Genomic DNA, 57,671 nt, shown 5'->3' with positions numbered 1-57,671 from the left:
CGAATATTTCCTAAAAAACTTTTGGGAAACCGGAATCATTTTGTACATTTGCACCCCGATCGGATTGTCGGTAAATTATTAAAATATTAAAAATCAAGATAGTGGACACGTTAAGTTACAAAACTTCATCAGCCAACAAAGAAACTGCTCAGAAAGAATGGGTAGTTGTGGACGCTACTGACTTATCATTAGGTCGTTTAGCGTCAGGTGTTGCGAAGCTTATCAGAGGTAAGCACAAAACAAATTTCACTCCCCATGCAGATTGTGGAGATTATGTAATTGTTTTAAACGCTGACAAAATTCAATTAACAGGAAACAAGTGGGATGACAAATTATACATTCGTCACACAGGTTACCCAGGTGGACAAAGATCTTTAACTGCAAAAGAAGTTTTTGCTAAGGATCCTGTACGTCTAATTGAAAAGTCAGTAAAAGGAATGTTACCTAAAAATAAATTAGGTAGTAAATTATTGACTAATTTACATGTATTTGTAGGTACTGAGCATAATCACGAAGCTCAACAACCAAAACAAATCGATATTAACGAATATTTATAATCTTATTCCATGGCAATAGTTCATAAAATCGGACGTAGAAAAACATCTGTTGCTCGTGTTTATTTACAAGAAGGTAATGGAGAAATCTTCATTAACGGACGCGAGTTAGCAAACTACTTCCCTACAGCAGTATTACAATACAAAGTAGAACAACCATTTTTAATCACTGGTACAACTGAGAAATACAACGTAGATATCAAAGTATTTGGTGGTGGAATCACTGGTCAAGCTGAAGCAATTCGTTTAGCAATTTCTAGAGCTTTATGTGAAATTGACGCAGATTTTCGTTTACAATTAAAACCAGAAGGGTTATTAACACGTGACCCACGTATGGTTGAACGTAAAAAATTCGGTCAAAAGAAAGCGCGTAAGAAATTCCAATTCTCTAAACGTTAATTTATTCAAATTATTAAAAAATCCATTTTCCGTTGGTTTAGCATCTAAACAAATAAGGCTAGAGATATTCAACCGCTTATTTGTTGCTTGTTGAGAAAACGGAACGTAAACTAAAAAAAAGAAAATGGCAAAAGTAAATGTAAAAGACTTATTAAATGCTGGTGTGCATTTTGGTCATTTAACAAGAAAATGGAATCCGGCTATGGCTCCTTATATTTTTATGGAGAAAAACGGAATCCACATTATCGACCTTCACAAAACTGCAGTGAAGTTAGATGAAGCATCTGAAGCTTTAGGAAAAATCGCTGCTTCTGGACGTAAAATCTTATTCGTAGCGACTAAAAAACAAGCAAAAGATGTTGTAGCTAAGCATGCTGAAGAAATTAACATGCCTTATATTACAGAACGTTGGCCTGGTGGAATGTTAACAAACTTTGTTACTATTCGTAAAGCAGTTAAAAAAATGAATTCAATTGATCGTATGAAAAAAGACGGTACTTTTGAAACACTATCTAAAAAAGAAAGATTACAAGTTGATCGTCAAAGATTAGCTTTAGAGAAGAACTTAGGTTCTATCGCTGATATGACTCGTTTACCTTCTGCAGTATTTGTTGTAGATATCGTACGTGAGCACATCGCAATCGCTGAAGCTCAAAAATTAGGTATTCCTATTTTTGCAATGGTTGATACAAATACTGACCCACGTCAAGTAGATTTCGCTATCCCTGCAAATGATGACGCTTCTAAATCTATCGATATCATCTTAACAACAGTTGCTGATTCTATCAAAGCTGGTTTATCTACACGTAAAGCAGAAAAAGAAAAAGCAAAAGAGGGTAAAGAAGAAGGAGCTGAAACTAAAGAAGCTTAACATTAACTTGATGATCAATTCATCGATATAATATACCTTGTAGCTCCTATACCATTTTTATGGTGTATGAGCTACTTTTATTTAAAATATTAAGAAACATAAAATAATATTACTATGAGCTACAAAGCAACAGCCGCTGAGGTAAGTAAATTAAGAAACGCAACTGGTGCGGGGATGATGGACTCTAAAAAAGCTTTAGAAGAAGCTGGTGGAGATTTCGACAAAGCTGTAGAGGTTTTACGTAAACAAGGACAAAAAGTTGCTGCAAAAAGAGCAGACCGTGATTCTACTGAAGGTGCAGTTATCGCAAAAGTTAATGCTGGTGCTAACAAAGGTATCATCGTTGCTTTAGGTTGTGAAACTGACTTCGTTGCTAAAAATGAAGCTTTCGTACAATTAGCTCACGAAATTGCTGACTTAGCTTTAAACTTCGATTCTAAAGAAGATTTATTAAAAGCTGATTTTAATGGAATTACTGTAGAAGAAAAATTAATCGAACAAACTGGTGTTATCGGTGAGAAAATCGAAATCGCTAACTTCCAAACTATCGAAGGTTTTTCTTTAAACGGATACATCCACGCTGGTAACAGAATTGCTGCTGTAGTATCTTTATCTGGAGAATACGAAGGAGCTAAAGAAGTTGCTTATGACGTAGCTATGCAAGTTGCTGCTATGAATCCTGTAGCTTTAGATGAAACTCAAGTTTCTCAAACTGTTATTGATTCTGAATTAGCTATCGCTAAAGAGCAATTAGCTGCTGAAGGTAAACCAGAAAACATGATTGAAAACATCGCTCAAGGTAAATTACAAAAATTCTTCAAAGAGAATACTTTAGTTCACCAAGCTTCAATCAAAGACGGAAAAACTTCTGTTAAAGACGTAGTAAAAGCAGTTAATGCTGATTTAAAAGTAACTGGATTTATCCGTTACAGCTTATAATAAAACATAACGTTTTTATATAAAAATCTTAAAGCGATGCTAAAATTTTAGCATCGCTTTTTTTATTGGTATACATTTTGTAATATTGTAAAACAATTTGCAATAAAACCATATGAAGCACGTTATACTTTTTTTATCATTTTTTATCTTAACACTCGGAACTGCATCAGCCCAGTCGAGATTTGATCAGGATAAAGCTCCTATAAGCTTGTATCCTAATCCAGCGAGTGTTTCTTTTACAGTAAAATTTGAATCACCTTCTAAAATTAATACTGTTGCTGTTTATTCAATAATCGGAAACGAAGTAATGTCTAAAAAATATGAAGGAAATAGCAAATTAAATTTCAACATACAAAGTTTGAAAAAAGGAAAATACATTGTCCGTGTTTTTAACAACGATGGTTCTACAGAAACTTTATCTTTAATTAAGAATTAAAAAAATAACATATAAAAAAATGCAGTTCAATTGAACTGCATTTTTTTTTATATATATTATTCTTATTTTACTTTTTTGAAGTTTTCTTCAACTTGTTTCCAATCTAAAACATTATTGAAAGCAGTTAAATAATCTTCACGCTTATTTTGATATTTTAAATAATAAGCATGTTCCCAAACATCAATTCCTAAAATTGGTGTCCCAGCAACTTCTGCTCCTGGCATTAATGGGTTATCTTGATTTGCAGTACTTGTAACTGCTAAAGTTCCGTCAGCTTTTACAACTAACCAAGCCCATCCAGAACCAAAACGCTTCGCTCCTGCTTCATCTAATTGTTTTAATAAACCATCTACAGAACCAAAAGTCGCATCAATTTTAGTTTTAAGCTCTCCTGTTGGTGCTTTCTGTGGATTTGGAGACATGATATCAAAATATAACATGTGATTGTAATATCCACCAGCATTGTTACGTAAAGCAGAATTGTTCATATCTAAGTTTTTCAAGATACTAACAATATCATTCGATTTGTTATTAGCTTCTTTTAAAGCAGCATTCAGCTTATTTGTATATCCTAAATAATGCTTAGAAAAGTGAACTTCCATTGTTTTTGCATCGATATATTGACTCAATTCATCATAACCATATTTTAATGGTTTAATCTGAAATGTACCTGGGTCAGCTTTTACATCTGTAGGGTTACCAACTGTTTCTGATGTTTTTACTGTATCAGTTGTTACAACTTCTCCTCCTACTGGTGCTTCGGTATTCTTTTTATCCTCACATGATTGTGCAAAGAAAAATAAACCTAAAACCGACATTAATGTTATTGTCTTTTTTATCATGTTTTATGTATTAGATTAATTATAATTAATTATCTACTAAAATAACGGTTTTTAGTAAATAATAAAATTGATTCGTTTAAATGTTTTGTTAAAAAAGGGAAAGCATTTATATTCTTATAATTTACGACCAGATATTCCTGTTGCGCATCCAAAGAAATAACGATCATACTTAACATTCAAGTTATTATTTTCGAAGATTTCTTTCACTTTTTCACTATCTCCAAAGTTTTCTGTATATGTCCATAGCATTCTATAATCATTCGGATTTCCTAAAAATAGTTTACCCAAAATTGGGATAATACTTCCTAAATATAAACGATATAAACAAAGTAATAATTTATGCTTAGGTGAAGAGATTTCAATAAAAGTAAACTCACCATTCTCTTTCAAAATATGGTGAACCGTTTTTGCTAAACAATGAAGTTGCTCATCATTAAAGGTTTTTAATCCAAAAGCACATGTTACAATATCAAATTCTTTTGCTGGAAGATTATGTTTTAAAACATCTTGTTGCAAAACATTGAATTTTTTTGATGATTTAGATTTACTCTTTTTTACCATTTCATCAGAAAAATCTAATGCTGTAAATTCTCCATTTGGATATTTTTTAATTAAATAATTCCAGTTCTCACCAAGACCAGAAAGAAGATCTATTACTTTAATATCAGAATTAGAACTTGAAAGTTTATTGATAAATTGTTTTCTCCAAATAATAGAAAAACCAAAAGATGTAATAAAATTCATTCGTTCATAAGAACTTGACATCTGATTAAAGAGTCTTTTTACAAACTCTGGCTCGTATATATCCATTTATTTAAATTATAGGTTAGATTAAATGGAAATATAGCAAAACTTATCCTATTGATTATCTTTTTTCGTTATTCGGTAGGAATTTTAGAAACATCCATAAAGAAAATTTCCCACGTATGTCCGTCATAATCTTCAATTGTACGTTGTTGCATAAAGCCATAATCTCTTATTTCGTGCGGCTCTGTTCCTCCTACTTCTAGCCCATTAGAAACAATTTTATTTACTTCATCCAAACTGCTAACAGATAATGAAAAAAGTCCTGCAACTGCCGACTTCGTATCAGCTATTGGTTTAGTTGCAAAAGTAGAGAACTTTTCGTGTGTCATTATCATGACGAAAATAGTGTCGCTCCAAACCATACATTTTGATGTATCATCAGAAAATTGAGGATTATTTGTAAACCCCAATACAGTATAAAAATCCATAGATTTTTGTAAATCTTTTACTGCTAAATTAATAAAAACTTGTCTTGTCATTTTTTTGTGTGTTTAACTTATTCTAAGTTAATGAAATAAACAATTAAAATAAAATTATTTATTATTAAAAAGATAATTTAGACTACATACAATATGAGAAAAACATTTTATATATTAGGATTTTTAAAACTAATAGAAAATAATGAATTTAATTACCCAATTCAAAGGTCAAAATGGTAAAATATTAGTATACGATGATTATATAGAGTTATCTAAAGATACTTTTGGAGGCTTCATTTCACAAGGAGGATATTCTGGAAATAGACGCTATTTTTACAGCGATATTGTAACAATAGAATATAAAAAGCCTACATTCATTGCAAACGGTTATTTTAAAATAATTATTGAAGGAACTACTGAAAGTAATGCTACTGTTGGTCTTTTTGCTTCTTCTTCTAATAGCATGAAAGATCAGAATACTATTATTCTTAGAGCATTTACAAAAAAAGTTGGAGAAGAGACAGATAGCATTTTCAAACTCTTAATGCAAAAAATATCTGAATTCAAGAAATCTCAAAATACCCCTGTCAATCCAATTAGTAAAATGGATGAATTAAAAAAATTAGGTGAACTAAAAAGTTTAGGTATTATTACCGAAGAAGAGTTTCAAGTTGAGAAACAAAAACTTCTAAATAGCTAATTTTACACATATATTTTTCTTTTTAGATCATAAAAATATATTCAAAAAAAAAAAATCTGGAAAATAATTTTTCCAGATTTTTTTATAATTTTTAAGAATTATTAAGCTCTCTTGTAGTTTACAACGGCCTCTATAAAAGCTTGTGCGTTTTCTACAGGAACGTTTGGTAAAATTCCATGTCCTAAGTTTGCTATATACTTATATGGTCCGAAATCGTCTATCATTTCTTTTACCATTTGCTGAATAGTTTCTGGTGGAGATAATAAACGAGAAGGATCAAAGTTTCCTTGTAATGTTTTCTTAAATCCTGTAAACTCTCTTGCTAGCTGTGGTGTAATTGTCCAATCTACTCCTAAAGCTGAAGCTTTAGAATCTGCCATTTTTTCTAAAGCAAACCAACACCCTTTTGCAAAAACAGTTACAGGAACTACTTTAGAAACTTCGTTTACAATTTGCTCTATGTATTTCCAAGAAAATTCATCGTAATCTTTTGGTGATAACATACCTCCCCAAGAATCAAAAATTTGAATAACATTCGCTCCATGTTCTACTTTCTTCAATAAATATTGAATGGTAGTTTGTGTTATTTTTTCTAATAATTGATGTGCTGCTACTGGATTTTGGAAACAAAAACCTTTTGCTTTATCAAATGATTTAGATCCTTGTCCTTCTACAGCATAACATAATAATGTCCAAGGAGAGCCAGCAAAACCAATCAATGGAATATTATTATCTAATTCTTTCTTTGTAATATCCATTGCTGCATATACATAACCTAATTCTTCTTCAACATCTGGAATGTAAACTTTTTCTACATCTTGTGCTGTACGAATAGGATTTTCTAACCAAGGACCAACACCTGGTTTCATTTCGAAATTCATTCTCATTGCTTGTGGTACAACCAAAATATCTGAAAAGATAATTGCTGCATCTAATGGAAAACGACGAATTGGCTGAATAGTTATTTCTGCTGCTAATTCTGGTGTTTGACAACGTGTAAAGAAATCGTATTTATCTCTTAATTCGATAAATTCTGGTAAATATCTACCTGCTTGGCGCATCATCCAAACTGGCGGACGTTCTACTTCTTCTCCTCTCAATGCTTTTAAAAGCAAATCATTCTTTATCATCAATGTATTTTTTTATGTTTTCTACAACTTCCTCCAACAATGGAATGGTTGCCGTTATAATCTTATGGTTTGGATAAACTTCTTTTATTGCGGAAGTTGTTGTATTTCCAATTGTAAAAATACAAGAACTTTCTGGAATATCATTTTCTTGGTTAAAAGCTTTAAAAGAAAGTGGGCTAAAAAAAACATACGCATCATAAATATTATCTAATTTATAATTAATTTGTTCCGAGCAGTAAGTAATTACTTCATTTACTTCATGATTCGCTTTACTTAATTCATTAATCAACAAATCTCTTCGAGAAGATCCACACAAAAAATTCCATTTTGTTTGATAATCTCCCTCAATTATCTTCTTAGCTAAATCTTCTGCGTAATTTTCAACAAGTACTACATTTCTATTTTGTGCTTTTAATTGTAGTGCTGTTTTATGCCCTACAACAAAAAAATGACCATTCAAGTCCAAATCTCGAATGGCATTTACTGTATTTTGACTTGTAACAATATATTGTTCAATAGCGTGATCTATATTTTTATTTATTTCATCTACCGAAATATAATCTAATTTTAATGTGGGTCTACAAGCAACCTCAACATTATTTCCGAAATGTTTTTGTATAATTTCAGAAGTAATCAATCTGGTAAATAAAATATTAGTAATCACTATTTTGATCCTATTTGTTTTTTGATTTCTTCAATCATTTTTCCTGCACCTTGTGCAATACATTCTTCTGCAAATTCACGACCTTTTGTTTCGTATTCATTTGCTTTGAATTGTCTTTCTATGCTAATCATCTCTTGTCCATCAATAGATAAAATTGCTCCTTTAAAAGAATAATTTTCTTCATCTATTTTCTCAACTAATGCTCCAATAGGCGCAGTACAACCTCCTTCTAATACATTTAGAAATTGACGTTCTACTGTTGCAAATAATTCACATTCTGGATTATTGATATCATTTAAGTTAAATCCTTCTTTTGCTACAATTCCTAAAATTCCTTGAGAAGGCGCAGCAATCATCCAATCAATAACTTTATAATGAAGACCTTTATCCTTTAATTCATCCAAAATCTCTGAACGATCTAATCCTGCAAAAGCAAAAATAGCTCCATCCCAATCTTGGTTATCTTGTAATTTTTTTAATCGTAATTGTACATTACCTCTTAAATCTACAATTGTATCGTTTGGGTATTTATAATTCCAAAATGCTTTTCTACGTAAAGATCCGGTTGCTATAGTGCGGTGTTCTTTTTGAAAGATTTCTTCGGATTTATATACTAAAATATCCGCAGAACTTGCGCGTTCCGGATAAGCAATTAACTCTAAAGATTCTGGTAAAACAGTCGGAACATCTTTTAAAGAATGAACAGCTATATCTACTTTATCATTTAATAAAGCAATATCTAATGAACGAGTAAAAACACCTGTTAATCCTAAAGAATAAATGGGTTGTTTTAAATTCTCATCTCCTTCCGAAGTAATTGGAACAATTTCCGTCGAGTGACCTTTTGCTTCTAAAACTGAAGCAATTTTATTGGCTTGCCATAGCGCTAATGGGCTTTGACGTGTACCAATTTTTATTGTTTTCATGATTGTATTAAGCTTGTTTTAAACGAAACATTTTTTCCATTAACAGAATCGTCTCATCTGCATTCTCTTTATTTTCTATTAAATAAGATGCAAATTGATTTGTAATTTTCTGAATTACTTTTTCTGTTAAAACTGTTTCATTTTCATCGATATTTACATTATCTTTTTTCAAATTGTTTAATGCAAAAGATTGAAAAAAGTCTAATCTATTTTTAAATGATTGAATAGCTGGAACTAATTCTCTGGTAGATAACCATTCGTAAAATTCAGCAGAATGCTCTTCTATAATAGCTAAAGCTTCTGGAATTGCATTACGACGTTGAGCAATTGTATCATCAACCATTTTAGATAATCCATCTACGTTTACTAACTGAATGGCTTCTCTAGATGCTAAAGTATGAATAACATTTTCTGGAACAGACATATCAATAATTGTCATTTCTTTGTCGTAAGGAATCATTTCTTCTGTAATTGTATAATTACTTGCTCCTGTTGCAACAATAAGAATATCTGTTTTTGTTAATTCTTCTTTTAATTCGCTATGGTCTTTTACCGTAATATCATATTTTAGTCCAAGCACTTCTGCTTTTTCTTTTGTACGGTTAATTAATGTAATATTTGTATTTGGATAATGCTTAACTAAATTAGCACAAGTATTTCGACCTATTTTACCAAGTCCGTATAACAAAATATTTTTGTTGATTAAATTTCCTTGTGTTGCTTGAATAAAGTTAACAGCAGAATAAGAAACTGAAGCAGAACCGTTACTTAAAAAAGTTTCGTTTTTTACTTTCTTACTAATTTGGATAGCAGTATTTACTAAACGCTCTAAGAATGCATTTGAAGCGCCTTGTTTTTTGAAACGAGAAAACCACAATTTAATCTGACCAATAATCTCGAAATCTCCTAATATCTGACTTTCTAAACCAGACGACACACGAAATAAATGTCTAATCGCTTCTTCTCCTTCTTTTACAGCCATAAACTGGCGAAAATCTTCTGCATTACCTTCTGTAAATTTACAATATTGCTCAACAATCTGATTTTCGTTTTCTGCAAAACCATAAAATTCAGTACGATTACAAGTCGAAACAATAAAGAAATTTTCTAAACCTTCTGCTTTAGAATCTTCTGTAAACGCTTCTACTTGTTCTGGAAAAAATGTAAATTTACCACGTGTTATAGCATCAGCTTTTTCATAACTAATCCCTATCACGTAAAATTTTTCTTCCTTATTATTATTTCTAATTGTCATTCTATCAAATACTGATACAAAAGTAGTTTCTAAAGTATTGTTAAAATAACTTAAAAAATAAAAAATAACGCTAAAAAATAAACTTTCCTTTTTTAGAATAATTATAAATTAATATTTTATATTTGTATGTAAACCATTATAAAAAGGACAGTTGACAAATGTCACGTTTTTTATATGACAAACCTCATTATTCGAAATGGATTTAAAAAATACCCATAAAAGTAAAATTAAAGAATATAAACTGTTTGCTGACGCTTACCTTGCTCAGATAGATAATTTTACAGATTCTACAGAGTCAATTCTAAAAGGAATAGACAAGCGGTATATTCAATTTTATTTTTGTACAAAAGGATCATTGACATTTAATTTTAATAATGGTATTTATAAAATCAATCTCAATGAAGGGAAAAGCTTTTTGTTTTATTATCCAACATTAGATATTCCTTTAAGTTTAAATATTAATGCAGAAAGTAAGGTTTATATTATTGTTTTATCTATTCAGAAATTACAAGAACTATTTACCAATTATGAAATAGAGAATGATTTATTGTCTACAATGACACAAGAAAAATTTTATATTGAAAGAGAAATTATTCCTTCTATTAGATTAGTTTTAAATCAGGTTGAACAGATGAAGCTTTCAGATCAATTTCAGAATTTATTTTTAATTGGAAAAATGTACGAATTATTCTCGCTTTACTTTTCTGATATAGAAAACAAAACGGAACATTCTCCATTTCTTGACAATGAAAATGAAGAAAAACGAATTAAAGAAATAAAAGATTTTCTGATAAAAGATTTTAAAAATCCTCCTACAATTAAGCAACTTTGCGAAAAGTTTTCCATTTCAGAATATCACTTAAAAGAAGGTTTTAAAGAGGTTTATAATTCTACTATTTATGGTTACTTATTAGATAAAAAATTAGAATTTGCTTTGCATAAATTAGAACAAAATCAGCAAATGGTAAAAGATATTTCGTTTGAAATAGGCTATGAAAATCCTTCTCATTTTATTTCTGCGTTTAAGAAAAAATATGGCTTAACTCCAAAGCAATATATTAAGCAGTTTAAATAATAAAAACTTTAATCTAAAAATAATACCTAAACGTTTAATAAATAATTATTTTTACAATCTTAATTATTTATTAAACGTTTATTATGAAAAAACTTATACTTCTTTTTGCCCCATTCATCTTACTTGCACAGCAGCCCGAATATTATGAAGGTATAAACTTTAAGCAAGAAGGAAGCAAAATAAAACAAGAGTTACATGATTTAATTAATTCAACTCATCAACCTGTAACTTACACACCTGGTGTTTGGGATATCTTAAGTGAATCTGACTTAGATTTAGATTCTGAACGCAGAGTTTTATTAATCTATGGTTTTACAGATGATTCTACAGATTTTAGAGAACAACGCACACGCGATGTAGATAATAAAAATCAAGGCGGTGGTGGTACTGGTAAATGGGAAAGAGAACACGTTTTTCCTAAATCTTTAGCTGTTCCAGTTTTAGAAACTAATTATCCTGGGACAGGAACAGATGCACATAATTTACGCGCTGTGGATGGACAAACTAATGGTAGTCGTAGTAATAATCCTTACAGAGAAAAAGTTAATGGAATAGATACAACAGGACAAGCAAAACTTTATAATAAAGCTTTTTATCCTGGTGATGAATGGACTGGAGATGTGGCACGTATTATTATGCACATGTATATGCATTATGGTTTAGAAACTGATCCACAGAAAGTTGCTAATGATAAAACAACAAGCAATAATGATAGAGTGCCAGATATGTTCTTAAGATGGAATGTATTGGATAAAGTTTCTGAATTTGAAAAAGTTAGAAATGAAGTTATTGCTGCAAAACAAGGTGATAGAAATCCATTTATTGATAATCCATATTTAGCTACACTTATTTGGGGAGGTGAAAAAGCAGAAAATACGTGGGCAGAATTAGAAACTATTAATTATGAATATCAACAAAATATAATAGAAATTTCTCCTAACCCAACAACAGATAAAGTTATGATTAATGCTAATACTTTTGTAAAAGCTAATTTATATGATATTAATGGTAGATTATTAGGAGTTGATCTTGGTAAAGAAGTTAGTTTATCTCAATATCCTGCTGGAATTTACATCTTAGCAATACATTTAAAAGATGGAAATATTGTAACTAAAAAAGTTATCAAAAAATAAATAGTATTCTTGAATTACTTTAAAAAGTAAAAAAGACCTCAGAGTTATGAATTCTGAGGTCTTTCTATTTATAATACTTTCGTTTATAAAAGTATAATTTATAGTGTAAAAGATTCTTTATTAGCAGCCTTCGTTATACATTAAATCAAAAGAAACTACTTTATCATTTACAAGATTAAACTGTAAAATACTTCCTGCATCGTAATCTTCTACATTAAAATAACGGAAAGCTTTTGTTCTTTTATCTGTCTTTTCATCATACCCATCAAAAATGGAAATATTAAGATTTTTATATTTCGAAATTAAATCGTCTAATGTACTTCCTACTTTTATTCCTGATAATGTTTTTAAACTAGAATCCGATGATTTAATCATATACACAGAAAGCTTTGAAGCATTCGCTCCTTCTTCTCCAGTAGAAGATAAGCTTATTTTATATGTTACTCCTTTAGATACAACTGTAACAGGATCTTCTGGATAACCATATTCATTTAATTTCATCTTAACTTTCTGGCCAATTACTTTTTCTAATTCGCTCAGTTTCATTCCTAATTTAATATCATTTATACGGGTAGTAGAAATTTGTGCCTGTAGACCAATACCTACAAGAAAGGCAGCCATCAAAAAAATTTTCTTCATATATATGTTTTTTATAAGTCTATTAGTTTTAAAAATCAATTTAGAACAATTAACCTAAATAGACAACTTAAACGCAAATTACAAAAGAAATTTGAATCGATTATTTTTTTAACAATAAGTGTTTAAAATTAGCCGTAAACAACTATTAAATTATTCTTCTGATGAATCGAAGTTTATGAGAGTATTTTTGAGAATCTGTATTAAAAATACCATTAGAATCTACAGGATCTATACGAACTTTCCCATGAGCATGTAAAATAGTTCCATTACCACACATTATACCTACATGAATAATTCGACCTTCTGCATTATCAAAAAAAGCTAAATCTCCTGGTTCTGCTTCTTCTACAAAACTTAAAACCTCTCCCATTTCTGCTTGCTGATAAGCATCGCGCGGAATAGTATATCCGCCTATTTTATAAACTTGTTGGGTTAGACCTGAACAATCTATTCCAAATGAAGATTTTCCTCCCCATAAATATGGAACATTTAAATAAGCTTTTGCTATTTCTACCAATTGCTCTTTGGATTTTTTACCAGACGTATAAACTCCAAAATATTCAATACATTTTGTTCCAATTTTTATTTTGCTTTCGCAAAGAGAACGTAATTCTGCACCAATTGTTAATGTTGTAGGCAATCCATTCTCCATTGCATGATTATATGGATTAATGGCAAATTTTTCTATTTTATTGGCTTGATATTCTTCTTCAGAGATTTCTATAATCTGTTTAGGATCTATCCAACCTTCGTAAGTATCAAAAGATAACTGAACTTTTGTCCATTTATCCAATTGCTCTAAAATAATTAATTTTTCTCCAAATAATACTTGACTCACCATTTCTGATGAATCTCTTGCTTCCGAACGTAAAGGAGCTACACTAACTTGACAAATGGCGTATTTCATTATTTTTTTCGAATTAAAGTAATTCCATCGCGGATTGGTAAAATAATTGACTCTACTCTATTATCATTGGTAATCATTTCATTAAAATCTTTTAGAATCTGGGTAGATGGATCTTTTTTATCTTCTTCCTCTAACATTACTTTTCCGTACCATAAAACATTGTCTACTAACATTGCTCCTCCAGGACGTAATAATTCTAAAACTTTTTCGAAATAATATGGATAACTTTCTTTATCTGCATCAATAAAAGCTAAATCTACAGAATCTTTTTCAATTGTATTTAATTCTTCTCGCGCATCATTAATCCTAAAATCAATTTTAGAAGAATAAGACGATTCATCAAAGTATTTTCTACATAAATATTCTAATTCATCATTTTTATCTATCGTAATAATTTTACCATCACTCGTTAAACCTTCTGCTAAACACAATGTTGCATAACCAGTAAAAGTTCCTAATTCTAAAATAGTTTTTGGAGATAAAATTTTAGATAAAACACTTAACAAACGACCTTGGTATTCTCCCGAGATCATGTGTGGTTGTGTTGTACATTGATAAGTTTCTACACGTAAACGGCTCAAGATTTCTGGTTCTTGCTCTACGTGATGATCTAAATACGATTCTAAAATTGGTGAAATATTTATCATACCTTATAAAAAGTATACAAAAATAAAAAAATCGTACTGAATATCGTCTATTTAAAACAAAATTCGGTACGAAATATTTAAATTATATCTAATTAATTCTAAATAAGATGATTTTTTCTTGCTTTCTGTATTACCTTTCCTTCAGACAAGGCACTATTTATCTCACATAAAAGTAACCCACTTCCTCCTCCATAATGATGAATTTGCTTTACATTAGGATAATTTTCATTTAACCAGTTTTCTAAAAGAATTGTCTCCTCTTCTCCTATTCCACTACTATAAAGAACTATTTTAATTGGATTTTGTTTTAAAATTTCTTCTAAATCGGTTTGTGTAAATGCACAAAAAGCTTTCCACGCTACATTGTTATTGATAACACGATTTAATGTTTCAACAATTTCTTTATTCTTTCCAAAAACAGCTATATTGATTTGCATAATTAACTAATTATTATGCAAAGTAATTGGATTGAAATAAGATTAACATTGACTTAAGTTAAGAAATCATCTTCCTATAAAAAGCACTCTTCAGGATTGTAAGAATTAATTTCAATTTTTATTACAATTTCTTTCTTTAAATAGAATGTAAGTCTTGTTCCATTTTCTTCGTCTTCTATCGTAAATTCTCTTGTATTTTCTGTTGCCTTGTTTACATAAACAGTGTATTTATCAGAATAAGCTTTCCATAAATCTTCTAAGGAGTTTCCTACTCCTAAACCAGAAATTGTTTTAATTGCTTTACTTGTTGTAGAAATAGATTTTAAATAAGAAATATCCTCCTCTCCGCTTAAATAACCTTTTCCAACATACACCGTATATTCTATTCCTTTCTGTTTTACTTTAAATTCTGTATCATCTGCTATTGCTGCAGGTTTATTACCCATTAATTTTAAAACGTCATTAGAAGACATTTCAATTTTAAACTCATTCATTCTTGTAGTTGTTATCTGAGCCGATACAACAAAAGAATTAATTAAAAATAAGCAATATAAAAGATTAGTTTTCATAAATATTATTGTTTAAATAAGCAGATTCATTCACTAATTTTATTTCTGAAATAGTATTTTTATTTAAATAAAAATATAAAGAAGAGCCATTATCTATATCATTTAAAATAAAAATTCGTTTAGAATTTTCATTGTTTCTTGTATCAAAATTGTTCTTTACAGAAATATCATAGTTCTTATAATTCTTCCATAAATCATTTAATGTACTTCCTACTTTTATTCCAGACAATGTAGAAAGATTTTTAGATGTTGAAGAAACTGAATAGACTTCAAGTTTTTTTGTTTTTAAATTGTTGTAATAAACAACATGATAAGTAATGCCGTTAATTGTTATGTCTTGTTCAGGCATATCTTCATTACTAACATCCATTACGGTAAGTTGTTTAGGATTTAACTTTGAAACCTCTACATTATTCATTTTACTTTTAATATCTCCAAATTGTGTTGTTGATATTTTCTGAGCTAAACCATTTACAAAACTGATTACTACTATAATAATCGACAAATATATTTTTCTACGCATAAAAATTAATTTGAGCAATATGCTTTATTATTTTACCTTCTTGTATAACCCAAATAGCATCATAAGTTGCAGCGCCATCGCTAAATGTACCGAACAAATAATATTGATTTGAATCTTTATTATAAGTTAATCGAAATTTTTTAGTTTCGATATTATATAATTTTTTATAAAAATTATCTGGAACTTTAACTAGATTATCTTTATAATAAATTTTAAATGATTGATATTCATTTTGGGGCAATATTCCATCTGTTCCTAAAATCTCTTCACCATCAATAGCATAAATTAAGTTTCCTTCTTTAGTTATGATGTGATTATTTTTATCAAATTTTTTAGTTTCTATTAAAATCTTAAGATCATTTATCTCAAAGTTCACAGAATTATTTGTTAGTTTCACAGCATCAATACTTTGGAAGTCTTCTACTTTTTTAATTCTATCATGAAAGACATAACCATTAGCTTCTGGCTCATACTCTACCAAAACCCATTGCGAATTAGCCACTTCTTGATCAATTGCTAAAACCGTTCCGTTATTTATTTTTTGTAAAATCTTAGAAGTTGTATTTTCTTCTTCTCTAACATTAACAAATCCATCTTTATCTTGTACAATACCAAACTGTGCATGTACAAAATATGAATGAAAAACTATAAGTAAAAGTAAAATTTTTCTCATAATTATTTATTTTATCTCAAGGTATAAAAATAGATTATTTTTTGAATAATAATTTATTTTTTTATTTATATAAGCTAAATAATTTGAAAATACACACTCATTAAATCAAGAATAAAGCAACACTTAAAAGGTTAGTAATCAATATGTAAATTAAAAAAAACTCTTTTTTTAATCAAAAAATATGTAATTTTGAAAAAAATGAAAACTCTATGTTAAAAAAACTATTTTACTTATCTACCATTCTAATTTCAATGCATTCTTATGCGCAAGTAGGTATAAACACAAACAATCCTCAGGGTGTTTTACATATTAATTCAACAGCTAATAATCCAACTAATACAAGAACTGATGATGATGTTGTTGTTGCAGCTAATACTGGTAATGTTGGTATAGGACATGCATCTCCTGCAGTTAAATTAGACGTAAAAACATCTGGAAACTCTTCTTCTCCAGTACCTGGTTTTAAATTAGTTGACGGAAGTCAAGGTGAAGGGAAAGTATTGCATTCTGATGCTAATGGTGTAACTTCATGGAGAGATGTTACCCTATTTAATAAAAATCCTGTAATAGGAACTTTTAATTGGGCTGCTCATACAAATATTGGGAATACAGGGTGGAATAGTATTTCTACTATTTCTGTTCCTCCTGGTACACATATGATTTATATAAAAATACATGTCTTAAATACACCAAATAACGGTTTTTTAAGAACATATGTTGGTACAAGAAATCTAGGTCGAAACAACTCAAACTCTAATGATAATCCTTTATTAGGAGGAACAAATTTTCAGCCTTATGTAGGAAAAGATTTTGAAATGACGCAATCATTTGTCTATACAAATACTGAAGCGCATAATGTATCTCTGTATTTTAATTTACAATCGGATAGTAATGCTGTAAGACGTAGTGAGTATACATATGATAGAAGAACTACTTTTTTAGGAGTTAATCTTATAGAAAACTATTTCATGAGTATGCCTGCCAACTAATAAAAAATAAAAGTTTACACTATATTTAAAAACCAATATGATAAATCATCATGTTGGTTTTTTTTTATGTCTCAAAATCTATTATTAAATAAATTAAAACAGAAATTAATTCTACATAAAACATACTGTTATCAGTACTTATATATTTATTCAGCACCATCTACCTATTAACTGTTATTACTTTTTCAAAAAAAATATTTTTTTTTCATTTTTCTTTTGTTTATTTGCAACAAATTATTCATTTATAAACAATTAACCGTTTTATTAATAAGCCTATATAAAAAAATAATTTTTTAATTTCATAACCAACCAACGAAAAAACCTAACCTAAATGAAAAAAGTATTTTACTTAATTACTTTTGTATTATCTGCTATGACTTTTGGTCAAGTCGGAATTAATTCTACCACACCAAAAACAACTTTAGATGTTACAGGAAAACCTACAGATAATACTTCTGCAGATGGTGTAATTGCACCAAGATTAACTGGAAATCAACTTAAATCTAAAGATGCGTTATATATCAAAACAACCTCAAATTTTGAAGGTCAGACTGGAGCTATTGTTTTTATTACACAAGCTGTTACTGGAACTCCTGCAGGAAAAACAATTAATGTAACTTCTTCTGGTTATTATTACTTTGATGGAGATGTTTGGAAAAAACTGAATGATTCTGTTACACCAGCAACATCTTCCTTTGCTAATAGTCGCCCTGGTGCAGTAAAAATAGCAATGAATCAGTCTAATTTTTTAACCTTAAGTGGTACACAAGCGTATGGATTATTAATGCAAAATAGTCCATCTACAAGTACTAATCCTACGTATGTAACAGGCGTATATCCTGGCGGTGTATCTAATGGTTCCCCTAGTGATATTGTAAAAGTTGTTTCTGGATCTGGAGCCAATAATTATGCTCTTTTAGAAGCTCCTATAAATGGTAATGGAAATTTTTATAGATTAAACATGTCATTTATTATGGGAAATAATCCTCCTGCTGCAACAAAATATTTTAACGTTAGAGTAGAATCTATTGGAACAGGAGCGTTAATTTATGAAGATTCTATTGTTGTCCCTGGAGGTTTAAATACTGGACATGAAACTCCTTTTCAAATCTTTTTCTCTACAATTGCAGACAATTCCTCAATTAATGTAGGGTATAGATTAGTTTTTCGTGTAGATACTGCTGCTTCTCAAGGATTACCAGGTCAAATTGGAATTAAAATTATTGATATCGCAAGGATAAATCAATAAGTTTTTGTCAATATAAAACATAGTATTAATGCTATTGATTGTACATTTTTATTGCTTTAGATAAAGGTAGAATTAATAGCATATATTATAGTATAAAACTGCTAAAACAGAAAGTTTACAAGGGAAATTTCTATTCATTTCAAATCTTAAAATATTCTTAATCAATGTTTAAAATTGTTAAAATTACAGATAATTTATTCAAAAAAGACGTAGTTTTGCAAAAATTTTAACCATGTATAAGAACATTTTATATTTATTTACTCTCATATCAATAACATTAAACGCTCAAATAGGGGTTAATACAAGTGCTCCACAAGGAGTTTTTCATGTAAATTCAAATACAGCTAGCGATCCAAACAACAATAATAAAACAGATGATGTTATTATATCTAATACAGGAAATGTAGGGATTGGATTAATTAATCCTGCTACAAAATTAGATATTAAAACTAATGGAACTGTTTCTACTCCTATTCCAGGAATTAAAATAGTAGACGGAAATCAAGCTGATGGTCGTGTATTACATACGGATGCAAATGGTGTGGGTACTTGGGAAGATATTGTTTTATTTAATAAAACTCCAATTGTTGGGACATTCTCTTGGGCTGCTGACACAAATTTAGGAAATAATAATTTCAATAGTATTTCCAGTATCTCGTTAACTCCTGGTACACACATGATTTATATTAAATTACATGTATTAACAACTGCAACAAATGGTTATTTTAGAACCTATGTAGGAACTAAAAACTTAGGGACAAACAACAGTAATGCTGGTGGTGAAACACCAATTTTTGGAAGTACGAATTTTCAACCATTTATAGGAAAAGATTTTGAAATGACGCAATCGTTTGTATATACAAATACAACAAGTAATAACATAACAATTTACTTTAATGTTCAGTCAGATGTTACGACTATTCAACATAGTCGATATACTTATGACAATCCGACTGCTTATAAAGGGGTTAATTTAATGGAGAATTACTTTTTTAGTATTCCTGCTAATTAAATGATATCAATAAAAAAATCTGCTTTTTGTAAAAGCAGATTTTTTTATTGATAGAGGTTTTTTAAACTAATTCATAAAATTTATATTCCGTTTTAAACCATCATATTTTGTTCGTTTAACAGGCGATTTTTTAAATATTTCTTTAAATACATCTTCTGTTATTTCTTTCCAATCATTCTTTGAAAATTGATTAATTTTTTCGTTTCCAACAAAACGACTTTCTTTTGTAGGAAGAGAAAAACGATTCCAAGGGCAAACTTCTTGGCAAATATCACAACCAAAAATCCAGTCATCAAATTTTCCTTTTAATTCAGTAGGTATTTGATCTTTCAATTCTATTGTAAAATACGATATGCATTGACTTCCATTAACCGTTTTATTTGGTAATATGGCTTCTGTAGGACAAGCATCTATACAACGTGTACATTTTCCACAATGATCTGTTTCTATAGGATGATCGTATTCTAAATCTAAGTCTATTATTAATTCAGCTAAAAAGAAAAAAGAACCTTTTTGTTTTGATAATGTCAACGAATTTTTTCCAACCCAACCTATTCCAGCTTTTTTTGCCCAAGCATGCTCTAGAATTGGAGCAGAATCTGCAAAAGCTCGTCCACTAACCTCTCCTATTTCTTCTTGAATATATTCTAATAACTCTCTCACTTTTTCTTTTACCACAAAATGATAATCTTCACCTTGTGCATACATAGCTACTTTATAAGCATCTGGATTTCTATCCAAATTCTGGTAATAATTATAAGCTAAAGAGATAACAGATTTTGCATCTTCAACCAATAATCTTGGATCTAATCGCATATCGAAATTATTTGCCATATAGCTCATTTCTCCATGGTAATTATTATTTAACCAAGATTCTAATCGAGGTGCTTCTTCTTCTAAAAAATCTGCTTTGGCAACCCCGCACGAAACAAACCCCAACATTTCAGCTTTATCTTTGATTTGTTGAGTCCATTTTACTTTAATATGTTCCGCTGTTTCGAGAAGCACTATTTATGATGTTAGATGTTAGATGTTAGATGTTAGATGTTAGATGTTAGATGTTAGATGTTAGTGCAAAATTAATTCTTAATAACATTTCGACAAGCTCAATGTGACAAATTAGTACTTAAAACACACAGTGTCATGTTGAACTTGTTTCAACATCACATCCTATTAAGTTTCTATTCATTCGAGTGATTTTTCGAAATGAAATGAAGAAAAATTGTATCGAGAAATTGGACAAAACTATTTTAAAACAACTTTCATTTACAAATCAAACAAATCAGTTTGTGGTGAGTTTTCTCCACGATATTTTACACCAATATGTTTATAGGCTTTTTCTGTCGCAACTCTTCCACGAGCTGTTCGCATTAAATAACCTTCTTGTATTAAATATGGTTCGTAAACTTCTTCCAAAGTTCCTCCATTTTCACCAACTGCTGTTGCTAAAGTTGTAATACCTACTGGTCCTCCTTTAAACTTTTCTATAATTGTAGATAAAATTCTATTATCCATTTCATCTAATCCATTATCATCAACTTTAAGTGCTTTTAAAGAGAATTCTGAAATAGATAAATCTATTTTTCCATTTCCTTTTATTTGAGCAAAATCTCGTGTTCTCCTTAATAAAGCATTTGCTATACGAGGAGTTCCACGACTTCTACCAGCTATCTCTATCGCTGCTTCAAAATCTATTGGTGTGTTTAGAATACGAGAAGAACGCTCTACAATAGAACTTAATAATTCTACATTATAATATTCGAATCTAAAATTAATTCCGAAACGAGCACGTAATGGTGCTGTTAATAATCCAGATCGTGTTGTAGCTCCAATTAGAGTAAAAGGGTTAAGACCAATTTGAACTGAACGTGCATTTGGTCCAGATTCTATCATAATATCAATCTTAAAATCTTCCATTGCAGAGTATAAATACTCTTCTATAACGGGAGACATTCTATGAATTTCATCAATAAAAAGCACATCATTCTCTTCAAGATTTGTTAGCAAACCTGCTAAATCGCTTGGTTTGTCTAAAACTGGACCTGATGTAATTTTAATTCCAACACCTAATTCATTTGCAATAATATTTGCCAATGTTGTTTTTCCTAAACCTGGAGGTCCATGTAACAAAACATGATCCAATGCTTCACCACGAAGTTTAGATGCTTTTACAAAAACTTCTAAATTTTCTAAAATATGGGCTTGCCCTGCAAAATCATCAAAACTTTGCGGGCGAACGGTATTTTCGTGACTTAAGTCATCGTCTGGATAAAATTCTTTATCAGGATTTAATAAATCTGACATAAAATGATGATATAAATTATAATGATAAAATTACGAAGTACAATTTAAATAATCCTTCTTACTTTTACAGCTACAAAGAACGCAATATTTTTTTAGATAAAAAGAATTATGAGTAAAGGAATATTATTAGTGAACTTAGGTTCTCCTGATTCTACCGAAGTACAAGATGTAAGAACTTATTTACGTGAGTTTTTAATGGATGGAAAAGTAATTGATACACCATGGTTAATTCGTAAAATGATTGTTGAATTATTTATTTTACCCAAACGACCAATAAAATCTGCTGAAGCTTACAAGAAAGTGTGGACAGATAAAGGTTCTCCATTAATTGTTTACTCTAAAATTTTACGCGAAAAAGTTCAAGAAAAAATGAACATTCCTGTTGGATTAGCTATGCGCTATAAAAATCCATCTATAGAATTCGGAATTCAGGAACTTTATAATAAAGGTGTTCGCGATATTTTAGTCGTTCCTCTTTATCCTCAATACACAATGTCAACAACAGAAACTGTTGCAGATAAAGTGTTAGATGTTCAGAAAAAGAAATTTAAAGATGTAAACGTACAATTTTTAAAAGCCTTTTACAATCATCCAGATTATATAAAAGTTTTGGGTGACTCTATAAAAGAAAAATTACCTGAGAATTATGATAAACTTTTATTCTCTTATCATGGTATTCCAGAAAGACACGATCGTAAAGCAATTGCTGCTGCAAAACGTAGTAAATTACCAATAGAAACATACAGAAACCAATGCTTGGAAACAACAAGATTGGTTACAGAATATTTACAATTACCAGAAGATAAATACTTCACTTCTTTTCAATCTCGTTTAGGAACAGATCCATGGATAAAGCCTTATACAGACGAAACTTTGGAAAATTTCCCAACAGATGGTGTTAAAAACATTGCTGTTTGTACGCCTGCTTTTGTTGCTGATTGTTTAGAAACTTTAGAAGAAATTTCTATGGAAGGAAAAGAGGATTTTGAACACGCTGGAGGTGAACAATTTACATACATCCCTTGTCTTAATGATAGAGAAGATTGGGTTGAAACATTAGTAAAATGGTTAGAGGGTTGGCAAAATAATTAATAAACGACTCTCGGCTTACAATAAATTAAATATCTTTGTTTGGAATTTTTCAATTTTAAACAAAGATTTTTTTTTGAATGAGACTAATTTTTTCAATCATTTTTTTAATATTGTCCTTATTTACCTCAGCTCAGTTTTTAGATACCAGTGGGAATCTAATTATTGATGGGCGCAAGTATTTAAAATCTAAGGTAGATACTACTGGTCGAAAATCTGGTTGGGAGGTTTATGGGACAAACACTTTAACCGTTAATCAAAATACATTTTCTAATTGGCTTGCCGGAGGTGAAAATTCTGTTTCACTAAATGGAAAAGTCGATTATGAATTTAATTTTCGTAAACAAAAGCATTTTTGGGATAATCGTTTCATTTTAGAATATGGTTTTATTGATAATAAAACCAATGGAACAAGAAAAACTGCAGATAATATAAATCTTACAACATCTTACGGTTATTTAATTAGAGAAAAATGGTATTTAACCTCATCTTTAAATATTCGTTCTCAATTTTCTGCGGGTTATGATTATGCTGCAACTCCAAGAAAAAAATTATCTAATTTATTTGCTCCTGGTTATATAACAATCGGTTTAGGAGCTAATTATACGCCAAACTCTAGTTTCTCTATAAGTATTCAACCATTAACTTCGAGGACTACGATAGTTTCTGATAGAGATTTACAGAAAAAAGGTTCTTATGGTCTTAAGAAAGATGGTGATGTTTTTCTTTTCGAGATTGGAGCTTATTTAGGAGGTCGATATAAATTTAAGTTATTCGAAAATGTAACTTATGATAATAATATTGGTATATTCTCTAATTATTCTAACAAATTTTATAATTTAGATATTGTATATGCTGGTGTTCTAGATATGAAGATTAATAATTTTATGTCTACACAGCTTACAATTAATATGATTTATGATGACGACCAAATAAAACAAACACAGTTTAAACAAGCATTGGGTATTGGATTGGTTTATAAAATTGACAGTACAAGTAAGAAGAAAAAACGTCGTAAGAAAGAAATTCTACCTTATTTTGATACATCAGAATCCTCTCCATTAAAATTACCTGTTATGAAGTTAAATAAACAACATTATGATGAAGTTTTTGAAAAGAAGACAATTAACGAAAACTCTATTTATTTAAAATCTGAAACTATATTCTAACTATAAATTTAACCTAATTATTATGAAAAAAATATTATTTACATTATCACTTTTAGGAAGTATAGCTTCCTTTGCTCAAACTGTAAAAAATGGTGATTTAGACACCGACAGTAAACGATACTTAAAGGATACAAAATTTGACGGACGCCAAGAAGGATGGTACATTTCAGGAAATAATTCTCTATTATTTTCTCAAAGTGCTTTCAGTAATTGGGTTCCTGGAGGTGTGAATTCTTTTGCTTTAAACGCAAATGTAGATTATGAGTTTAATCTTACAAATGGAAAACACATTTGGGACAATAGAATTTTACTTGGATATGGTATACAAGCAAACGAGGACGAAGATGCTAGAAAAACAAATGATATCATAGACCTTACTTCTTCTTATGGATACAATATTGGTAATAACTGGTTTTTAGCAGCTTCTATGAATTTCCGTACTCAGTTTACCGAAGGTTATGATTTTACTACTGTTCCTAGAACAAAAATTTCTAACTTAATGGCACCAGCTTATTTAAGTTTAGGATTAGGATTGGATTATAAACCAAGTGAAAATTTCCAAGTTAATTTACATCCATTTACGCCTAGAGTTACATTTGTGTTAGATAAAGATCTTCAACAAAAAGGAAATTTTGGTCTTAAGAATGATGGAGATAAGACTCTATTTGAATTTGGTGCATATGTTGGTGCTCGATACAAACTGCAAATAATGGAAGGAATTACATACGATAACAGAATAGGTATCTATGCTGATTATTTAAAGAATTTTGGAAATGTAGATATTGCCTACCAAGGTCTATTAGATCTTAAAGTAAATCGTTTTATTTCTGCACAAGTTTCTGTTAACTTATTGTATGATGATGATCAGATTAAAAAAGTTCAAGTAAAACAAACGTTAGGAATTGGCTTTAATTATAAGTTTAACAATGCCCCTAAAGTTGAGGAGGCTCCTGCAACAGCTTTTATTCAGGAACAACCAATTTTTGAAGAAAAAGAAAATTCATTAGAAGTGGTTAGAAATACCAATATTCTAAAAAATGAGCCTATTTTAAATGAGACAAAATTAGTTACTCAATAAATTTTAAAACCTGCTTTTAATAAGCAGGTTTTTTTATTTTTTCTTACTTTTACACCTAATTATGATTACAATGAGAAAGAATATTATTGCTGGAATTTTACCAAATATATTAATGATAATTTGGGCTGTTTATGAATTATTACAAGGAATTAATTATGAACAAAATTCGAGAATATTCATCAGCGCTTTATTTATCCTATTCTTTATTGTCGTTATAGTTATCTCTTTAGTAAAAGTTGTTAAATATCCAAACGACCCTACATATCTTAAGAAAAAGTAATAAATTGAATAAACTTTCTATTCAATGTATAAAAAAATATTAACCCTATTATTATCTACCATATTAATTAGTTGCTCTACTGGCAATGATAAAAAAATTGAAAAACTCATATTTCATCAATATGGACAAGATTGTTTTGGTTTATGTCCTACTTATCATTTAGAAATAAAACAAAATAATGAAGTAAGATTACATATTGAGACTTTTCCTACTTATGCTCCTATTTGTAAAGAAACGGGTTTTAGAGAGTGTAATGTAGTTAACGATTCCTCTAAAATTGGATTTTATAAAGCTAATTTAAACACTTCCGAAGTTAGTTTTATTTTTAATTATTTAGATTCAGTTCGAATTGATACAATGCAAAATTATACTTTTGATTGTTCAGACGACATTACTGTAAGCTACCTTTATTTTACTCCAAACAAATCTAAAAAATTGTTATATGAATGCCCTTCTGTAAGAGACTACTTACTGAATGGTTTAACGGAATTTCTGCAAAATCTTGTTTCAGAAAATAAGTTTCAAAAAACAAATGAGTATTTTAAAATAGAAGATCTTAAAATTGATTAATTCATTTATCCTATTTTTTGTAAACTTGTAGTATAAACAAAGAATAAAATGAAACTAATCGGACCTTTTAAACAAATTATAACACTTGCCAATTTACCTCTAAAAGGAAAAATAAACGAAGAACAATTAGAGATTATACATGATGGAGGAATTATTATCGAAGATGATAAAATTTTAACTATTGATGATTTTAATTCTCTTGTTTCCTCTTATCCACAAATTGAAATTGAAAAAATAGAAACGGAACAAATTCTTCTTCCTGGGTTTGTTGATTCGCATACACATATTTGTTTCGGAGGCAATAGAGCGAAAGATTTCGCAATGCGATTAGATGGAAAAACATATTTAGAAATTGCCGAAAGTGGCGGAGGAATATGGTCTACAGTTACACAAACACGCAATAAAACGGCAGATGAACTAAAAGATATAACATTAAAGAATAGTACACAACTAAGCAAACAAGGAATAACAACTGCAGAAGTTAAATCTGGTTATGCTCTTTCTGTTGAAGACGAAATTAAAATGTTAGAAGCCATAAATATGGCTAATCAAGAAAGTGAGATAGATTTACTTCCAACCTTTTTAGGTGCTCACATGAAACCAAAAGATTTTGAAGGAACAAACAAAGAATATTTAGAACTATTGGTAAAAGATGTTTTTCCTCAACTTCAATCAAAAAAATTAGCAAATAGAATTGATATTTTTGTGGAACAATCTGCTTTCACTGTTGAAGAAGGTGATTATTATTTAAACGAAGCACAAAAACAAGGATTTGAAATTACCATTCATGCCGATCAGTTTACTGCTGGCGGAAGTTATTTAGCAACAAAATATAATGCCCTAAGTGCAGATCATTTAGAATTTTCGGAAGAAGAAGAAATAAAAAATCTTGCTAATTCTGATGTTGTAGCGACTGTTTTACCTGGTGCTTCTATTGGATTGGGAATGCGATATGCTCCTGCAAGAAAATTATTAGATGCTGGTTGTTGTGTATCAATTGCTTCTGACTGGAATCCTGGTTCTGCTCCTATGGGGAATTTATTAACACAAGCTTCTATTTTAGCTACTTTCGAAAAACTGTCTATGGCTGAAGTTTTGGCTGCAATAACATTCCGCGCTGCAAAAGCTTTAAATTTATCTGACCGAGGTACAATAGAAAAAGGTAAAAAAGCTGATTTTGTAAGCTTCTCTACCTTTGATTATCGTAATATTATCTATCAACAAGGACAATTACAACCAACTTCTGTTTGGAAAAACGGAAAGCAGATTAATCTGTAATGGTATAAATATTATCGGATGTAATGGTATTTGTCGGCGTATAAATTAACCAATCGGTTATCATTTCTTGCGGATAAGTACCTTCATCTCCTTCATTCAAATTATCTACTGCATAAGGACGATTTAAACAAACGGCTAACATTTCGTTATTTTCATTTATTCCATAAACATCAAACCAAATGTGTTCTTTGTTCATTTCATGATCAACATCAAAACCTAACTTCACTAAAAAGCGCCAATAATTTTCGTCATCAGCTTCTGGGTTAAAATAAGTTTTAAATGCTTTTTTATATTGATCGAATCTCTGATAAGCCATTGCAGTCATTCTTTCTGTTTCTTGATCGCTTACAAAGAAAATTGGATTATCTGCTATTGTAGAAGCATAAACTTCTGGTGATAAAGTGATACCTTCTTGCACTGCCAATAAAACTCCACAAGGTTCGTAATTCTCATTTTCTGGTTGTCTCTCATTATAACCTCCAGGAATTTCTGCTGGGTAATCTTTTACAACATCCTCCCATCTTTTCCAACAAAAAGTTATATCTAAACCATCGTAACCAATATTAAATTCTTCATTTTCTGGTGAACGATAATCTGGTTTTATAAATGCAGTAACAATCATATCTAAAGCAGAATTTAATTGTTCTATTCCATTTTTAATATTTATCATTTCTAATTCTACAGAACCACAACGATGTAAACCATGTGTATGTAACCAATAAACTCTTTCGCCATCTATTTCATCATAAACACCATGAATTGTATATAAATATGTTGGGGCTGGAGGAACTTCTGATTCTGCTGTTAGTTTTGCCCATTTACCAGAAAGTAATCGGAAAGGCATAAAATCTATTACAATAGAAGGATTTTCTACAACTGCCTGCATAACCTTTAATTGTAAATGAAAACTATCTAACGCATCACTACCAAAGTACATAGCTGTTTCCAAATAAAAATCTTGCTGTACTGCCAAATCTAATTCTTCGTCAGAAATCATATTTCCTAAACCAAACTCGTTATAATTGTTTGCTCTAGCATCAACCACAAACAAATCAATCTCAAAAATTTCATCTAAATAACTAACACTAACTTTATATTCCTGCGATACAGGATCTTCTTCATTAGGTTCTCTATCAATTATGTCAAAATTATTTAATTGAAAATATCGACTTTCTTTTAATTTATTTTCGATAAAATCTTTAGAAAAAGTAACCTTTTCATTAGATGGTAAAATTCCCATTGTAGAAGGTAAACTTAGACCATCTTCGGTTATTCCTTTGTACAATTCTTTATTTGTCATCATTCGTTTTATTTTGATTTAGATAAAGATAAATGTTTTCAAAAAGGAAGTATTTTAGGAAAATGTTAAAATTTAATCATATTAAAAAAATCATATTCTTCTATTTACATTAAATTATTGTAAGTTTGTACGCATAATTACCCAATTATGATAGCATCTATGACAGGTTACGGTAAAGCTATTTTAGAATTACCAGAAAAAAAAGTAACCATAGAATTACGTTCTCTAAATAGTAAAACGTTTGATTTAAATACTAGAATTCCTTCTTTTTATCGTGAAAAAGAATTAGAAATTAGAAATCTTATTTCTGAAACAGTTCAACGAGGAAAAATTGATTTTTCTATGATGGTTGAACTAAATCCTGCTGCACGTACTCAAAGTTTAAACGCAGAATTAATTAAAAATTACATTGAAGAATTTAAAAACATTACGCCAAATGTAAGTGATTCAGACTTGTTGCCAGTTGTTATGCGTATGCCTGATGTTATTTCTTACAAGCAAGATGATTTAAACGAAGACGAATGGAATCAGATTCGTTCAACAATTATTGAAGCTATTAATGCTTTAAATAAATTTCGTACTGATGAAGGTGCTGTTTTAGAAAAACATTTAGTTTTAAACTTAAACAATATTCTTCACAATTTAGAATTGGTTTTACCTTTCGAAATAGAAAGAATAGAAACAATAAAAGAACGTTTTGCAAAACGTTTAGAAGAATTGAAAGTTGATGTTGATCAAAATCGTTTTGAACAAGAGTTAGTTTTTTATTTAGAAAAATTTGATATCACAGAAGAAAAAGTTCGTTTAAAAAATCATTGCGAATATTTCTTAAAAGAATTGAGTGAAACGGAATCTAATGGAAAAAAACTAGGTTTTATCTCTCAAGAAATTGGTAGAGAAATTAATACATTAGGATCTAAATCGAACCATTCTGAAATGCAAAAAATTGTTGTTCAGATGAAAGATGAGTTAGAAAAAATAAAAGAACAATCTTTAAACGTTTTATAATGAAAAAAGGAAAATTAATTGTCTTTTCTGCTCCATCAGGTGCTGGTAAAACTACTTTGGTTCGTTATGCTTTAGAAAAATTAAATAACATTAAGTTTTCTATTTCTTGTACTACAAGAGAAAAAAGAGAAGGTGAAGAACACGAAAAAGATTATTACTTTTTATCTCCAGAGGAATTTAAAACTAAAATTGCAAATGACGAGTTTGTAGAACACGAAGAAGTTTATAGAGATAATTTTTATGGTACTTTAAAATCTGAAGTAGAAAGAATAACAGCAGAAGGTAATTCGGTTATTTTTGATATTGATGTTATTGGTGCTTTAAATATTAAGAAGATTTATGGTGATGAATGTTTAACAGTATTTGTAAATCCTCCTTCTTTAGATATTTTAAAAGAGCGTTTAATTTCTCGTAATACAGAAAGCGAAGACAAATTAAAACAACGTATTGATAAAGCAGGTATTGAAATGGAAAAAGCAAAAGAGTTTGATATCATTCTTTTAAATGACGATTTAGAAACTGCAAAACAAAAAGCTTTGGAAATTATTCAAGATTTTTTGAAATAAAATAAGTAATCAATTATATTAAAAATGCCTCAATAAATTGAGGCATTTTTTTTATTTTATTGTATCGATAAATTAATATTATTAATACCCTTCTTCTTTTAGTTTTTGGAGTATTTTATTCGATATTTCTTTTCCCCATTCTTGTCCAGCAGTCATAGAATCTTGTGTAATTTTAGGTAAATTCTCTATCATTTTTTGTCCTGCTTCTGTTTTATAAAAGGCTATGTAATTATCGATATCACTTTCTGTAAAGTATTTATCATAAATTGGAATAATAAGATTTGCTAAATCTTTTTCATTAACCTCTTTTGAAAAATCATCCCAAATACTTTGTTTAACATTAGGGTATTGCTTCTTGTAAATATTCATTAAAGAATTCATCACAAATATTCCATTCTTTGCGCTACCAGAGATTTCTAATAATTGTTCAATTTTCTTTCTTTTCGCATTTAATACATCTTGTGAAAAGACGCTTAAGGAAAAACCAAATACGAGGATTAAAAATATTTTTTTTCTCATTGTTAATTTATATTAATTGTTTATTCTCAATAAGTTCTTCAAAAACCATTACAACTCCTTCTACTTGAATTTCTTCTTTTAAATATTCGTTGTAATCAAAGTATTTAACAGCTTCTATTTCATTCGTTGGTTGTATTACTTCTTGCAAATCATACAAAAAACAATCTTGTTCCATTAACAAATTATCTTCTCCGTAAGCTTGGGCAGTTATGTGACAATAGAATGATAATTTATCATCTTGTAAATCTAAACTTAACTCCTCTTTGATTTCTCTAATTAAAGCTATTTTAGATGTTTCACCTTCGTCTAACTTTCCTCCAGGTAAATACCACGCTTTTTTATTTTTGCTATATGTTAATAGCAACTTATTATTTTTTACAACCAGTAAACCAGCTGTAGGTAATTGTTTCATCTTATTTTAATAATTATAAAGATTGTTGCCATTGCCAAGAAGTACGCATACTTTCTGCTAAAGATGTAGTTGGTTTCCAATTTAATTCTTGTGCAGCAAGTTCGTTATTTGCGTATGCTTCTACAATGTCCCCTGCTCTACGTTCTTTTATTTGATAATTAATTTTTAATCCATTTGCTTCTTCAAAGGCTTTAACAACTTCTAAAACTGTTGAACCAGTTCCTGTTCCTAGATTAAAAAATTCTAATTTATTTTTATTCTTTTTCTCAACTAAACGTGCAATAGCTTTTACATGCGCATCAGCTAAATCATTTACATCAATATAATCTCTTATCGCTGTTCCATCTTTCGTAGGATAATCGTCTCCGAAAACGGCTAAAGATTCGCGAATACCTGCTGCTGTTTGTGTAACGTAAGGAATTAAATTATTTGGAATCCCATTTGGTAATTCTCCAATTTTAGACGACGAATGTGCTCCTACTGGATTAAAATAACGTAAGCAGATTACATTTTTTCCTGTTGCTAACGTGAAATCTTCTAAAATTTCCTCTGCCATCTTTTTTGTATTTCCGTATGGCGATTCTGGTCTTTTTAATGGAGTTTTCTCGTCTATAGGCATCTTATCTGCTTGCCCATATACAGTACAAGAAGAACTAAAGATCACATTATCAGCATTAAAATCTACTGTTGCGTCTAACAGATTTAATAAACCTAGTAAGTTATTTCTGTAATACATAAGTGGTTTTTCAACCGACTCGCCTACTGCTTTGTGTGCAGCGAAATGAATTATACCATCTATCTTATGCGCTTTAAAAATCTCGTTTACCTTTTCTTGATTTTTTAAATCTACCTCATAAAAAGTTGGTTTGATATTCGTGATTGATGTTATTCTATCTAAAAATTCTAATTGAGTATTAGATAAATCATCAATTATAATTACTTCGTATCCTGCATTTTGTAATGCAACAACAGTATGTGAGCCAATATAACCCAATCCGCCAGTAACTAATATTTTATTCATTTCGTTTTATAGTTTTAGTTAATCCAAATGTATAAAAATTAAAAAGCTTCTGAAACAAATCAGAAGCTTTTTAAAAATAAAGTTATTTAATCTGGATATTATTTACCAAAAAATTCTTTTACAGCAGAAGTGATGTAAACCAATTGTTCTTCATCTAATTCTGTGTGCATAGGTAAAGACATTACTTGTTCTACCAACTTATCTGTATTTGGAAAATCAGCATCATTATAGTTTCCTGAATCGTATGCTTTTTGCTTACGTAAAGGAACAGGATAATAAATCATTGCTGGAATTTCTTTCTCTGTTAAGAAAGCTTGTAATTCGTTACGTTTTCCATTTGTAACACGTAATGTATATTGATGAAAAACATGAGTCGTATTTTCTCCTTTTACTGGCGTTAATAATTCTTCAACGTCTGCGAAAGCTGCTGTATAATAAGCTGCTGCTTTGTTACGTGCAGCATTATACTCATCTAATAAAGGTAATTTATGACGTAAAACTGCTGCTTGAACAGAATCTAAACGAGAGTTAACTCCTACTTCATCATGATAATAACGTTTGTACATTCCATGATTTACAATTCCACGCAAACGATGTGCTAAATCATCATCATTTGTAAAAATTGCTCCACCATCACCGTAACATCCTAAATTTTTAGAAGGAAAAAATGATGTACAACCAATATGTCCTATTGTACCTGCTTTTTGTCCTTTATAATCTGCTCCAATTGCTTGTGCAGTATCTTCTATTACATATAAATTATGTTCTTTTGCAATTGCCATTATTTCGTCCATGTTAGCACACTGACCAAATAAATGAACTGGAATAATTGCTTTTGTTTTTGGTGTAATTGCAGCTTTTAACTTTTCTGTATCTACAGTAAATGTGTCATAATCAACATCAACCAAAACAGATGTTAATTGCAATAAGTCTATCACTTCTACAGTTGCAGCAAATGTAAAATCTGCTGTAATAACTTCGTCGCCTGGTTCTAAACCTAAAGACATTAAAGCTATTTGTAATGCATCTGTTCCATTTCCACAAGGAATAACATGTTTTACATTTAAATACGATTGTAATTCAGTTTCAAACTGTTTTACTTCAGGTCCATTGATAAAAGCAGCCGAATCTAAAACATTTAAAATTGCTGCATCTACATCTCCTTTTATTTTCTGATATTGACTTTGTAAGTCAACCATTTGTATTTTTTTCATATAAGTAATGAATCTTTCAAAAATGACAACTTAAAAAAAGTTGCTACGATTGGAACAAATGTACAAAAAAAGCTCATTGTAAATCTTTAACTTTGCAACATTGTGCAAGGATTTTATAACATATCAATTAAGGCGTACGGAATGGCGCTAAAATTAGCTGCTAACTTTAATAATAAAGCAAAACTTTGGGTTGATGGACGTAAAGATTGGGAAGAAAAAATAGCTTCTAAAATTAGTAATTCCGATAAAGTTCTATGGGTTCATTGTTCATCTTTAGGTGAATTTGAACAAGGACGACCAGTTATTGAAGCTTTAAGAGAACAGTATCCTTTACATAAAATTGCAGTTTCTTTTTTCTCGCCATCTGGTTATGAAATTAGAAAAAATTATGACGGTGCTGATGTTATTTTTTATTTGCCTTTGGATACAAAATCTAATGCAGAGAAATTAATTAAAGTATTACACCCAGATATTTTAATTTTAGTAAAATATGAATATTGGTTCAATTTAATTTCAGCTCTACATCAACATAAAATTTCGACAATTGTTGTTTCTGCTATTTTTAGAGACAGTCAGAATTTCTTTAAAAAAGATGGGCAAAATTGGTTTGCTAAAAAATTAAATTTAATCAATCATTTTTTTGTTCAGAATCAACACTCCAAACAGTTATTAGACACTATTCATATTCTACAAAATACAATTGCGGGAGATACCCGTTTTGATCGTGTAAAACAAATTATTCATCAAGATAATCAACTAGATTTTATGGATAATTTTAAAGGCAATTCTAAATTAATTGTTGTAGGTAGTTCTTGGCCTAAAGATGAAGAGTTATTTATTAATTTAATTAATGAAAAACTAAAAGACGATTGGAAAATTCTTTTCGCTCCTCATAATTTACATGAAAATGAGATTAATTCTTTTCTTTCTAAAATTAAACAACCATCTATTAAATATTCCGATTTAGAAAAGACACTAAAAGAAGAGATTTCTACAGCAAAAGTTTTTATTCTTAATACAATTGGAATTTTATCTAAAGTTTATTCTTATGCTGATATTACATATATCGGTGGAGGTTTTGGAGCTGGAATTCACAATACCTTAGAGGCTGTTACATTTGGAAATCCTGTTGTTTTTGGACCTAAATATAAAAAATTCCAAGAAGCTGTCGATTTAATTTCAATTGGCGGAGGATTTTCTATTTCTAATCAGCAAGAGTTTGATGATATTTTTAATCAATTAATGCAAAAAGATTCTTTTAGAAAAGAAACTGGAAAGAAAGCAGGTGATTTTGTTCAAAATTCACCTAATTCTACAAAAATTATTTTAGATTACTTGAAAAAAATCATTTAAAATAACTTATTTAGGCATAAAAATTGAGGTTTATAAGGCACTTTCGTAATAAGTTTTAATGATAAAATTTTACTTTTGATAAAATAGTTTCGACTATTAGAAAATTAAACAATTTAGATGAAAAAATTAATATTGGGATTAGCTATCTTCGGAGGGCTAAATGTTGCGCATGCACAAATAGATTTGGGAGTAAAAGGAGGATTAAACTTCCCTACTCTTTCTAATTATAACAGTTCGAAATTTAGAGTTGATTACTTTTTAGGTGGTTATGCTAACTATAAAGTAACAGATCAGATTAGTTTTCAACCAGAACTTTTGTATTCTAAACAAGGTGCTGGTATAAAAACAAATGATAATACGAAAGCAAAAGTTGTTACGCACAACATTAATATTCCATTAATGGCTCGTTATGAAATAATGGAAGGTTTAAATGTAGAATTTGGACCACAGTTAGGGTTTTTAGTTTCTGCAAAAGGTAAAATTGATGACGGAAAAACTGATATTAAAACTAAATTAACAGATGATTTTAAAACATTTGATTTTGGTTTAAATATTGGTGCAGGTTATAAAGTTACAGATGAAATTGAAGTTAATGCTCGTATCACGAAAGGTTTAACAAACATTAATCACAATCCTGCTTTAAGAAATACTTCTAATACTTATTTTAGTATTGGTGTAGCTTACAAATTATCAGAAATGTAATTGCTATTACATTATAAAAATACTTAACCCAATAGTAGATAACTTTCTATTATTGGGTATTTTTTTACTTTAAAGTCATCTAAAAATCATTGAACCTCTTCTCTATTAACTTTATTGTTTTCTATTCCTTTTCTTGATACTAATAAATTACAATTATTTCAATATTAATAAATTGATTTATTTTTTGTTTTTATTAACATTACTATACATTTGCAGCGCAATATTTTATTCGATTAAAATATTCTCTAATTATTATAAAAATTAACATAAACATGAAAAAAATTTACTTGTTGTTAGGCTTATTCTCTAATATAGCTTTCGCACAATTAGCAACTCCATCAGCACAAATTATACCTACTACAAATCCTACAACTGGAAATGTTGGTATTGGTATAAACAATCCAACAGAGAAATTATCTGTCGAAGGAAACATTTCTGTTAAATCTAATTTAATAAATACCGATGCTCGACCTGCTATTAGTGCTGGTACAATTCCAGGAGAAATTAGAGGTATCAGTAAACATGGTGCTAATATGGATGATGGCTTTTTAAGATTGAGTGCTGGAGGTGGATCAATTAATTGGGCTAAAGCTTACATTGATTTATCAGGTTATCATGCAACAGATAGTGAAAGGTATATTAATATAACTATGGGTACTCATGGAGCAGAGAGACTTAGAATAAATAGTTTGGGTGATGTAGGGATTGGAACAACTAATCCTAAAGCTAAATTAGATGTGAATGGCGATCTTAGAATCGGAAACGATGATAATTATTTTACATATAATGGTTATGCTGATATTCTTTTAAAGTTTAAAGAAAGAGGAAGCGGTGGAAGAGCAATTGTACATGATCACGGAAATGTATTAACATTGAATTATGATGATAATTTTAATGGAGGTACTAGACTTGGAAAATCGTTTTTAGTAAAAGGTAATAATGCTACCCTACAAGGAAAATTCGAAGCTAAAGAGATTAAAGTAACTGAAACTCCTACTGCAGATTTTGTTTTTGAAGAAGATTATAAACTTCCTACTCTACAAGAAGTGGAAAAACATATTAAAGAGAAAAAACATTTACCAGAAATAGCTTCTGCCAAAGAAATGGAAAAAGAAGGTGTAAATGTTGGTGAATTTCAAATTCAATTATTACAAAAAATTGAAGAGTTAACGCTTTATATCATTGAACAAAATAAAGTGAATCAAAAACAAAGTGAACAGCTAAACCAGTTAACAGAAGAGATTAATCAATTAAAAAAGAATTAATATGAGAAAAACTTTACTTTCTGTTTGTTCTCTCTTTTTAATGATTTCCCTTTCAGCACAAGAAGTCGTGTGGGAAAAATCTATTGGAGGAGAACATGCTGAATATTTATATAATGCCATTCCAACTCCAGATTATGGTTTCCTTATTCTTGGGAGTTCAGCTTCTGATGCTACTGGTGACATCAAAAAAAATAATCAAGGAAGTTTAGACTATTTTCTATGGAAGATGGACGAAAACGGAAAACAAGAATGGCAAAATTCTTTTGGTGGAAGTGGTACAGATTTTCTGTATGCGGCTAAACCTACTCCAGATGGTGGTTATATCTTAGCTGGTGCTTCTACTTCTGGTAAATCTGGTGATAAAACTAGCGAAAATCAAGGTGCTGAAGATATTTGGATTATTAAAATTGACGCCAATGGAAACTTACAATGGCAACAAGCTTTTGGTGGAAATGGAAATGATATTCCAACAGATGTTTTAGTAACTGAGGATGGTGGCTATCTTATTGCTGCCAACTCTAACTCTACGCCATCTGAATTAAAGAAAAGTGAAAACTTCGGTGGAAACGATTATTACATGATTAAGCTCGATAAAAAAGGTAAACTTATTTGGGAGAAAACCTATGGAGGAGCTTATGATGATAAAGTAAAATCTATTCTACAAACAAAAGATGGTTTCATATTGGTTGGAAACTCTAATTCTCCTGCAAGTGGAAATAAAACGATTGAACAAACTGGAAATAAAACATGGATTGTTGAAATTGATAATGAAGGAAATATTCGTTCCGAAAATAGTCTTGGCTTAAACAATGAAAATTATTTAATTTCTGTTGAGCAAAAAGAAAATCATTATCTGTTTGCTATTAACGAAAAAGACGGAAGTAAAATAACTTCTAAAGTTATTGAAACAGATTTAAGTCTTCAACCAATTCATACAACTGAATTAAAAGTTGAAAATAATTTATCGATTACTGAAATTAGAAATGTTAATGATAGTTTTCTTTTAACTGCTAATAAAATTTCAAGTTTACAAGAAGCTACTTCAGGCGAAATTGAAAGTTATTACATCACTAAATCATTCGATAAGAATGGAACTTCTGTTTGGGAAAAGAAGTTTGGAGAAAAAGGATTTAATTATTTAGAAAAAGCAATCACAACACGTGATGGTTCTACTATTTTATTTGGAAATTCTACGCAACAAGCAAAAGGAAATAAAGGACAATCGGATTTCTATTTGGTAAAATTAGGAAAAGAAGGTGACGATATAAAACGTGTATCAGTAGAGGTTTATCCTAATCCAACTCAAGATATTGTAAATGTAATTATCAACAAAGAGTTTACGACTTCTTCTATTGACGTTTATAACCTTGCTGGACAGCATCTACAAACTAAAGATGTAAAATACCGTTCTACTCCTATTTCTTTAGGAAGTTATCCTGGTGGTGTTTACATCTTAAAAATTAAAACAGATAACAAATCTGAATCTATTAAAATTATTAAAAAGTAATCATGAAAAAAATATACTTACTATTCCTTTTAGGAATGGTGAACTTTTTGGAGGCTCAAATAAAAGATCATGAAAAATTTTTTCCAAAAACACCTGAAGTTGCAGCAATAGGAAAATATATCGACAAACCTATTTCATTAGGAACAGGAAGTGTTGATTATCAAATTCCATTGGAAACTTTATTGGTTGATAACAACATTAGTATTCCCATCAGTTTAAAGTACAATACAGACGGAATAAAAGTAAATGAAGAGGCAAGTAATGTCGGTTTAGGTTGGACGTTGTCTACAACTTCCTTCATTACTAGAAATATTAGAAGTCAGGTTGATAATTATACTATTGATTTAAGAACTGATATTGAGAGAATAACAAAAGGAATGAGTAGTAAACCTGAGTCAGCAGATTATCATTGGTTAAATACTAATATTGAATACATGGATAGTGAACCTGATGAATTCATTGTAAATGTTTTTAATACTAACTTTCGTTTTTATTATAATTATCAAACAAAAAAATTTCAGAGTGTTCCCAAAAATGATTACATCATTAATGGAAATATAGCTTCTAATGGATATGTGATTGATTTTAATATCATTGATACACATGGAAATCAGTATTTCTTTGAAAATACATTAAGTTCTACTACAATTACTCCCTCTGTAGCTTATATAACAACACAAGGGAGCTCTAGTGGAGGTAATTCTGGTCTTGTTAGCTCTTGGTATTTAACAAAGCTTATTACAAAGGATAAGAATATTGTAGAATTTAAATATGAAACCAATGTTTATGAAAATACTACAAATAGTTCTTATCAATACCCTAATGTCTATCACACTTCTCAATATATATATGTAGCTACTACAAATAATTTTGAAAATGGCCCTTTAGGACGCTACGCTATCACAGGTCCTGATTCAAATGGATTTCCAACGAAAGTAGGAAGTATATACCCTATTTCCGATGATTTAGTAAATAATCATAAAGTTAATATTGTAAATAACATATATTCTGCAAGTACAAACACTGATTTAATTCTTAGTCAGATTTTAGTAAATGGTAAAAAAAGAATAGAATTTCTAAAAAGTACGATTGCTAGAACTGATTTAGATTCATATAAGTTAGAAAAAATTAAAGTATTTGATTTTAATGAAAAATTGGTGAAATCTTTTAATCTCAACCAATCATATTTTAATCAAGAAAATCCTGAAGGAAATTATGATTGTTCAAGAACGAAAGTTCATCCATTGTTCAAGAATAATTTTGAAAAATATTTATTACGATTACGATTAGATGGTATTACAATAAACGATAATGCTGATAAAAAAGTAAATGACTATCAGCTCTCTTATTACGAAGGTACACTACCAAGTAGATTATCCTATTCTCAAGATTTATATGGCTACTATAATGGAAAAAATAACTGTAGTTTAATTCCAACTCAAGTCTATAAATACTTTTTTAATAATGTTTCCAGAGAAGTTATTATTGGTGATGCTGATAGATCGTCTGATATCGAATTCAATAAAATAGGTGCTTTAAAAAAAGTAACCTATCCTACAAAAGGGTCTGTTGAATTAGATTATGAAAATCATATTGTTGCTGGAATAAATGATTATAACGAAGACAATTTAACACCTATTGTTGTAAAAAAACAAATGACTTGGGGTGTAGAACAATCTGTAGGAGAAGATGGAAATATAGCTCCAAATCCTGATACTTATACTTATGAGTTTGAAATGACTCAAAATATAAAAGGCGAATTTTATACTTACTTGGACACTAATCGTCCAGATAATTTAAATGCTGGTCCTGAAATGTATACAGTTTCCTTACAAAAGATAGACTTTAATGGAAACATTGTTCAGTCACAATATTTAACAAATGGTAACAGCGGTATACAAGTTGATTTGACGATTGGAAAATACCGCATTCAAGCAACGAGATCTCCGTCTGCTCCAGACTATGATCCTTATCTAGGTTATATTGGACAGCTTGATTATTATGAAGTTGTAGATGAAATAAATAAAGAAACAGGTTACACAGAACGAATAATTGGTGGATTAAGAATAAAAAAAATAACCAACAGAGATACAGATAATTCTATCTTACTAGAAAAAAATTATACCTATACAGATAAAAATATTTCAACAGGTCTCTTAATGGGAACACCTATTAGAACAGAAAATAGCTACTATAAAGAAATTAACAAATTAAATGGTGTTATTTCTTTCCCTTTACAGTCAGCTTCTAGTTCAAAGGTTGTTTACAGTAAAGTAACTGAAGAAAATGTCGATGTCAAAAATAATCAGACAAATAAAACTGATTATTATTTTAAATCTGAATTAGGTGAAATAGGTGATTCTAATGCCGCTTTCAGAGTAAGTACACCTTCCTTTAATTGGAGAATAAATAAACCTACTCAAGTTGATCATTTTTTAGATAATCAACCAGTTCAATCAAAACTTACTGAACACCAAGTGAAGAAAACTGAATTAAGAGACAATTATGGAATAAGAGTTCGACCAAAAAATGAAATTCTACTTTTCCATACAAGTGGTGGTGGTATTGGGCCAGTAACGCTTTATTACAGAGATTTTGAATATGAATATTATCCATTCTACACTGAATTTCCATATATTGATAAAGAAACTGTTACTGAATCTTTTTCTTTAAATGATTCTATTGTAACAGAAGTTAATTACAATTACGATGGCGAAAATCATTTACAATTAACAAAACAGACTACAAAAAATAGTAAAGGAGAAACTCTTACAACTGAATACAAATATCCATCTGATTTAACAAGTACTTATCCTGAAAGTACTAAAATGAATCGTTTAGTTAATGAAAATCGTATTGCAGAACCTGTTATCACTAAACAACAAGTTGGAAGCGTTTATGTATCAGAAGTTCATAATCAATACAATGAGTTCTATGGAATCTTACAAAAATCTGCTGTTTTTCAGAAAAAAGGTAATGGTATTGAATTAAATAGAACTACTGATCGTAAAATAGTGTATAATAGTTACGACGCTAAAGGAAATATAACACAATACACACCTGAAAATGGACTTTCTGTTGCTATTATTTGGGGATATAACACTCAATACCCTGTCGCAAAACTAGAAGGAATTATGTATGAGGATGCAAAAAATAAATTAGGAACTTATTTATCTAAGCTTGAAAATGGATTGTTAACAAGTGATGAGCAAAAGGCTTTAAGATTACTTATTCCAGAAGCAATGATTACAACTTATGTTTATAAACCTTTGGTTGGAGTTACACAGATTACAGGACCAAATGGTATTTCTGAAAATTATACGTATGATTCTGCAAATCGTTTAGAAGAAATTAAAAACGATAAAAACGAAGTTTTAAAAACGTTTCAATACAACTATAAAAACTAAATTCTATGAGAAAATTTTATAACCTATTTTTAATACTATTTGTAGGATCTAGTTTTAGTTTTGCTCAAAAAGTTTTAAATACTCCAACTGCGGAGAATTCAACAATAACAGATCCCGTATCTATTACAATGACACCTGGTTTCAGCGTAAAATCTGTTTCAGGCTCAACATTCCGTGCTTTTATCGATAGCAATGGAAATGGTATTCCTGATGGTCAAGAAGCTGAATTGCCTACTTTAAACGAGAACTTTGTTCGTACAATTGAATGTTTAAATGTTTCATGTAGCAAGAAAAAAGAAACTGTTGTTTATTTTGATGGTTTAGGAAGAGAAAAACAAGCTTTACAAGTTGCTGGCTCTCCTACTGGAAAAACAATTATAACTCCTTATGAGTATGACGGATTTGGACGTCAAGAAAAAGAATTCTTGCCATTTCCTATATCATCAACTGATAATAAAATAAGTACACAAACAGATGGAACCTCTTTTTATGGTACTTTAACAGGTGATACAACACCTTATTCTCAAAAAACATTCGAGAACTCTCCTCTTAATCGTGTACTTTTCCAAGCTGCACCTGGTGAATCATGGAAAAAAGGTTCAAATCATGAAATAGGATTTAAGTATGAATTAAATACTGAAAATGATGTTCTTCGTTTTGATGTTTCACTTTCATCAGCTCTTGTACCAAGTTTAATTCCAAATGGAAGTTATCAAGCCAACACACTTTATAAAACAGTTACCACAGATGAAAATGGACAGGCAATACAAGAATTTAAAGACCAAGAAGGAAGAGTAATTTTAAAGCGAATTGATATTCCACAAATGCTCTTTAATTCTTATGGAAAACATGATACCTATTATGTATATGATGTCTATGGGAATTTAACTTATGTACTACCTCCAAAATTAATTGAAGTTGGTGATTATAGTATAAATAATTTAGCTGAATTAGGTTACCAATACCAATACGATGATAAAAATAGATTAGTTGAAAAGCAACTTCCAGGAAAAGGAAGAGAATTCATGGTTTATGATAATCAAGATCGTTTAACTCTACAACAAGATGCTAATCAGCGTACAGCTACAGACAAAGGTTGGACATTCTTTAAGTATGATAAATTGGGACGCATTGTTTATTCTGGTTTCTTTAAAAACACTGCAACTAGAAGTGCCATGCAATCAGCATTAAACAATAAAAGAACACCTAATAACGAGGAAAGAACACTAACTAAATACAGAAATAATGAGTTAAATATTTATTATACCAACTCTCAATTTCCTAATGGTAGTTTAACTGTACAAACCGTTAATTATTACGATAATTACGAAAGTTTAGAGATGTTTGCTGGTTCTTTAATAGCAGGTCAAGAACTTATAGGGGAAAAGGACACAAGAACTAAAGGATTAGCAGTAGCTACATTAACTAATGTTTTAGGAACAACAAAATGGAACAAATCTTATACTTTTTACGATACTGAATATGTACGTCCATCAGGTACTCATTTAGAAAATTACTTAGATGGTTTTCAAACAACTTCATCTTCTTTAGATTTTAGAGGAAAAGTTTTGAATACAATTACAAAACATAAATTAGATGATATAAATACTCCTGAAATAACGATTAATGAAGTTTTTGATTATTATGACAATGAGCTATTAAAATCACAAACACACCAAATAAACGGTGGTCCTGTTGAATACATTGTTCAAAACTCATACAACGAGATTAATCAAATCATTTCTAAGAAAGTCGGGAACGACAATGCTTCTACTCCATTACAAACTGTTGATTATAAATACAACATTCGTGGTTGGATGACAGACATTAATAATGTTGATATTACTAATGATGATTTATTTTCATTCCGTTTAAATTATGATAAGCTAACACAAACGACAGAAAATCCATATATTAAGGCATTATATAATGGAAATATTGGTGAAACAATATGGAAAACATCTCCAGATCATCAAAAAAGAAGTTATAGCTATGCATATGATGGATTAAATAGATTACTTTTTAGTGATTATTTAAAAAATAATAGTGAAACAAAAAACGCTTACAATGAACAAATTGCTGGATATGATAAAAACGGTAATATAAATGGAATTTTTAGAACAGGTGCTAATGAAAGTTCAAATCTAACTTATATTGATTTACTAAGTCATCGTTATCAGACAAATTCGAATAAATTAATAAGTGTTGAGGATACTTCCAATGTACCTGAAGGTTTTGATGATAAGAATAAAACAGGAAATGATTACGATTATGACCTTAATGGAAATCTAATACAAGATTTAAACAAAGAAATTACGAAAATTAGTTATAATGACTTAAATTTACCTATAGAAGTTCTTTGGAATGCATCTAAGAAAATTAACTATAGTTATGATGCGAGTGGTGTAAAATTAAGAAAAGTTGTAACTGATGGTACACAAATTACCACAACAGATTATTCGGGAGGTTTCCAATACAAAAAAAATGGAAGTAATGAACCGATCGAGCTACAATTTTTTCCAACAGCAGAAGGTTACGTAAATGTTACAGAAAATAATACATTTAACTATGTTTACAATTATACCGATCATTTAGGTAATGTACGTTTAAGTTACCAAAAAGAAAATAATGGTTCTTTAAAAATACTAGAAGAGAATAATTATTATCCATTTGGATTAAAACATAACGGATATAATAATACAAATCTTGCAAATAGTAATTATAACTATAAATACAACGGGAAAGAGTTACAAACAGATTTAGATATCAACTTATACGATTATGGTGCTCGTAATTATGATCCTGCTTTAGGTCGTTGGTTTAATATTGATCCGTTGGCGGAAAAAATGTCAAGACACTCACCTTATAACTATGCTTTTAACAACCCAATCTACTTCATAGATCCTGATGGAATGGAAGCTACTTCTACTCATATAGATAAATACGGTAATGTTTTAGCTGTATTCAATGATAATGATAAAGGAGTATATCAACATAAGGATAATAATGATGGTAGCGCTCCAACAGAATATCAATTATCAAAACGAGCGGATAAAAATGGAACTTCAAGTGGAGGAACAAAAATTGGGGAGACAGAAAATTGGGATGAGTTTGTAAGTCCAGAAACGGGGAAAACTATGACAGAATATAAAATACAAGTAGGAAAATCATTTGACCCTATTATTGATAAATTATCAAAAAAAGCAGAGAAATTAGGGTTGATAGAAATTGCTTCAGAATCAGGCCCAAAAGGAAAATTCGATATAAAAAATGATTACAAAAATGTTGGAGGTTTATTGAATGGTAAATATGCTACTTCACGTTCAGCTGGAAACTATTTAGCTGGATATAATGCAAATAATGGACTTATTGATTTTAAGACTTTCCAGAAATTAGCAGGAGCATTGCATGTTAAAGGATCTCTATCAGCTTCTGAAAAAATGGGAATAGTAACAACAGGTACTGCATACGGACCGCCTCCTGCATATGGAGAAGTTATGTATCAATACAGAATGAGTAGTCAAGGATGGAGTGACAAAGGTCACAAAGACTCAAAAAAACAATCAACAACTTTACAAAACAACAGTTTAAAATGGTAATTAATATAAAAAAATATATATTATTAATTTTTGTAATAATATTCATTGTAACACTATTTTTTTTCATTTTTAATTATATGAACGTTTCTATGAAAAAAATAGAAAAAATAACAATAGAAAAAATAATAGTTTTTAATGATAAAGACAGTTTATATATTACAGCTAATAGCTGGGGATTAGCAGGAAATAATGAAGTAATTGTATTATCTCAGTCAAATAAAAAAACTCCTAATAAAATTGATGATTATATATTTTATACTTCTGAAATTTTTTACAAAATTGATAATAATAATACCATTATTATATATTCTCCTGAAAGTTCTATTAATGAACCTGATAAAAAAATCTCTAATGTTACAATAAGGAGTTTAAAAACATTTGATGAGATAAATGATTACAATCTCAATTTTAAAAAATATGGTTTGGAACGAATTAGTATTAATAGGTAAAGGATAGTATTTCAAATGTGTTGTTGCACTACAACATATTAATTACAAATAAATTAATTTACAATAACACAAAAGGCAAACTAACGTTTGCCTTTTGTTATTTTATAAAGTTGCTACATTTTTATTAAAGAAATCTTAATTACTTTTAAACTATATTTCCTAAAAATTAAAAGAAATTTGAAAAACATTTAATAAATAATAAATGGGCATATAACCCTTATAATAAATTTATATATATAATTACTATTTTACTATTCTTCTCTTGTACGAAAAATAGTCATTCTTATGATTTTTCAAAATCATGTAAGAAAACTTCAAATTTTAGTTTAGAAAATAGATTAAAAAACTATCCTTTTAATATTTCAAAAAAAATAGTTTTTATTTATTATATAGAAAATAATTTAAAGAGAGAACGTAAACCAAATGGTACACAACTAACAAACTATTTAAATGAATTAAAAGCTAGAGAAACAAAATTTTACATTCATGATGTTCATCAAGTGCATGTATTAAATAACACAAATATCGATGAACTTACTAATCTTTTTTATAATATAGGAGAAAATGAGGGGACCAATGTAACGATGATGATTTCTGGCTGTTTTTATTATAAAAATGCCATCTTATTTTTAGACGAAAATAATTATTTAATTGATTATATAAAATTCTCATTTGATTGTCGTAGAGAAGAATCAAGCAATAGTGCTGTAACAACAGGAAAGAGATGTACTTATAAATTTAATCTTATTGAGAATTTTTTTTATAAATATGGTATAAACACTACCTCTCCTTAAAATAATAATTACAAATTCAAGTCATACTACTTGAACAAGATGTCTTGAAGAATTTTATTAACAAACAAAAATTTTAGTTCATGAAAAAAATTTTAGTAATAATATTCATTAATTGTTTTCTTTATAATTGCTATTCTCAGGAAAAAGTTAATGATATTATATATTTTTTACCATCTAACGTTAGTAATATTCTTATAAAAGAAATAAAGGATAACGATAATAATTATTTGATATTAGATAAAGAGGATAGTGATACATATATAATATATTTAGATAACTCTATTGAGAATTTTTGGGTTAAACATACTAATAGATCTGTTTTTTTTAATGGTAAATTAATTCCTTTATATTTTGTTTATGATGAATACTTTTCATTTGCTGAAGAAGGAAAAGATGTATTGAAAAAATTAGGAACAGAAGATGGTATTCGTAAAGTAAGTTATACCCGAGATAATGTTTTTAATGTAAAATTTAAACTCAACGGAGAAATAGTAAAATAATACAACTAATGTAAAAAGAAATGAAGTTCAGTAAAATAATACAGATTGTAATATTATTGATTTTTCACTTACAATTTTGTAATGCTCAAACCTGTAATTTAAAAAAAGGTCAAGAAGAGTTTACTAAAAGAATTATTGATATTAAAGATTACATAGAAAAAGAAAAAGCTATTGATGTTATCAATTATGTAAATGAATTAGAAAAGTTAACAAATATCAAGTCTGAATCCGATATCAATTATTTTGGCAAGATGAATCCAACCAAAAATGATTTAATAAAATGGAACGAATGGTATGAAAATAAAAAAGAAATCGTATGTTGGGATGATACAAATAATAGATTATTTATTAAATTGTAAAATCTAATTGAAAGAAAAAATTATAATTAACAATAATTATCCCGCCAGCGCCAACATCCTACTTGTGACTATAAAAGAAATAATTTTAAATATCTGTAAAATAAAAAAGATAACTTATATAAATGGGTACAATCTATCGTTGAAAAACCTCATTAATTAAATTATGAAATTATATATAAAATTAGCCCTGTTTACTATAGTTATTTTTTTAAGTAATTGTAATACATCTATAAATATACCTAAAAACAAGTTTGTTTATAAAAGTAAAAATAGAACATTAGAGGTTTATTTTAAAGATGATAATAGTTGTTTAATAACAAACACTTTTCATTGCCCTGATATCGATGAAAATTACAAAATAATCAAAATGGAATTTGATTATTTACGAAAAGGCGATACAATATTTTTAAATAATAAAAATCCCTCATACGAAGAAGGATTATATTTAAAAATACCGGAGCAGGAAAGTGAAAAATGTGATTTTCTTAATAAGGAAAAAAGAGAGAGATATGGAAAATTCGTTCCAACTTATTCAACTGATTTTGAAAAATATGGAATTGTACCTAACTTAAATATAGATACTCTTTACATAATAAAGAATAAAATTACATTTTTTAAAAAGAATTCAACACAAAGTATAGGTTTTATATTTAAATAATTAAATATAAACGAATTAATACCACCCTTCTCAAAATCATAAATAATGAAGTATTTATTTTTAATTATATCCATATCTATATCTTCTAAGATATATTCACAATTTTATGATATATCGAATAAAGATTCTATTGAAATTATTATTTCAAAAAATAAAATTATTCAGAATAAAATACAGATAGTAAATAAAAAAGAATTTTCTATCATTGGAATGCACAAATTAAGTGTATCGTTTTATCCAAAAAAAAATTTAGAAAAACAAGTATTAAAAAAAGTCAAAAAATTTATAAAAGATTATGAAAAAGGATTGACTCAAGAAAAATTAAAATATGATGACATTTATAGAGATTCAGTTTTAATTTCTAAACAGAGTTTAACTTTATTTGATAAAAGAAAAATCTTACCGAAGATAAATGTTATTAAAATAGAATTAGATAAAAATGAGAATGTTTATAGAGATTTAGATTTATATTGTATTGATGTTTTAAATACGCAAACTTGTTCAAACAGTATAATTAGCTTAAATTCTGTAAAATTCTATAATTTAATTAAAGAATAAACCTAAAAGCAGCTAGCGTAAATATCTTGCTCTTCACTGTAAAAATATCATTCTTAAAACCATCAAAAGAATTAACTGTTCTAATAATCCTATAGATTATATAATTATAAAAAATAGTATAATGATAAATAAATTAGTGACACTTTTTTCTGTAATTATTTTGGTGAGCTGTTTTACAAATACTTCTAAAAATAAACCATTACCAGAATATTATATGATAAAAAATATAGATAGTATTAATAATTAAGGTTAGTGTTTCAATAGTTTTGATATATTATTATATTACGATATATTTACTTCAAAAAAAATCACAATTACACAAAAGGCAAACGATAGTTTGCCTTTTGTTATTTTATAAAGTTGCTACATTTTTATTAAAGAAATCTTAATTACTTTTACGAGAGAATTTATTTGTAATGCATCCAAGAGATTAACTATAATTATGATGCAAAATGTGGTAACTTCTATGAAGCTTTTGTTGTAGGTGCAATAGGTTCTCTTGCAGCAGATAAGTGGAATAAAATTGCTGGGAATTTTGCTAAAAGTTCAATAGTAGTAGTTACATTTGGTGCAATGTCAGGAGGTAAAGGTTCTTACCTCTCATACAAGTAAATAGAATTAAACTCTATGAAAAACATTTTTTTTTACATAATACTTTTATCTCTTACATCATGTAGTGTTAAACATATTGATTCATATCAGAGTAATGTTGATTCAAAAATTGTATATATACTACCTGAATCAGTTCAAAATTTAATAATACAAAAAACAGATTCAATTAATAAACCTTTTTATTTATTACTAGATACGCAAAATAATAATTTTAGAATTTACATTGATTTCACCAAAGATAATGGTGTAACAAAATGGATAAATAAAACAAATCGTTATACATATATTAATAAAGAATTTTTTCCTATTATTTTTAAATATGATGAAATTTTTTCAACTCCAGATGAGACGAATGAAGTTATTAAAAAGTTAGATAATAAAAACTATGATATAAATTCCGTTTACATAAGAAGGTATGATGTATTTCATATCGACTTTAACAAAAAAGGGGTTATTTTTTATAGTGGCTACTAGAATGTTCTAAACAAAAATTCACTAAACACAAAAGGCAAACTAATTTTTGCCTTTTGTTATTTTATAAAATTGCAATATTTTTTAAAGAAATCTTAATTACTTTTACGAAAGAAATTCTTTGGAATGCATCTAAGAAAATTAACTATAGTTATGATGCAAGATGGTAACTTCTATGAAGATTTTGTTGCAGGAGCAATAGGTTCTCTTGCTGCATAAGAATGAAATTATTTAAGGTTTATAGATGAATAATTATGAAATTATTAAAATTTTTATTACATGTTTTTATTATATGTTTTTTTACATTGTTTATATCATGCTTAGTTCCTCCTCCTCCGAAAGTTTTTGAATATAAAATAATTGAAGAAAATACCAATAGTAAAGACTTTATTATTAAACCTGTTTTTGGTTATGAATATATTGCAACAAAAGAAAATTTTTCATACATCAGTATTCATAACATTTCAAATGAAAAAAAGAATTTAAAAAAAATAAGTTATTCAATTAATTCAAAATACAAATTATGTTTCGATTCATTAATTGTTACAAAATCAATATTTAGACCACCTTTAGATTATTTAAATGATACTACAATACCTGCAAATATGATAATCATGAATCCAAAAGAGACAATCAATTTAAGAATGGTTTGTAGTAAAAACCAAATTGACAAAAGTATACACGATACAGTTAATATTTCAATTGAAGTAAATAATGATTTTTTTTATTATAAACTAAAAAGAAGGTAAGGTATCAGATGTGTTAGTTATTATAAGACAATCAATAAATCTAATGTTATTGTAGAACATAACTTCTTTTCATATGATACAGATTTTATATTCAAGAAAAAAATATAAATGGTATATTTTAAAAGATAATAAATAGTATATTTTTTTAATAATGGAAAAAAATGTAAAAACAAAGATATTAATGAATGGTTATTTGCATAATATAAATTGGAGAAGATGCTTTTATGAAGAAAATTTTTTCATAGTTAATTTTACTATTGATGAGAATATTAATATAAGTCATGAAAATTCATTATTTTTATTTTCATTTCAACAGGGATTTATAGCTTATAAATCAGAAAATAAAGTAATAGTAAATAAAAACATATTGTCATGTCTAAATCAAACTAGATAAACCTTGCTTGGAAATCCCCAAAAAATAGCATGAGAGTTATAATGGTAGCCTTCATTTATCAATCCCTTCCGTTTATGGTAATACTTCTAATGCTATTTATAATCTAAAAGTTAATGGTAAAATACATATAATGGTTTTAAATATCAAACATTATCTGATCCTTCTAAGTTGTATATTATTGTTTCAATGCAAAACTAAGAATGATATTTCAGAAATCTTAACAAAAGAGCATACTACCTATTGGGATTACTATAAATATAGTAAAATTTCAAATGAGAATCAGATTCAATCTTTAAGTTTTTCCAAGAACGGTGAATGTGAATTTTATGCTGTAACTATTGATGGTAAAAGACAACATTATAAATTGACAGCATATAGTAAATTAATAGGAAAATGTAATAAGTGGAAATTAATAAACGATTCCGTTATTAATATAAGATGTCAATGGGATTATCAATATAAAATAATTAATGATAGTACAATATCATTAATTAATACTCAAACAAAAGAAAAAAAAATATTGCATAAATCTCGAAAAGATAAAGCAGTGTTAAGGTAAATAACCCAGCTAGCGCGATCATCCTGTTAGTGACTAAATAAGAAAATATTAATTTTTAAAATAACCAAAAGCCAGCTATTTGCTGGCTTTTATATTTTATAATATACCTATATTTTCATTAAAGAAATCTTAATTACTTTTACGAGAGAATTTATTTGTAATGCATCTAAGAGATTAACTATAGTTATGATGCGAGTGGTGTAAAGTTAAGAAAAGTTGTAACTGATGGGTCTAAAATTACCACAACAGATTATGCTGGTGGGTTTTAATAAAAAAATAAAACCAGTGAATCTATTGAATCACAATCTAATACATTAAATTATTTATTATCATTCATTTTATAATCACTAAATTTGAAATATTCTTCCACTCCTCAAATCAATAATCAAATATTTATAAAAAATGATAAAATTAAACCTAGTAACTTTATTATTGACTTTAATATCAATTCCCAGCTTTGGACAAGAGTGCAACTGCGAAGAAAACTTCGCTTGGGTAAAAAAAACATTTGAGGAAAACGATGCGGGATTCCAATATATTATAGATAAAAAAGGTCAGAATGCTTACAACGCTCTCAATCAAAAAACAAATGAAAAAGCAAAAAGCGCTGAAACTCTTGTAGATTGTCAAAACCTAATTAAAGAATGGTCTAGATTCTTTAGAACGGGGCATTTTGGATTCTCTATTGTTAAAAATAATTATAATAACCCAGTCGACGAAAAAAAAATCAAAGAACATCCTATAGTCAAAGTTGATTTTCCAAAATTTGAAAAACATCTTTATTAAATTCTTCAGAATCTACATAGAATTTAGTTGAAAAAGACCAAGAAATTCTGTTTAATGTTATACTTGAAATATTTTGATGAGTTTTTTGGATTTCGTTTTTATATCCAAATATTTTCTTAAAAAATCCCATATTAAATTCTTGTTTTAGGTTGTCTTTGTAAAATTAAAACTAACGTTTCGCAGCTCTGGGATAGTAGCGAATTAGAAAGCCAAAACTTTCAATTTTTAACTAAGCTAAGCTACAGCTTTTTATTGTTTTCTAAATTTAAGAAAGAAGTCAATGTAATTGGTTTTTGCAACAAAAAAGGAGAAACTTTTAATTTCGCTTTACTTTTGAAGTATGAAAAAATTAGCTTATCAGATTTTTTTGAAGACTTTAATAAGTTTTACAATAATTAATTGAAATAAATAAAAGAGCTTCAGATAAAGCTTTTTTTATTCAATTATTTATATATACAACAATGGTTATAAATTAGATTAATTTATATATTTGCTATTTATACGAAATGCAGGTTTAGAGAGTTTTTCACGAAACTAAAGGTATAGTAGTTTCGTAAAAAATAATGTTAGGTGCAATTATTAACAAACACACTTTAAATAGTATGATTCCAATTTTAGATGATGGAAGAAATTTTACACCATTAATTTTTTACACAGAATTTCTTCCAAAATTAGCTGAATATTATAAGAACAATAAGTCGGAAGATATTAAATTCTTATTATTTCAGAAAGGTGATACAGAAATTTTTAGTGCAATATATCGGATTGATCCAATATCAACTCCTTTATTATTAAGTATAATAGAACAATTAAGCAAATTTCACAAAAAATCATTAGAACTATATTTAAATAATAATCATGCAACTATAAAGGTTTTAGGATTTTTATTTAGAGCAGATTTTTTTAAAATCTCAAGAGAGAACAAAATTCTTTATTATAATGAAAATTATCTAGGAGCATTTCAAGGAAATGAAATTCGTAAAGAACACATAATTAAATCGTATAAAAAGAAAGATTTTCCTAATATAGATTTTGATTTTGAAAACGAAATCCAACTTCGAGATCACGTGAATTCAATAATTTCATATAATGTTCAAACACACTTCGGTGAACTTTTATATGACAATATCAATACTGCAAATAATCATAATGAATATATTAATATACTTTCAGAATTAATAACGAACGGAGTAATTCATTCACAATCTACAACATATGCGATGATGTTTGTGGATAAATATCAAACTAAATTTTCTATTTCAGACAATGGAATCGGCTTTAAGAACTCATTGAATTCTAAACAAAATTTACCATTTTATTATAAAAAGAATGAATTCGAAAGTAACACTACTCTGCAATTTCCAACTTCTATAAATAAATACTTTATTGAAAATCTGTTAGAAATTTTTGAAATATTGTTTTATTCTTCTCTTAAAGAAAGAAAGGGACTATTTGATTTGATGTTAAATGTAGTCTTACATAGTAATGGTTACTTCAGACTTCATACCAATAATTGTCAAATAATAATCTCTAACAGAATTTTTAAATATATAACTTCTCTAAATGAATTAAGAGATGAAATTCTAGAATCACATAAATTGTTTGAATTAGAGAAAATTTCACTAAATGATTACCAGCAAGCAATAATTGATAAAAAGAACTTAATTTCAAAACAATTTGAAAAAATTATAAACGCAACAATTAAATATTACTCTGAAGAAACTAAATTTTCTTCCATTAGATTTTATAATGTCAGATTTAAAGGGGTACATATTGAAGTTGAAATACCAAACTAATTACTATGATAATATCAAAACTAAATGCAGAAAACTTCATTTATTATGATTTACATAGTGAAGAAGTTTTAACATCAAATTTTATAGAAGAAAACAATAGTGGTGTATTTTGTGATAGATTGCAATCTATTACACTAGATAGAATTTGTGATGATATTTTAAATTCAGATCAAATTATTAAAAGTATTGCATTTGACCTTCATAATATAGAAGGTTCGCAAGATAACTTAAGTCAATATTTTACAAAGTTAAAAAGTAATGGGTTTCAAATTGCTTTATTGAATGTTACGGATGAATTAATTAATTCATTTGGTTATAATAACATAAGTAATATAAACAATCTTTGTACATATTTAACATTTTATGATAAAGGCACATTAAAACCAAGAAAAAAAAATGGGTATTTCAGATATTACCTAGTTGAAGATGGTAATTGCAATTTCATACCTCATGATTTTAATATTGAAGCCATTTTCAATAAAGATTTCATAGAAAAATTGAAGATTTACAGTATAAAACATCAAGAGCCTCATACTTCATCTTTTGTATATTTAGAATCATACATAAATATTAAAATGTTTATTTCTGAACAAAAATCATTTTGTATATACAGTATTTATAAGTTGGCTTTGAAAATATTGAAAGAATGGAGAGAAAACGGTCCTATTCCATTTTACGATGTAGAAAACAATAGTATTTACAATGCTCCAATATTAGTTTGTCAGAGTTTAAATAGTTCATATATAACATCTATATTATCTAATCTACTAAAGTTAGATATTTTGGTTTTAGATAAAATTGGACCTATAAATCGAATTTATAATTCTTTAAATAAAAATATAATAGAAAACAGAAATTATATTGTTGTTTCTGATTTAGTATGCTTAGGAACAGAGGTTAAAATTGTGAAAAATATTATTGAGTTTTTAGGAGGGAAATATCTAGGAAATGTTTCGCTAATTAAAACAGAAACTTTAAAAAAGAAAGATATTAAAAGAAAGGATGCTACAATTGCTGTATTTGCAATTGATAGTACAAACAATGAAGATTTAGGTTATTTTATATCAACTAATTTAAAGAATAAAAAAGAAACTAATGAATGATATAATTATACATATTTCTGATTTACATATTTCTGATCAAAGTAAAAGATTTGGACCTGCTAACACAGATACATACTTAACTTACGAGCCTAATGATCAGAATTTAAGTTATGTAAATCAATTTATTGACAAAATTAATTCAATACAAAGTAAAAATAAATACTTGATAATAACCGGTGATATAACAAATATCGCTGAAAGACTAGAATTTAAAGAAGCAGAAAGACTTATTAATCATATTTTATCAGAATTAAATATAGATTCAAATCATCTATTACTAATTCCAGGCGATCACGATGTGCATAGAGATTCAATAAAAAATGAGTTACGAGAAGAAGTTGAAGTCTCTACAGAAGTTATAAATCAAATTAAACTTAAAAATTTTAGTGAGTTTTACAAAAATGTTAAAAGTGATGATTTCGACAATGACAATTTAATTATTGATACTTTAAATATTGAAGATATTATTTTACTAGCAGTAAATTCAAACTATATTGTAAATCAAAATGGAGGTCATGGTTTTTTGCCAATTGATAAGCTGGAGGAAGAACTAAAAGCAATCAAAGTAGCTTATCCTAATGAAGAATTAGTCTTATGTTTACATCATAATTTGGAAGGTGAGCATGAAGATAAAACTTCTGGTCAATGGGAAATGGAGAATAAGAAGGCTTTAATTACAATATTTGAAAGATATAATATTAAATGTATTTTAAATGGCAATGAACATACTCATAATTCCAAAATTCTTGCCCATAGAAATAGCATTACAGTAAGTGACAGCGGTCCTTTTAGTAGTATATCTTCCGTTCAGGCTTCCTTCAAAATTTACGAAATCAATAAATCTGAAAATAGCTTATATTTAAAAAATAATATTTATACATTACATAAAGTTAAAGGTAATACAGAATCAAATTTTGGTAATTGGACAAAGATAGATGTTCAAGATTTAACAGGTTTAGAAAAGGAAATTTTCGAATTTAGAAAATTAGAGTTACCAATATTAGAAAACAATTTAGAACAACTACCAGAAATTGAAGATAAAGATATTGATACCACATTAGTAGAAAATCATGTAAGTTCTACAATTATCAAATATGAAAATATAGATATTGAAAATAAACTTTATGATATAATTAAAGAAAAAAAATTATTCCATCAAGGACACTTTCATTGGAGTGCAACTTCAAGAGCTCATAATTGGATTGACACAGCAAAACTTTTAGAGGATAAAGAAGATTTGTACTTTATTAAAAATTCAATTATAGACATTTTAGAGAAAATGAATTTAATCGAAAATACTGATTTAATTATTGGTTTAGGATACGAAGGCAATATCATTTCAAGTAAGGCATCCATTAAATATCCTATTCCCTATACATATCTTCCATACTCATATAGATGGGAAGACCATAATGATTTCGAGAATAAATTAAATTTTGAAAATTCTGATAGTAAATTTAAGCAAGTTATATTAATTACAGATGTTGTTAACGATGGCAGAACAATTAGAAAATTAGTTGGTAAAGAAACAAGAGAAAAAAAGTTTTTTGAAAATGTGGAAAAAATCATAGTAGTTTCCTTGTTTTACACAGGTCATATTGAAGATATTAACGTTGATATACTAAATTATAATAAGTTAGAAGAAGCTGAAAAAATTGATGACGAAGAGGTTAATAATATAGAATTCTATACTATTAAAAAACTTAGAATCGAAAAATGTCCTTATGGAGATGACTTTAAAGAAAAATGTTTCATTATGAACGATAATTTACATTGTATACATAAATTCTATACTGAAAAATCATAACTGCACCTAATAACTAAGCTTTCGTCTTGCCCATATGGCATGGGATGTATTAAAATCACTGCATACATAAAAAATAACTATTTATAAAACAGAATTTGATGTATTTAATAGAAAAGAAATTTACCCTAAAAATGATTACTTAATCTACTATCTAAAAGAAATTGAAAATGATAAAGAAACCTATTTAGGAACAAATGATATTTATGAAAGTCAAATAGAAAAATTAGATTGGTAGTTAAAACTTCTGCTAACAAGGGTAACTGTTGCACAACTCCAATTTTAAGCACAAAAACACAAAATAGTATAAATAAAACCTCTTTAATAATTATTTTAAGGAGGTTTTTATTTTACACAATAATGTATATAATATAGTTTTGTTTGTATATTTAGGGTTGATTTTACGAAATGCTGATATAGGTGTTTTTTATGAAACTTTTCTATCATTTACTTCGTAAAATTTTTAACCGAGAGACTTTATGAATGAGACACTTAAAGAAATAAAATATAGTTTACTATTGTTATTTGGCTTATTAATTTCACTAGCAATAACAGTAATATTACCACTTTTTATTATTTCTTATCTAAATATAAAAATTATTGGTGTTTTATCCATATTTGTAATTTCCAATTATATATTATT

At 28.3% G+C, this 57,671-nt stretch carries 58 protein-coding genes; 37 read left to right on the top strand and 21 right to left on the bottom strand.

Features of this window, described 5'->3' with window-relative positions:
- Positions 1-101 precede the first annotated feature (101 nt).
- From rplM to BUA86_RS03550, 5 genes are all read left to right on the top strand, one after another.
- Positions 102-557, top strand: coding sequence for a 50S ribosomal protein L13 (gene rplM, locus BUA86_RS03570; protein ID WP_019975767.1), 456 nt, complete (start codon positions 102-104; stop codon positions 555-557).
- Positions 558-566: 9 nt separating this feature from the next.
- Positions 567-953 (top strand): 30S ribosomal protein S9, encoded by a 387-nt coding sequence (rpsI, locus tag BUA86_RS03565; protein ID WP_072929952.1) that lies wholly within the window; start codon positions 567-569, stop codon positions 951-953.
- A gap of 124 nt (positions 954-1,077) precedes the next feature.
- The gene (gene rpsB / locus BUA86_RS03560; RefSeq protein WP_072929950.1) at positions 1,078-1,824 is read left to right on the top strand and encodes a 30S ribosomal protein S2; all 747 of its coding nucleotides are present in this window, start codon (positions 1,078-1,080) and stop codon (positions 1,822-1,824) included.
- A 114-nt stretch (positions 1,825-1,938) separates the two neighbouring features.
- Positions 1,939-2,763 (top strand): translation elongation factor Ts, encoded by an 825-nt coding sequence (gene tsf / locus BUA86_RS03555; RefSeq protein WP_072929949.1) that lies wholly within the window; start codon positions 1,939-1,941, stop codon positions 2,761-2,763.
- 112 nt (positions 2,764-2,875) lie between these two features.
- Positions 2,876-3,199 carry a T9SS type A sorting domain-containing protein gene (locus BUA86_RS03550; protein ID WP_072929947.1) on the top strand — a complete coding sequence of 108 codons (324 nt, stop codon included), beginning with the start codon at positions 2,876-2,878 and terminating at the stop codon, positions 3,197-3,199.
- A gap of 62 nt (positions 3,200-3,261) precedes the next feature.
- Here the strand turns inward: BUA86_RS03550 and BUA86_RS03545 are convergent, their stop codons facing one another.
- The 3 genes from BUA86_RS03545 to BUA86_RS03535 all read right to left on the bottom strand — a co-directional run bounded on the left by BUA86_RS03545 (position 3,262) and on the right by BUA86_RS03535 (position 5,327).
- A complete protein-coding gene (locus tag BUA86_RS03545) occupies positions 3,262-4,041 on the bottom strand; it encodes a superoxide dismutase (protein ID WP_229731928.1) in 780 nt (259 codons plus the stop codon).
- A 114-nt stretch (positions 4,042-4,155) separates the two neighbouring features.
- Positions 4,156-4,851, bottom strand: a complete 696-nt coding sequence (locus BUA86_RS03540; RefSeq protein WP_072929944.1) for a class I SAM-dependent methyltransferase — start codon at positions 4,849-4,851, stop codon at positions 4,156-4,158.
- Between the two features lie 68 nt (positions 4,852-4,919).
- A complete protein-coding gene (locus tag BUA86_RS03535; protein ID WP_072929943.1) occupies positions 4,920-5,327 on the bottom strand; it encodes a VOC family protein in 408 nt (135 codons plus the stop codon).
- Positions 5,328-5,469: 142 nt separating this feature from the next.
- Between BUA86_RS03535 and BUA86_RS16195 the strand changes: the two genes are divergently transcribed.
- The gene (locus BUA86_RS16195; protein WP_072929941.1) at positions 5,470-5,967 is read left to right on the top strand and encodes an SHOCT domain-containing protein; all 498 of its coding nucleotides are present in this window, start codon (positions 5,470-5,472) and stop codon (positions 5,965-5,967) included.
- A 101-nt stretch (positions 5,968-6,068) separates the two neighbouring features.
- Here the strand turns inward: BUA86_RS16195 and hemE are convergent, their stop codons facing one another.
- The 4 genes from hemE to hemA are packed head-to-tail and all read right to left on the bottom strand — an operon-like array spanning position 6,069 to position 9,942.
- Positions 6,069-7,097 (bottom strand): uroporphyrinogen decarboxylase, encoded by a 1,029-nt coding sequence (gene hemE, locus BUA86_RS03525; protein WP_072929939.1) that lies wholly within the window; start codon positions 7,095-7,097, stop codon positions 6,069-6,071.
- Positions 7,084-7,761 (bottom strand): uroporphyrinogen-III synthase, encoded by a 678-nt coding sequence (locus BUA86_RS03520; protein WP_178300392.1) that lies wholly within the window; start codon positions 7,759-7,761, stop codon positions 7,084-7,086. Before BUA86_RS03520 ends, hemE begins: the two co-directional genes overlap by 14 nt.
- The gene (gene hemC, locus BUA86_RS03515; RefSeq protein WP_072929935.1) at positions 7,761-8,687 is read right to left on the bottom strand and encodes a hydroxymethylbilane synthase; all 927 of its coding nucleotides are present in this window, start codon (positions 8,685-8,687) and stop codon (positions 7,761-7,763) included. Before hemC ends, BUA86_RS03520 begins: the two co-directional genes overlap by 1 nt.
- A 7-nt stretch (positions 8,688-8,694) precedes the next feature.
- Positions 8,695-9,942 carry a glutamyl-tRNA reductase gene (hemA, locus tag BUA86_RS03510; RefSeq protein WP_072929933.1) on the bottom strand — a complete coding sequence of 416 codons (1,248 nt, stop codon included), beginning with the start codon at positions 9,940-9,942 and terminating at the stop codon, positions 8,695-8,697.
- Positions 9,943-10,138: 196 nt separating this feature from the next.
- On the opposite strand from hemA, the gene BUA86_RS03505 reads away from it, so the two are divergent.
- Together BUA86_RS03505 and BUA86_RS03500 are read left to right on the top strand one after the other, a co-directional pair.
- A complete protein-coding gene (locus BUA86_RS03505) occupies positions 10,139-11,017 on the top strand; it encodes an AraC family transcriptional regulator (protein WP_072929931.1) in 879 nt (292 codons plus the stop codon).
- A gap of 83 nt (positions 11,018-11,100) precedes the next feature.
- Entirely contained in the window at positions 11,101-12,150 is a 1,050-nt protein-coding gene (locus tag BUA86_RS03500) for an endonuclease (protein ID WP_072929929.1), read from the top strand.
- A 120-nt stretch (positions 12,151-12,270) separates the two neighbouring features.
- Here BUA86_RS03500 and BUA86_RS03495 read toward each other — a convergent pair whose 3' ends face one another.
- From BUA86_RS03495 to BUA86_RS03470, 7 genes are all read right to left on the bottom strand, one after another.
- Positions 12,271-12,789 (bottom strand): hypothetical protein, encoded by a 519-nt coding sequence (locus BUA86_RS03495; protein WP_072929927.1) that lies wholly within the window; start codon positions 12,787-12,789, stop codon positions 12,271-12,273.
- Positions 12,790-12,934: 145 nt separating this feature from the next.
- Entirely contained in the window at positions 12,935-13,696 is a 762-nt protein-coding gene (locus BUA86_RS03490; RefSeq protein ID WP_072929925.1) for a C40 family peptidase, read from the bottom strand.
- Positions 13,696-14,343 (bottom strand): O-methyltransferase, encoded by a 648-nt coding sequence (locus tag BUA86_RS03485; protein WP_072929923.1) that lies wholly within the window; start codon positions 14,341-14,343, stop codon positions 13,696-13,698. The genes BUA86_RS03490 and BUA86_RS03485 overlap by 1 nt, the downstream gene beginning before the upstream one ends.
- Before the next feature lie 98 nt (positions 14,344-14,441).
- On the bottom strand, positions 14,442-14,780 hold the full coding sequence (locus BUA86_RS03480; protein ID WP_072929921.1) for a hypothetical protein: 339 nt from the start codon (positions 14,778-14,780) through the stop codon (positions 14,442-14,444).
- A gap of 74 nt (positions 14,781-14,854) precedes the next feature.
- Positions 14,855-15,349 (bottom strand): hypothetical protein, encoded by a 495-nt coding sequence (locus BUA86_RS03475; RefSeq protein ID WP_072929919.1) that lies wholly within the window; start codon positions 15,347-15,349, stop codon positions 14,855-14,857.
- A complete protein-coding gene (locus tag BUA86_RS16190; RefSeq protein WP_188435036.1) occupies positions 15,339-15,872 on the bottom strand; it encodes a hypothetical protein in 534 nt (177 codons plus the stop codon). Before BUA86_RS16190 ends, BUA86_RS03475 begins: the two co-directional genes overlap by 11 nt.
- Positions 15,865-16,545, bottom strand: a complete 681-nt coding sequence (locus tag BUA86_RS03470; RefSeq protein ID WP_072929917.1) for an SH3 domain-containing protein — start codon at positions 16,543-16,545, stop codon at positions 15,865-15,867. The genes BUA86_RS16190 and BUA86_RS03470 overlap by 8 nt, the downstream gene beginning before the upstream one ends.
- 209 nt (positions 16,546-16,754) lie before the next feature.
- Between BUA86_RS03470 and BUA86_RS03465 the strand changes: the two genes are divergently transcribed.
- From BUA86_RS03465 to BUA86_RS03455, 3 genes are all read left to right on the top strand, one after another.
- Positions 16,755-17,534 (top strand): hypothetical protein, encoded by a 780-nt coding sequence (locus BUA86_RS03465; protein ID WP_143147232.1) that lies wholly within the window; start codon positions 16,755-16,757, stop codon positions 17,532-17,534.
- 331 nt (positions 17,535-17,865) lie between these two features.
- Complete coding sequence (locus BUA86_RS03460) at positions 17,866-18,783, top strand: hypothetical protein (protein WP_072929914.1); 918 nt, start codon at positions 17,866-17,868, stop codon at positions 18,781-18,783.
- 232 nt (positions 18,784-19,015) lie between these two features.
- Complete coding sequence (locus tag BUA86_RS03455; protein WP_072929912.1) at positions 19,016-19,795, top strand: hypothetical protein; 780 nt, start codon at positions 19,016-19,018, stop codon at positions 19,793-19,795.
- Positions 19,796-19,861: 66 nt separating this feature from the next.
- Here the strand turns inward: BUA86_RS03455 and queG are convergent, their stop codons facing one another.
- Both queG and ruvB read right to left on the bottom strand, forming a co-directional pair.
- Positions 19,862-20,803, bottom strand: a complete 942-nt coding sequence (queG, locus tag BUA86_RS03450; RefSeq protein WP_083580288.1) for a tRNA epoxyqueuosine(34) reductase QueG — start codon at positions 20,801-20,803, stop codon at positions 19,862-19,864.
- A gap of 258 nt (positions 20,804-21,061) precedes the next feature.
- Positions 21,062-22,099 carry a Holliday junction branch migration DNA helicase RuvB gene (gene ruvB, locus BUA86_RS03445; RefSeq protein ID WP_072929908.1) on the bottom strand — a complete coding sequence of 346 codons (1,038 nt, stop codon included), beginning with the start codon at positions 22,097-22,099 and terminating at the stop codon, positions 21,062-21,064.
- 108 nt (positions 22,100-22,207) lie between these two features.
- Between ruvB and hemH the strand changes: the two genes are divergently transcribed.
- The 6 genes from hemH to hutI all read left to right on the top strand — a co-directional run bounded on the left by hemH (position 22,208) and on the right by hutI (position 27,563).
- Positions 22,208-23,191 (top strand): ferrochelatase, encoded by a 984-nt coding sequence (gene hemH / locus BUA86_RS03440; protein ID WP_072929906.1) that lies wholly within the window; start codon positions 22,208-22,210, stop codon positions 23,189-23,191.
- 110 nt (positions 23,192-23,301) lie between these two features.
- Positions 23,302-24,357 (top strand): DUF3078 domain-containing protein, encoded by a 1,056-nt coding sequence (locus tag BUA86_RS03435; RefSeq protein WP_244891553.1) that lies wholly within the window; start codon positions 23,302-23,304, stop codon positions 24,355-24,357.
- A 22-nt stretch (positions 24,358-24,379) separates the two neighbouring features.
- Entirely contained in the window at positions 24,380-25,435 is a 1,056-nt protein-coding gene (locus BUA86_RS03430) for a DUF3078 domain-containing protein (RefSeq protein ID WP_072929902.1), read from the top strand.
- Positions 25,436-25,505: 70 nt separating this feature from the next.
- On the top strand, positions 25,506-25,715 hold the full coding sequence (locus BUA86_RS03425; RefSeq protein ID WP_143147231.1) for a hypothetical protein: 210 nt from the start codon (positions 25,506-25,508) through the stop codon (positions 25,713-25,715).
- Between the two features lie 24 nt (positions 25,716-25,739).
- A complete protein-coding gene (locus BUA86_RS03420) occupies positions 25,740-26,285 on the top strand; it encodes a DUF6438 domain-containing protein (RefSeq protein WP_072929898.1) in 546 nt (181 codons plus the stop codon).
- A gap of 48 nt (positions 26,286-26,333) precedes the next feature.
- Positions 26,334-27,563, top strand: a complete 1,230-nt coding sequence (gene hutI, locus BUA86_RS03415) for an imidazolonepropionase (RefSeq protein ID WP_072929896.1) — start codon at positions 26,334-26,336, stop codon at positions 27,561-27,563.
- Here hutI and BUA86_RS03410 read toward each other — a convergent pair.
- Complete coding sequence (locus tag BUA86_RS03410; RefSeq protein ID WP_083580287.1) at positions 27,553-28,866, bottom strand: DUF4026 domain-containing protein; 1,314 nt, start codon at positions 28,864-28,866, stop codon at positions 27,553-27,555. The two genes, hutI and BUA86_RS03410, sit on opposite strands and share 11 nt — an antisense overlap.
- 144 nt (positions 28,867-29,010) lie before the next feature.
- Here BUA86_RS03410 and BUA86_RS03405 point away from each other — a divergent pair, with 144 nt between their 5' ends.
- Both BUA86_RS03405 and gmk read left to right on the top strand, forming a co-directional pair.
- A complete protein-coding gene (locus BUA86_RS03405; protein WP_072929892.1) occupies positions 29,011-29,871 on the top strand; it encodes a YicC/YloC family endoribonuclease in 861 nt (286 codons plus the stop codon).
- Positions 29,871-30,437 carry a guanylate kinase gene (gmk, locus tag BUA86_RS03400; RefSeq protein WP_072929890.1) on the top strand — a complete coding sequence of 189 codons (567 nt, stop codon included), beginning with the start codon at positions 29,871-29,873 and terminating at the stop codon, positions 30,435-30,437. Before BUA86_RS03405 ends, gmk begins: the two co-directional genes overlap by 1 nt.
- 81 nt (positions 30,438-30,518) lie before the next feature.
- Here the strand turns inward: gmk and BUA86_RS03395 are convergent, their stop codons facing one another.
- From BUA86_RS03395 to BUA86_RS03380, 4 genes are all read right to left on the bottom strand, one after another.
- Positions 30,519-30,956, bottom strand: a complete 438-nt coding sequence (locus BUA86_RS03395; protein WP_072929888.1) for a DUF2059 domain-containing protein — start codon at positions 30,954-30,956, stop codon at positions 30,519-30,521.
- 7 nt (positions 30,957-30,963) lie between these two features.
- The gene (locus tag BUA86_RS03390; protein ID WP_072929885.1) at positions 30,964-31,368 is read right to left on the bottom strand and encodes an NUDIX hydrolase; all 405 of its coding nucleotides are present in this window, start codon (positions 31,366-31,368) and stop codon (positions 30,964-30,966) included.
- A 13-nt stretch (positions 31,369-31,381) separates the two neighbouring features.
- Entirely contained in the window at positions 31,382-32,389 is a 1,008-nt protein-coding gene (galE, locus tag BUA86_RS03385) for a UDP-glucose 4-epimerase GalE (RefSeq protein WP_072929883.1), read from the bottom strand.
- Positions 32,390-32,487: 98 nt separating this feature from the next.
- Entirely contained in the window at positions 32,488-33,603 is a 1,116-nt protein-coding gene (locus BUA86_RS03380) for a DegT/DnrJ/EryC1/StrS family aminotransferase (protein ID WP_072929881.1), read from the bottom strand.
- 141 nt (positions 33,604-33,744) lie between these two features.
- Here BUA86_RS03380 and BUA86_RS03375 point away from each other — a divergent pair, with 141 nt between their 5' ends.
- From BUA86_RS03375 to BUA86_RS03280, 18 genes are all read left to right on the top strand, one after another.
- Positions 33,745-34,956: a 3-deoxy-D-manno-octulosonic acid transferase gene (locus BUA86_RS03375; protein WP_072929879.1), complete on the top strand. Its 1,212-nt coding sequence runs from the start codon at positions 33,745-33,747 to the stop codon at positions 34,954-34,956.
- Between the two features lie 117 nt (positions 34,957-35,073).
- Entirely contained in the window at positions 35,074-35,658 is a 585-nt protein-coding gene (locus tag BUA86_RS03370) for a porin family protein (RefSeq protein WP_072929877.1), read from the top strand.
- Between the two features lie 272 nt (positions 35,659-35,930).
- A complete protein-coding gene (locus BUA86_RS16240) occupies positions 35,931-36,923 on the top strand; it encodes a hypothetical protein (RefSeq protein ID WP_072929875.1) in 993 nt (330 codons plus the stop codon).
- A gap of 1 nt (position 36,924) precedes the next feature.
- The gene (locus tag BUA86_RS03360; RefSeq protein ID WP_072929873.1) at positions 36,925-38,430 is read left to right on the top strand and encodes a T9SS type A sorting domain-containing protein; all 1,506 of its coding nucleotides are present in this window, start codon (positions 36,925-36,927) and stop codon (positions 38,428-38,430) included.
- A gap of 2 nt (positions 38,431-38,432) precedes the next feature.
- Entirely contained in the window at positions 38,433-41,837 is a 3,405-nt protein-coding gene (locus BUA86_RS03355; RefSeq protein WP_072929871.1) for a hypothetical protein, read from the top strand.
- A gap of 5 nt (positions 41,838-41,842) precedes the next feature.
- Positions 41,843-45,436, top strand: coding sequence for a DUF6443 domain-containing protein (locus BUA86_RS03350; RefSeq protein WP_072929869.1), 3,594 nt, complete (start codon positions 41,843-41,845; stop codon positions 45,434-45,436).
- Positions 45,437-45,525: 89 nt separating this feature from the next.
- Positions 45,526-45,885, top strand: a complete 360-nt coding sequence (locus BUA86_RS03345) for a hypothetical protein (protein WP_143147230.1) — start codon at positions 45,526-45,528, stop codon at positions 45,883-45,885.
- Positions 45,886-46,385: 500 nt separating this feature from the next.
- Entirely contained in the window at positions 46,386-46,679 is a 294-nt protein-coding gene (locus BUA86_RS16185; protein WP_072929864.1) for a hypothetical protein, read from the top strand.
- An 80-nt stretch (positions 46,680-46,759) separates the two neighbouring features.
- Positions 46,760-47,179, top strand: a complete 420-nt coding sequence (locus BUA86_RS03335) for a hypothetical protein (protein WP_072929862.1) — start codon at positions 46,760-46,762, stop codon at positions 47,177-47,179.
- Between the two features lie 20 nt (positions 47,180-47,199).
- Positions 47,200-47,538: a hypothetical protein gene (locus BUA86_RS03330; RefSeq protein WP_143147229.1), complete on the top strand. Its 339-nt coding sequence runs from the start codon at positions 47,200-47,202 to the stop codon at positions 47,536-47,538.
- 163 nt (positions 47,539-47,701) lie between these two features.
- Positions 47,702-48,196: a hypothetical protein gene (locus BUA86_RS03325; RefSeq protein WP_072929858.1), complete on the top strand. Its 495-nt coding sequence runs from the start codon at positions 47,702-47,704 to the stop codon at positions 48,194-48,196.
- A 45-nt stretch (positions 48,197-48,241) separates the two neighbouring features.
- On the top strand, positions 48,242-48,754 hold the full coding sequence (locus BUA86_RS03320; protein ID WP_072929857.1) for a hypothetical protein: 513 nt from the start codon (positions 48,242-48,244) through the stop codon (positions 48,752-48,754).
- 627 nt (positions 48,755-49,381) lie between these two features.
- Positions 49,382-49,840: a hypothetical protein gene (locus BUA86_RS03315; RefSeq protein ID WP_072929855.1), complete on the top strand. Its 459-nt coding sequence runs from the start codon at positions 49,382-49,384 to the stop codon at positions 49,838-49,840.
- Positions 49,841-50,091: 251 nt separating this feature from the next.
- On the top strand, positions 50,092-50,586 hold the full coding sequence (locus tag BUA86_RS03310; protein WP_072929853.1) for a hypothetical protein: 495 nt from the start codon (positions 50,092-50,094) through the stop codon (positions 50,584-50,586).
- 1,355 nt (positions 50,587-51,941) lie between these two features.
- The gene (locus BUA86_RS03295) at positions 51,942-52,325 is read left to right on the top strand and encodes a hypothetical protein (RefSeq protein ID WP_072929847.1); all 384 of its coding nucleotides are present in this window, start codon (positions 51,942-51,944) and stop codon (positions 52,323-52,325) included.
- A 563-nt stretch (positions 52,326-52,888) separates the two neighbouring features.
- The gene (locus BUA86_RS03290) at positions 52,889-54,121 is read left to right on the top strand and encodes a hypothetical protein (protein ID WP_072929845.1); all 1,233 of its coding nucleotides are present in this window, start codon (positions 52,889-52,891) and stop codon (positions 54,119-54,121) included.
- A 5-nt stretch (positions 54,122-54,126) separates the two neighbouring features.
- On the top strand, positions 54,127-55,224 hold the full coding sequence (locus BUA86_RS03285) for a hypothetical protein (RefSeq protein WP_072929843.1): 1,098 nt from the start codon (positions 54,127-54,129) through the stop codon (positions 55,222-55,224).
- Complete coding sequence (locus BUA86_RS03280) at positions 55,217-57,031, top strand: metallophosphoesterase (RefSeq protein WP_072929841.1); 1,815 nt, start codon at positions 55,217-55,219, stop codon at positions 57,029-57,031. Before BUA86_RS03285 ends, BUA86_RS03280 begins: the two co-directional genes overlap by 8 nt.
- Positions 57,032-57,671 lie beyond the last annotated feature (640 nt).

The sequence above is a fragment of the Chishuiella changwenlii genome, assembly GCF_900142565.1.
In the GTDB taxonomy this organism is placed as follows: Bacteria; Bacteroidota; Bacteroidia; order Flavobacteriales; family Weeksellaceae; genus Empedobacter; species Empedobacter changwenlii.
This window is presented reverse-complemented; position numbering and strand designations above follow the sequence as displayed.

Coding starts and splice junctions, on each gene's coding strand:
- BUA86_RS03315 (WP_072929855.1), top strand. CDS start 49,382: ATGAAAAACATTTTTTTTTACATAATACTTTTATCTCTTACATCATGT.
- hemE (WP_072929939.1), bottom strand. CDS start 7,097: ATGATAAAGAATGATTTGCTTTTAAAAGCATTGAGAGGAGAAGAAGTA.
- BUA86_RS03285 (WP_072929843.1), top strand. CDS start 54,127: ATGATAATATCAAAACTAAATGCAGAAAACTTCATTTATTATGATTTA.
- rpsB (WP_072929950.1), top strand. CDS start 1,078: ATGGCAAAAGTAAATGTAAAAGACTTATTAAATGCTGGTGTGCATTTT.
- BUA86_RS03455 (WP_072929912.1), top strand. CDS start 19,016: ATGTATAAGAACATTTTATATTTATTTACTCTCATATCAATAACATTA.
- BUA86_RS16190 (WP_188435036.1), bottom strand. CDS start 15,872: ATGCGTAGAAAAATATATTTGTCGATTATTATAGTAGTAATCAGTTTT.
- BUA86_RS03540 (WP_072929944.1), bottom strand. CDS start 4,851: ATGGATATATACGAGCCAGAGTTTGTAAAAAGACTCTTTAATCAGATG.
- BUA86_RS03360 (WP_072929873.1), top strand. CDS start 36,925: ATGAGAAAAACTTTACTTTCTGTTTGTTCTCTCTTTTTAATGATTTCC.
- BUA86_RS16240 (WP_072929875.1), top strand. CDS start 35,931: ATGAAAAAAATTTACTTGTTGTTAGGCTTATTCTCTAATATAGCTTTC.
- gmk (WP_072929890.1), top strand. CDS start 29,871: ATGAAAAAAGGAAAATTAATTGTCTTTTCTGCTCCATCAGGTGCTGGT.
- BUA86_RS03280 (WP_072929841.1), top strand. CDS start 55,217: ATGAATGATATAATTATACATATTTCTGATTTACATATTTCTGATCAA.
- BUA86_RS03345 (WP_143147230.1), top strand. CDS start 45,526: ATGAAAAAAATAGAAAAAATAACAATAGAAAAAATAATAGTTTTTAAT.
- BUA86_RS03535 (WP_072929943.1), bottom strand. CDS start 5,327: ATGACAAGACAAGTTTTTATTAATTTAGCAGTAAAAGATTTACAAAAA.
- rpsI (WP_072929952.1), top strand. CDS start 567: ATGGCAATAGTTCATAAAATCGGACGTAGAAAAACATCTGTTGCTCGT.
- BUA86_RS03405 (WP_072929892.1), top strand. CDS start 29,011: ATGATAGCATCTATGACAGGTTACGGTAAAGCTATTTTAGAATTACCA.
- BUA86_RS03485 (WP_072929923.1), bottom strand. CDS start 14,343: ATGATAAATATTTCACCAATTTTAGAATCGTATTTAGATCATCACGTA.
- BUA86_RS03320 (WP_072929857.1), top strand. CDS start 48,242: ATGAAGTATTTATTTTTAATTATATCCATATCTATATCTTCTAAGATA.
- BUA86_RS16195 (WP_072929941.1), top strand. CDS start 5,470: ATGAATTTAATTACCCAATTCAAAGGTCAAAATGGTAAAATATTAGTA.
- BUA86_RS03325 (WP_072929858.1), top strand. CDS start 47,702: ATGAAATTATATATAAAATTAGCCCTGTTTACTATAGTTATTTTTTTA.
- hutI (WP_072929896.1), top strand. CDS start 26,334: ATGAAACTAATCGGACCTTTTAAACAAATTATAACACTTGCCAATTTA.
- hemC (WP_072929935.1), bottom strand. CDS start 8,687: ATGAAAACAATAAAAATTGGTACACGTCAAAGCCCATTAGCGCTATGG.
- BUA86_RS03370 (WP_072929877.1), top strand. CDS start 35,074: ATGAAAAAATTAATATTGGGATTAGCTATCTTCGGAGGGCTAAATGTT.
- BUA86_RS03420 (WP_072929898.1), top strand. CDS start 25,740: ATGTATAAAAAAATATTAACCCTATTATTATCTACCATATTAATTAGT.
- BUA86_RS03390 (WP_072929885.1), bottom strand. CDS start 31,368: ATGAAACAATTACCTACAGCTGGTTTACTGGTTGTAAAAAATAATAAG.
- BUA86_RS03505 (WP_072929931.1), top strand. CDS start 10,139: ATGGATTTAAAAAATACCCATAAAAGTAAAATTAAAGAATATAAACTG.
- BUA86_RS03355 (WP_072929871.1), top strand. CDS start 38,433: ATGAAAAAAATATACTTACTATTCCTTTTAGGAATGGTGAACTTTTTG.
- ruvB (WP_072929908.1), bottom strand. CDS start 22,099: ATGTCAGATTTATTAAATCCTGATAAAGAATTTTATCCAGACGATGAC.
- BUA86_RS03500 (WP_072929929.1), top strand. CDS start 11,101: ATGAAAAAACTTATACTTCTTTTTGCCCCATTCATCTTACTTGCACAG.
- tsf (WP_072929949.1), top strand. CDS start 1,939: ATGAGCTACAAAGCAACAGCCGCTGAGGTAAGTAAATTAAGAAACGCA.
- BUA86_RS03410 (WP_083580287.1), bottom strand. CDS start 28,866: ATGATGACAAATAAAGAATTGTACAAAGGAATAACCGAAGATGGTCTA.
- BUA86_RS03375 (WP_072929879.1), top strand. CDS start 33,745: ATGGCGCTAAAATTAGCTGCTAACTTTAATAATAAAGCAAAACTTTGG.
- BUA86_RS03470 (WP_072929917.1), bottom strand. CDS start 16,545: ATGAGAAAAATTTTACTTTTACTTATAGTTTTTCATTCATATTTTGTA.
- BUA86_RS03430 (WP_072929902.1), top strand. CDS start 24,380: ATGAAAAAAATATTATTTACATTATCACTTTTAGGAAGTATAGCTTCC.
- BUA86_RS03460 (WP_072929914.1), top strand. CDS start 17,866: ATGAAAAAAGTATTTTACTTAATTACTTTTGTATTATCTGCTATGACT.
- BUA86_RS03425 (WP_143147231.1), top strand. CDS start 25,506: ATGAGAAAGAATATTATTGCTGGAATTTTACCAAATATATTAATGATA.
- BUA86_RS03350 (WP_072929869.1), top strand. CDS start 41,843: ATGAGAAAATTTTATAACCTATTTTTAATACTATTTGTAGGATCTAGT.
- BUA86_RS03465 (WP_143147232.1), top strand. CDS start 16,755: ATGTTAAAAAAACTATTTTACTTATCTACCATTCTAATTTCAATGCAT.
- galE (WP_072929883.1), bottom strand. CDS start 32,389: ATGAATAAAATATTAGTTACTGGCGGATTGGGTTATATTGGCTCACAT.
- hemA (WP_072929933.1), bottom strand. CDS start 9,942: ATGACAATTAGAAATAATAATAAGGAAGAAAAATTTTACGTGATAGGG.
- BUA86_RS03480 (WP_072929921.1), bottom strand. CDS start 14,780: ATGCAAATCAATATAGCTGTTTTTGGAAAGAATAAAGAAATTGTTGAA.
- BUA86_RS03295 (WP_072929847.1), top strand. CDS start 51,942: ATGATAAAATTAAACCTAGTAACTTTATTATTGACTTTAATATCAATT.
- BUA86_RS03290 (WP_072929845.1), top strand. CDS start 52,889: ATGTTAGGTGCAATTATTAACAAACACACTTTAAATAGTATGATTCCA.
- BUA86_RS03330 (WP_143147229.1), top strand. CDS start 47,200: ATGAAGTTCAGTAAAATAATACAGATTGTAATATTATTGATTTTTCAC.
- BUA86_RS03495 (WP_072929927.1), bottom strand. CDS start 12,789: ATGAAGAAAATTTTTTTGATGGCTGCCTTTCTTGTAGGTATTGGTCTA.
- BUA86_RS03395 (WP_072929888.1), bottom strand. CDS start 30,956: ATGAGAAAAAAAATATTTTTAATCCTCGTATTTGGTTTTTCCTTAAGC.
- BUA86_RS03490 (WP_072929925.1), bottom strand. CDS start 13,696: ATGAAATACGCCATTTGTCAAGTTAGTGTAGCTCCTTTACGTTCGGAA.
- BUA86_RS03310 (WP_072929853.1), top strand. CDS start 50,092: ATGAAATTATTAAAATTTTTATTACATGTTTTTATTATATGTTTTTTT.
- hemH (WP_072929906.1), top strand. CDS start 22,208: ATGAGTAAAGGAATATTATTAGTGAACTTAGGTTCTCCTGATTCTACC.
- BUA86_RS03335 (WP_072929862.1), top strand. CDS start 46,760: ATGAAAAAAATTTTAGTAATAATATTCATTAATTGTTTTCTTTATAAT.
- BUA86_RS03545 (WP_229731928.1), bottom strand. CDS start 4,041: ATGATAAAAAAGACAATAACATTAATGTCGGTTTTAGGTTTATTTTTC.
- BUA86_RS03475 (WP_072929919.1), bottom strand. CDS start 15,349: ATGAAAACTAATCTTTTATATTGCTTATTTTTAATTAATTCTTTTGTT.
- BUA86_RS03380 (WP_072929881.1), bottom strand. CDS start 33,603: ATGAAAAAAATACAAATGGTTGACTTACAAAGTCAATATCAGAAAATA.
- BUA86_RS03550 (WP_072929947.1), top strand. CDS start 2,876: ATGAAGCACGTTATACTTTTTTTATCATTTTTTATCTTAACACTCGGA.